Below are 55,751 nucleotides of genomic sequence, written 5' to 3' on the forward strand. Positions count from 1 at the left end.
AAAAGACCGAGTTGGGAGGATATGAACAAAGCATACAAAGAGATAAATGCTTTAAGTGTTCCTCAACGATATACTTTGGTTGGAGGGCAGCTGTTAGAAATATACAATCCAAATAATAAGCATACTGAAAACACTTGTGCTATGCAGATAAGCTATATGCTTAATAAAAATGGAATGTTTATTGAAAACTACATATCCCAAAGAGTATCTAAACAACCAGCGGGGGTAAAAGATGATTTTGTTTTAGTAGGTAGTGATAAACATAATTATATTGTGCGAGTTGAAACATTAATTAAACTCTTTCAATTAGAAAACTTTTGGGGTCATGCAGATGAACCATATAATCCAAAAGAAATGACAACAAAACAAGAAAATATTAATTTCTACAACAATGAATTCTCAAAATTTGATAAAAGTGGAGTAGTAGCAATGATTATCAGTGGGTGGAATAATGCTGGAGGACATATTACACTATGGGATGGAGCAAATGAGCTAAATAAAATATTTTTGGATTATGATGAAAATTTATACAATAATTATTTATTGTATGGGAACGCTATTGTAACAGCACTTTATTTTTGGGAACTAAAATAAAGGAGGCTGTATTGAGATATGTTGTAATGACAATAGCGATAGTTTGTTGTTTATTGGGTAGTGAATCTAGCGATGCAGAATGGGATAAGCATAGATTTATAAGTAGGAAAAATCTTGGATTCACTCTTTGCTTAAAAGAATTTTACAAAGATTTGCCAAGTGAAATAGTCAAAGCTGATAGGCTATTTGGCTTGATTGAGTTAGCTGACCCAGACGATAAGAAAAGATTTATCGATTTTATTGTAAGCAATATCAATAGCTATATACCAAATTTTAAACATCCAGAGCTTTATCCTAAGAATTGGTATTTCGTAGCCTGTCTGAATATGTATAATTCTCAAGAATATGAGGATATGATACAAAGAAAGGGCAAGTATGCTAAGTGAAAGAAGACATACGACACTTTGGGATAAAGAGATGGGAGGGTTTTTAGATGAGACGAATTATCTAAATGATGAAACTATAATCGTATATGAATTGTGCTTTTGGGAATCATTGTAGAAAGGAAAGATGTATGCTAAAAAGGTTTTTTGTTAGTTTTGTTTGCGTGTGGTTTGCGTGTGTTAGTAGTGTATATGCAGATTCAAATAAAGAGTGCTTAGGTGTAGATTTTCTATCAAGCCGCCCACTTAAAAAGGCTGATAGCGAATTTTACTTTTTTGCAAGGGCAAGAATGGTAGAAACAGCAAAGAAGTTTGGAGTGGGAATCTGCCTTGATTACTACGGATTATCGCAAAAAATTGAAATAATGGAAATGGAATGGTTTGATATGATGTTTCAGCAAATAGAAAAAATAGGCAATGCAGATAGTAGCCGATGTTACACGACAAACAGGCGAAAGCATTTGAAAGAGGAAATAAAAGCTTATGTCATATCCCAACAAAAAGGAGTATCAAAGATACAAACTTGCCTTGAACTCTACGACTCCAAAAAATATAAGGCTGAAATCGAACGCATAGTGAAAAAATACTGCAAGGAATGTAAGTGAGAAAATAAACAAAGATTGCAAACGAGATTCTTAACTTATCACACTCTAAATTAAGAATCTAAATTTGTATTCATTTTAGATTTGGTAAAATTATAGATTATTAAAACTTTTAGAAAATCTTATAAAGGACAAGTTTTTAATATAAATATATAAAATTTTAGATTATTGCGAAATTATATTGATTTCTTGCAGGAAAAAATTTTATTGTTTTAGCTACTCAAAAGAAGTCTGATTCTGGCTTCATGATTCTTAGAATCCAATGCAAACATAATATATGCAATAGATTAGGTTTAGAAAGTTTCTATCGCGGAACTTTTTGTTGTGTAAGCATACCTAAAAAGCTTTGCACACCACCTTTTGTGCTTAATTTTTTAGCAAATTTACTTGCTTGTTCAAACTGCTTTAAGGTGCGATTAATATCACTCACATCAAGTCCGCTACCCATAGCAATGCGTTTGCGTCTTGAACCATTTAAAATGCTTGGATTATCCCTTTCTTTTTTTGTCATAGAATTTACCATAGCACGAATGATTTTTACTTCTTCGGAATTATCCAAATCAATATCTTTTAATGATTTTGCCATATTCCCCATACCAGGAATCATTGACATAATTGAACTCATAGAACCCATTTTTTTTACATTTTCTATTTGATTTAAAAAATCTGTAAAAGTGAATTCACCTTTTTTAATTTTTTTATGTATATCTTTTACCTCTTTTGGATTAATTGCTACTGCAGTTTTTTCGGCTAAAGTCTCAAGGTCTCCAGCTCCCATAAGTCTCGAGACGATTCTATCAGGCATGAATAAATCAAGATCGGCGACCTTTTCTCCCATCCCCATAAATCGTAGAGGAATACCCAGTTGATAAGCAATTGATAATGCAATACCACCCTTTGAATCGCTATCAAATTTGCTTAAAACAACACCACTTAATCCAATTTTTTCGTGGAAACTTGTAGCGCTTCGCACACCATCTTGTCCGCTTAAAGAATCTGCGACATAGAATATGTCATGAGGATTGATTGCTACCTTTATTTCCTGTAATTCTTTCATTAGTGGCTCATCAATGGCAAGTCTCCCAGCTGTATCATAAATTACAATATCAAATTGTCCATTTGTTGCATATTGTAATGCATCTTTTGCTACTTGAATTGGACTAGTAGATTCTGAATGGAATACCTCGACTTCAATTTGTTCCCCAAGAGTTTTTAATTGTGTTACAGCTGCCAATCTTTGCAAATCACAAGGCACAAGCAAAACCTTCTTATTACGCATTTTTAAATAGTTCGCAAGTTTTGCACTTGTTGTTGTTTTTCCACTACCTTGCAAACCTACCATGAGAATATTAGTTGGTGGTTTTGTTGCATAAGTAACACCATAATTCCCACTTACTGCTAAAATCTCAAGTAAAGATTGCGTAAGTGCATTTAAAAAGCTGTCCCGCCCAATGCCATTTTGTTTAGTTTTCTCTCTTGTTTTTTGCAGAATCTCTTTTGTCGCTTTATGGTATACATCACTTTTGAGTAATACTTTTTTTAGCTCATCTAAAGCCTTATCGAGAGCCCTTTCATCGTCACTAAAACGAATCTTATTAATCGCACTACGAAATCCATTGCTTAAAGATTCAAACATTGTTTATCCTTCTTTGATTTATAAATTATGATTTTTGCGTATTATAGCAAATTTATCTCTATTTTAAGATAAAGTTCTCTATAACAACGAAAGGAAAGTCTTGTAATATTCTCAATGTTCAAAATGATACATATACTTTAAGAAAAAATAAGAAATATTTAACTATTTAATGAATTTTATAAATACAAATGTAGAATCAGCTTTTATTATTTCTTTTAAGGCGGAACTATGCTACGATTTGCCCCATCTCCCACAGGTAATATGCATATTGGTAATTTGCGTGCAGCAATTTTTAATTATCTTATGGCAAGAAAACTTGGTGAGAAGTTCATCATTCGTATCGAGGATACAGATTTGGAACGGAATATTGCCAACAAAGACAAGGAGATTCTCTCTTTATTAAAACAATTTGAACTTGATTATGATGAGTTAATCTATCAAAGCTATAATTTTCCCTTACACAGAGATTTAGCACAAAGACTCATCAAAGAAGGAAAGGCATTTTATTGCTATTGTTCAAAAGAGTTTTTAGAATCTAAACGCGAAGAAGCAAGATTACAAAAAAAGGCATTTCGTTATGATGATTCTTGGGCTACACTCGAAAAAGGAAATAAAACTACAAGTCCCATTATCCGTCTTCGTGCTAACCAAAATATAAGTTTTATAGATTCTATCAAGGGTAAAATTAGTTTTGAGGCTGAAGAAATAGATAGTTTTGTTATCATGCGCAATGAGATTCCTACTTATAATTTTGCTTGCAGTATTGATGATAAGGACATGAGTTATATCATACGAGGTGAAGATCATATTAGCAATACACCCAAGCAAATTCTCATTAAACAAGCACTTGGATTTGGATTAAATGTAAAATATGCACATTTGCCAATTATTCTCAATGAAGAAAATAAAAAAATGTCAAAACGAGATTCTGCCTCAAGCGTTCAATGGCTTTTAAATCAGGGGTTAGAATCTCAAGCCATTGCAAATTATCTTATCTTGCTTGGTAACAGCAAAATAGAGAAAAACATTGGTGAATTATTTAACTATCAAGAATGTATGAAAATCTTTGATATATCGCAAATATCAAGCAATCCAGCACATTTTGACTATAAGAAAATGTTGCAAATTAATCGTGATTTGTTGCGTCAAAAATCCCCGAAAGATTTTTATCCTATCATTTCTAAAGCAACCAGTATGACGATAGCTTCAGAATCTAAGACTTGCGAGAATAAAGAATGTATGATTCCAATAGATTCTCAATTTGATGCATTGCTTGGACTTTATTTACAAGAAGTAAGTAGCATACAGGAGTTATCTAAACAAATTGCACTCATCTTTGAATCTCTTCCAACGAAACGTGAAAAAACAGAATTTCAAAATGAATTTGATATAATTTTACAAGCTTTAAGAAAAATACATACAGCTACGCAAGATTCTCAATCCCACCAATCAGAGTCTCTTTCATATACACAAAATGAGAATCTTCATATATCATTGGAAAATTATGAGAATCTTAAAAATTATCTTATCAAAGAAACAAACCTTAAGGGAAAATCTTTCTTTAAACCTTTACGTATGATTTTGAGCGGACAAGAACATGGGATAGAATTAGATAAACTTTATGAAGCTATCAAACCACTTTTACATTACATTTTAAGGGGATAATATGATAATCATTCTTAATGCAATAGGACAAATTTTACATAGTATTATTTTTATTTATAGCTTGGTCATTTTTGTTGGGGCAATTTTACAACTTGCTAGAGCAGACCCATCAAGCAACTTTATGATAATTATTAATCGTTTAACTTATCCTGCTTATAATGCAATAAAAAGGATAGTAAAAACAGAATTTAATGGTTTGGAGTTTGCCCCTCTTATTGTGATTATAATTTTACAATTTGTCGATTTAACTCTCGTTCGTATATTATTGGGCTTTTAATCAACTATATATTGTAGAAAGTAAAAACAAGATTTATTGATTTATTATATTCTTAAAGAGTCCTTATAGAATTAAAATAAATTTTTAAAGGATATTCTCTATGATATAAAAATCATCGCAGATTACTTATTGTTGCTTATAGCACACAAGACAAGAGTATTTTTATCTTGCAATACATTCGCACACAGCATTTAAGAAAGTGGGGACTTCCAGACACACAAGTGTGTCCGAATAAAACAATGAGTAAAAAGTTACATATAATTTTTAAGTATAATTTTAGAATTTTTAACGATATTATTCAGCAACCTCAATGTTACAACACATTGCGACTATGGGTATAATAAACTTTCAATTTTATACAACATAAAAGGAAGAATATGCAAAAACTCATGATTATCTTGCGCGATATTACTGAAAATGGCGGCGGAGAAAGGGTTTGTGCAAATTTGGTAAATGCTTTTTTAGAATCTTTCAAGGTAGAGGTTGAAATTGTGAGTTTTTATCGCCTGAATCCTGCTCCTTTCTATAAAATTTTACCCCAAGCACAAATTACTTATCTTTCTTCTTCTACTATACTTACAAAAAATAAAGTGAAAAAATTTTGGAACAAAACTTTATATCGTCTCTATCTTAGTTATAAAGCTATGAAATATATAAAAAAATCTCATGCTACAATTGTTCTAGCAAATGATGGTGTATTTATTCCTTTCTCTAAAATAAAAAATATAAATTTGTTGCGTATTTGGCACATTAAAATACCAAAGAAAAAAAAGAGAATTTTTGATAGGTTTAAAACAATTATTGTTCTCTCAAGTAGAAATCTAGCACAATGGCAACACTATCATAATAATGTCAAAGTTATACCAAATTTTTTACCAATAATGCCTAGCATTCAAACACAATATGATAAAAAGAGAATACTAGCAGCCGGTAGAATGAGCACCGAAAAAGGTTTTGATAGACTTATCAACACTTATGCAATGATTGCTAAAGAAATTCCTGATTGGGAATTAGTAATTGCTGGTGATGGAATCTTAAAACATGAATTACAAGCTCAAATTGAGTTTTTGGGATTGCAGGAGTATATTAAACTCCTCCCATTTACACAAGATATGGAATCTCTTTATCTCTCCGCAAGTATTTGTGTAATGAGTAGCTATACAGAGGGGTTTTCAATGGTACTTTTAGAGGCTGGTAGCTATGGCCTGCCTTGTGTTTCTTTTGATATTGAAGCTGGACCAAAAGATATTATCGAAGATTCTAAAAGTGGATATTTAATCCCAGATAATGATTGTGAGCTATATGCAAAAAAACTTAAAGCACTTGTAGATGATAAGAATCTAAGGGAAACTATGGGTCAAAGTGCGAGAGAAATTGTAAAGAAAAAATTTGGCAAAGAATCTATTATGTTGTTATGGAAAGAAGTTTTATTTTGCCAATAGAAATTATGTGCTATATGGATTCTATTTTAGTTTTATCTATGTATTAAATAACTCTATAAATATAATATGTTTATTCAAAAAATCTTATGGTTTTTCGACATCTTTTTCGAGTTTTTAGAATTTAGGGATTCTGAAATACATGTGGATGGCAAAAATAACTACGAAATGTCTCAAAGATTTGTGGAGAAATAGCAACAATAGTTTTATTTATTTGCATATAATTTTTTGATAATAAAATTGTATATTTTTTTGTATCTTTGATATAAAAATCTATTAAAATAGCAATATTTACGAGTTCATTATTTTCTAAATATTGTTTTAAAAGTTGGTATGAAGTCTGAGGAATCTTTGTAAATGTAATATCTCTTAATCGCACCATATTATCTTGATATTGCCAAAAAGAGAGAAAATGCAACATACCAATTTTTTTTAACATTGCTTGATTAAGATTAGATTGCAAAGTGATTCCATCAATAGCACAATAAGATTGCAATAGCATTCTATTTTTTAGAATATCATTAAAAAGAGCATACAATACTTTATCTTTTGAAGATTCTATCGTAGTCTGTGCTTGGGTGGTAGGTATTGTGGGCATTGTGGTAACTGGTGGTTTGGGTATAGTTACTTTTGGGGTAGGTTTGGCTGGTGTTATAGGTTTAGTTTCTTGTTGTTTTGGAGTACTTAAAGATGGTATTGTGATTGTCGGTGCATTGGGAATGGAGATGGCTGGAACTGAAATGTTCTCATCTTGTGCTGTTGTATTTGCATGAACCAATAAACATAAGAATATAATACACGAAGGAAATAATTTTATTTTCATCTAAGACCCTCTTTTGCAATATTATACCCTAATAGTCTATGTTTTTTAATGGGTTATAAATATTTTTTAAGTTTTCCTCTGATTTGATGAATATTATCATAAAATTGATATTGTATAAATGTCATTTTGGTAGAAAGATAAGATTTTTTAATCTCAAAATATTTAAATACTATGTAACATAGATATGCAATTATGAATTTTGATTTTCTTGAATTTATTCATAGCTTTTTGAGATTTCTTGTAAGATAGATTCTAAATTCGTAAGATAGTCTTGGCTAAGAGGATCAATGAGTATGACTTGTGCATTTATAGATTTCGCAAGAGTCACAATATCATTATTCTTATTTTGTGTAAAAATGCGTTTTATCTGAATCTTTTTTCCCAATTGTGAGAGACTAATAATATCAGCAACGCCATATTTTTTACCATGTTTTTCAAGTGAGTGTTCAATTAAATTAAATTCATGTGCAAATTCATCAAAAATTGGATGATAGATAATAAAATCTTTATGAGGCATATCGTTTATTATAACAGGGATTTTTGCTTCCAATGCTACAATTGATGTAAGAAGTTTCTGTGCATTTTCATGATAAAATGCACTGTTTTTAGAATCATATTTACTGAATTCATCAGCAAGAATCTTTGTAATTTTTTTTGCATTATTGAGACTTAGCCATAAATGTGCATGCGAATGACTATAAAGTTTTTCATCAAGCATTATCGTGTAAAGTTTGTCTTGTGTTTTATTTGCATTAAGAATCTTTGGAATCCATATTTTCTCAAAAGGCATACCAATGCCAATAAAAATTTCAGATTTTCCAATGACCTCCATACTTGCAAAATCTGGCTCATAAATTTCTGCATTTTTATTGGTTGGAATAATAGTGGTAATTATTGCCTTATCTTTTGCAATTTGATTTACAAAAAAGTAAAGCGGGGGAATACTTACACTAATAGTAAGTTTCTCGGGTGGATTTGCACACAAAAAAGAAAATGTATAAAATATGCTAACAATAAAGATAATATAGATCTTTTTCATTGTTACTCCTTTTGTTTTTTTATGTATGTCATATAATGCAATATTTAGGATAAGATTTTGATATTTTATCTCAAATACTTATTCTATGGGACTTAGAATTGCAGAATTACTTTTTTAAATTGCAAAACTTTTTTTGAAAATCTTCCCAAGTTCCATTATATGCATTTAAATCAATAAATTTTTCACCTTTTGTATAACCCTGCAAGACACCTTTTGGGTTATATTGCCAAAAACTCCATTGCGATGTACTGAAATATACATCAAAAATTTTAGCAAATATTGAATCTGGAGGAAAAAATATCGAACGAATCCATAAGGGGTATTGAGTATATCGTCCATGTAAATACCTCTTATAAAATGAAGGTGTTGTATAAATAATTGGCTTCTTACCATAGAATTTTTCAAGTGTTGTAAGAAGAACATCAAGCTCTTTGTAAATTGATTCTGGACTCGGTGGGTTTGAAGATTTATTCCCATAAAACTCAATATCAACTCCTGGCGGGAGAATACATTTTTGCAATGTCGAACCTTTTGTAATATTGGAATCTTGTTGAATATTTTTTATTGATGATTGGTTTGGCACATTTGCTATAAAATTTTTTGCTTGTGTTTCGCCACTACTATCAAAACTAAAAAAATGATACGCTCCAATAACTGAAAGATTCTCTAAAGATTTTTCCCAATTATACTGAAATTTTTTATCACTCCAACTACTCCCCTCTGTTGCTTTAATAAAAGCAAAACTCAAATCCTTAGAAAGAATACGCCAATCAATATCACCTTGATGGGCAGAGACATCAACACCGATAACAGGATATTTTGTACGACTAGGCATATTAAACCAAATGATACCGCTATTGAGTATTATAAAAAATAATCCACCTAAAAAAAGAACAATACAAACTCTTCTTATAAATGAACGCATACTATTTCATATCCTCTAGACCAAATGGCAGTAAAGTTACAGAATAAAAATATGGAAACCTCGCAAATAGTCGTGTGAAATTCTCTAACTCTCGATTATTATAAATGATATTTTACTCTTTGCAATTAACGACGACCCCTTGCGTCTAACCCTCTTTTTACAGCCCTTTCAAATTCCATTGCTAATTCAGGATGTTTTTCTTGAAATTTCTTTTGCGTGTCAAGAATAATATTTTTTTCTGTATTTTTGTGTTGGCAAAGTGCAAGCAAAATACTTTTAATTTTTTGTTTATTAATATCTAATTTATCATATTCCTCAAAAAGTTTATCCATGGCATCTTGTAAATCCTGCAATGAACTTTGCGATGAATCTAACACCATCATAATGCTTTCAAGTCCAAAACTATTTTCTATATCAATACTAAACTCCTTTGCTTTTGGCTTATTTGACAAAACAAATTTGAAAAGTGCAAATATAAAAAGTACGACCACAACAACAAAGCTACCACCTATAAATATGAGGTTTGTATTATCCATATTTTTTACCTTTGAAATAAAATATACTTGTTATTCTATCATAAATTTTAACTCATTCCAAAATAAATTATCTTTTATTTGATAGAATTGTTGTTTTTGTATCAGATTTTTTTAAGCTTTAGGACAATACTATGAAATATTTTACAACAAATTATGATTTTCATGAATTAGCAAAACAATATGGAACACCACTATATCTTTATGATATAGATACTTTAAGTGGAAGATACAATGAAATCAAAGATTCTTTTAGTGGTTTTAAGTCGTTAGTATGCTATGCACTTAAGGCAAATTCAAATTTAAGCATTATTAAAGTATTGGCAAAATTGGGCAGTGGAGCTGATTGTGTAAGTCTTAATGAAGTAAAAAGAGCAATAATAGCGGGTATTCCAACTTATAAAATTATTTTTAGTGGTGTAGGAAAAGAAGATTATGAGATTGAAGAAGCGTTACGATTAGGTATTTTATTTTTGAATGTAGAATCTGAAATGGAATTATTGCGTATAGAAAATCTTGCAAAAAAAATTGCAGGTGAAAAAAAAATAGGAAATCAACATAGTGTGGATTTTCATCAAGAAAATACTCTGTATTCTTCTCACTCTTTGAATCAAAATGAAGAAAATATATTTCAAGCTCGCATTTCAATTCGTGTTAATCCTGATGTAAATGCCAAAACACATCCATATATTTCAACAGGCTTACATGAAAATAAATTTGGATTAGATATACAAACAGCCAAGAGGCTTTATCTTTATGCACATAAAAGCCCATTTCTTAATCCAATTGGCATTCATTATCATATTGGTTCGCAAATTCTTGATGACACACCACTTTTAGAATCTAGCATAAAAATTTTAGAACTCACAAAAAGTTTATTAAGTGCAAACATTAAACTAAAATTTTTTGATATTGGTGGTGGATTTGGCATTAGTTATCACAATGAAAAGCCTTTTGCAATACAAGAATATATTAGTAATATTATTCGTAAGATTGATGCACTTGATCTCACGACTATTTGTGAACCGGGAAGATTTATTATGGGCAATAGCGGTGCCATTCTCACGCGTGTAATAGGAGAAAAATACACACCAAATAAAAGATTTGTTATAGTTGATTGTGCAATGAATGACCTTATCCGCCCAAGTCTTTATCATGCTTATCACAACATTGCATACTTAGGATCATCTCTCAACCAATGTAAGCAGATTCCAACCAATACAGAATCTTTAAAGCATAATCATAATACGCTATCTACACAATCCAATGATGCACAGCAAATGGCTAATGATAGTCAATCACAAGAATTTACGAAATGCGATATTGTAGGTGCAATTTGCGAGAGTGGGGATTATCTTGCAAGAGATAGAGAGTTACCAAAATGTCACGCAGATGATTTATTACTTATTGAATCAAGTGGGGCATATGGTTATAGTATGGCAAGCAATTATAACTCTCGCATGAAACCAGCAGAGGTTGCACTTTTTCAGGGGAATCATTATCTTATCAAAGAAAGAGAAAAATTTGATGAAAGTGTAGAAAATGAATTAGCAAATCTAAAAGAATTTTAATATAATTTAAGAGTTTTTATATCAAAAGAATGATACTTTTTAGGGCAATTAACGCTATTCCCTGTGTCCCCCAATGTCTTTTCAGCACCAGATATACAAGAATGAAGAACAATCATCACTAGATTTATTTTGACACCATATCATACTTTAGAAAACTTTTATATTATTTTGGAAATTGAAAGAAATGAAATTACATTATTTTATCATTAGCGAACAAAGAACATACAATATTTTTTGTGAGATTGTGTTAAATCCTCAAATAAACAACTTTAATTCCCAATTAAAGCTGTTTATTTCCAAAGCCTTATATACTGATTGCAAGAAACTTTGCTGTTGTAATATTTTCTAATTATTAATAAATCTGAGTTGATAGGTGCAAAAAATTATTTACAAAGTGTTGCAACAAATCCTCTGTCTAATCCCGCATAATCTTTATAAAATGCGACTTCATAATTTGTATAATGAAGTATCTCTTGCATACTTGCTTTTTGATTGTATCCCATTTCACAAATTATATGTGTAATATTTTTTTGTCGTGCCTGCATAATAAGTCGCTTCAGAATCTCATCTCCCTTTTCTCCACCAAATAATGCAATATGTGGCTCACAAAGAACTTCTTGATTAAGTGGGTAATTATTCGCTATATATGGTGGATTTGCGATTAATAATGAAATTGGTTTTTGTAGCATAATATAAGGAGAATCTAATAAATTAGATTCTATAAAATCACAACGATTTTTTACTCCAAGGACTTCAGCATTATGTTTGGCTATGTTTAAAGCCTCTTTACTAATATCTGTTGCTATTCCATAAGTATTTTGTGTATTCTTGAGAATTGCTGTGATGATTGCACCACTCCCAACACCCACCTCAACAAAACTTGCAATATTATGCTGATTCATAAGTTCTATTGCCTTATCAACAAGGATTTCGGTTTCAGGACGAGGGATTAATACATTTTTATCAACATATAATTCAAGGTTATAAAAACTTACACGATTAGTGAGATATTCAAGTGGAGTTCCATTTTTTCGCATTGCAAGAAGTTTAAAATAGCGTTGCTTATTGAAATCATTGATTTCTTTTTTTGGGTTTGCATGAATTTCCACACGTGTCATATTAAGAATAAATCCGAGCAAAATCTCTGCTTCATAACGAGGACTTGTGATATGAAATTCAGGAGAAAATAAATTAGAGCTATATTTATTTTTTTGAATATTATCTGAATCTTTGGGGATTTTATCATTTTCAAAAGAATTAATATCGGAGACTAAAAATGAAGTTTCATACACGAGCTTTTGAAAATCTTCTAAATTCATGTCTTTTAAAAAAGCAACCGCGATACGCAGGAGTAAATCAATCTCTATCATTTTGCCATCCTAATGTCTTAAGCCTTTTAATAAGCGGTGGGTGAGAATAATAAAAGAAAATATATGCCGGGTGAGAATATGGGAAAGATTTATTTTCATTCACTAGGCGAATAAGTGCTTCCCTTAATGCTTCTTTGGTAGCACATGATGCACCAAATTCATCAGCACGATACTCTGCTTTGCGACTAAAGTAGCTTATGATTGGTTTTAAGAAAAAGGTGAAAACTGGTAAAAGTAACATTGCGAGTATTAAAATGTTGCTATGAGTTGGTGTAAAATTAAGATAAACACAAAGAGGTTGGAACAATAAACCTGTAATAGCAAACATTAAAAACATAATAAAACTCACAATAATAATATTATGTAATATATCTCTGTGCTTGAAATGCCCTAACTCATGTCCTAAAATAGCAATCAACCCATCTTCACTAATTTTATCTAGTAAAGTATCAAAAAGCACAACTCTTTTAGAACTACCAAGCCCACCAAAATATGCATTTAATCTCCCATCTCTTTTGCTTGCGTCCATAACAAAAATTCCATTACTTTTGAAACCAGCTACCTCCATAAGATTTTGAATCCTTTGCTTAAGATTTTCATTTTGTAATGGTGTAAATTTATTGAACATTGGTGCTATAAGTGTTGGATATACAAGCTGTATGAGAATAACAGAACAAAATATGAGGACAAATCCAACAAGCCACCATAACTCAACCATTTCCATAACCAACAACAAAATTGCAAGTAGGATTCCAACAAAAATTGCCCCAAGAATGAAACCTTTAATAGAATCAATACAATATTCCTTAAAGCTTTGTTTGTTAAATCCATATTCCTTATCAATTTGTCTTTGTAAAATACCAAAAGGTGCATTTAATAAAATATTTGCTCCCAAAAAAGACATTAAAACTAACCAGTCTTTACCAAAGTCACTAAGATTCATTAAAGCACATTGTGTCATTAGAAAATTAATGCCAATATGTAGCCAAAATACAAGCCAAACAAAATCATAAAGGTGTGAGGCAATAGATATTTTTTGTTTTGCAAGTGCATATGATGCTGCAATTTGATAGTCATCTTGATTTAAAATGACTGGTTCTCTTTTTGCATATTCTTGAATATATCGTATCTGTAAAATATCTAAAATAACACATGGAGCCACATAAAATAATAGATATATGACAATAACACTATACAAACAATCCTCCTTGAGATTTGTATAACCCTTGTAAGTAATATATAACTTGTAAGTCTATTATAAAAAAATAAATACTAATTAATTTCATAGAAAGTTTTTGGATATATCCCAAAAATATATTGTCGATAAGAACAGGATATTTTTAGATAAATTGGGATTATAATAAGTAAAATATAAAGAACATGTTCTTAAATAATTGGAGATAAAATTTTCCAAAAAGTGTTAAACAATATTATTTTATACACCGCTAGATAAATTGTATAGCCCCAATAGCAACCAAACTACAATTTTAGATTTTACATACAATAACCAAAAAAATAAGTTTATGTTTTTATTTTCCCTAGATTCAGGGAGGTTCATAGGGGTTTATTTTGTTCTATCTTCAATGATTCTATTTCTTTATGGATTTTTTCTTCTTGATTTTGTGTCTCATGTTGCAATGTGGTTTGTTGTGTAGTAGCTAGGGTTAAAAGTGTAGCGTATGCTTGGGAGTATCTCTTAAGTTCTTCTCCCCCGAACTGGTTAAATGGACGTGTAAGATTCTTAGGATCGAATATATTTTGTCGCTTACTTTCCATTATTTGCATATATTGTTTATCAAGATCTTCGTAGGTAAAACCATCTTGCAACCCTAAAAGTTTCATAGCTTCTTCTTTATCCATTGCAACAACTTTTTGAGTATTATTCGCCTTAAATTCATCATAAAGTTTATTGAAGTCCTCATTTTCAATTTCTAAAATTGCAGCAACATCAATAATGCAATTTTCTTCATCATTTGTTAATTCGCCATCAGCCCATGAGAGTGCAAACATAAATTCAATAATTTTTAATCGCTTTTTGTATTGCGCAATAGTTTCGGAGGCAAACAGTGTTGCTAATTCTTGTATATCCTCTTGCCTTGCTTCTTTATATATTTCAAGATACAAACTTTCTGGCTGGTCTGTTTCGTGTGCCATATCGTGTATGATTCCACTCATAAGTTTCTCTTCTAAAATACAGCTTTTTTCATCAGCAAAACTCAATCTACCCATGATGCGTGCTATTAATCCATATTCAGTTGTTTTAAGCCTTTCTTTTAAACTTAATGGCTTTACTTCTTGTTGCGGAGTCTCTCGATTTTGTGATTGCAAAACATCTCTGTCGTTGGGTACAATTGGATTACTAAGATACACCTGAAATGTCTTATAAAGATAAAAAATAATACCAGCAGCTATGAGAAATAAAACTAATTCCATTGATAATATCCTTATTACAAATTTTAGAATTACATGAATTATACCTAAATTCATAAAATTTCTTTATTAACCATAAAACCCAATACAATATTAAGTATTAAAAAATCTCATCTCAAGAGATTCTAATAAGCCCAACAAGAGAAATGTTTTGAATTTAGCAACAAAACTAATGTCTTTTTTATGCTATAATCTCAAGATTATAGCATAAAAGTCTTTATTCTTGCTTAATGAAAAAAGTTAAGTGTAATTTATATATAATTAAAGTTTCAGTTTTTTCCTTAATTCTTGTTTGCGTTCTTCTTCTTCTGCTAAAGCTTGTTTTTTTAAGTGTTTTTTCTCTTCCATTTGTTTTTCCGCAAGCATTCTTTTACGTTCTCGAGCTTCTTGTATTTGAAAACGATATTTATCTCTTTCTGCGGGATCTTGAAATTTAATTGGCTTAATGAATGAAGCAAGTAAAATAAGAATAAATAAAATAATTGCAATTGGAGCTTGCTCTGGTCCATTTAGATGATACCATGCCATACCAACAAAACAAGCAAAAAATATTTTAAAAATAATAATTATCTTACTCATTTGTAATCCTTAAATTTATGATACCTTAGAATTATCTTTCCATAAAAACTTTGGATTTTTTGCATGAAGATCAAAACCAGCCTCTTCAAATCGCCCAAAAGCAACCAGCAAGATTTGTGCCAAATTCAATACCGCAATATCGATATTATCCCGCTTACAATATTTTGTGCAGAGATTATGTTTTTTTTCAAACATATTAAATGTAGAATCTCCAAACACACAAATAAAATCAACACCTAAATCAATTCCTGCGTATAGAATCTCACCACTTTTTTGATACGCTTTTGTCTCATTAATCTCCAAAAGATGCGTAAAAGATTCCATACTAAATGGTGTCTCAAACACTTTTAATCCTAGTAGTTTAAAAATTTTATGAATCTCTGCATATTCTCCATGCATATTACAATCAAAATGCCTTCCTGTATAATACAAACATGTCACAAAACCTTCTAGAGAATCATATCGCGCAGAAATACTTGGCATTTGATTTTTAGTATTTAAAGAACCAAAATGTAATACGATATTTTGCTGAATCTTATCATGATATTTACCGAGCAAGGCGGGAAAGTAAGCTACATGCTTATGAAGTGTTGTAACATCTAACATAATTCCATAATGTTGTAATTCTTGAGATACAAAATCACGAAACTCTTTATATGTTGCAATAGTATTGAGTGTGAAAGCAAGATTAGCATAAGAATCTTCCTCTATCGCAAGGAGTATATCCCCATTTTTTGCTGCTAGAGCGATATTATAAATATTTGCAAAAAGAAACTTGTCTAGCTTTGAGATTCTGCCATAATAACCCCCATTTGGTATAAAACTTTCTGTTTTAGGAATTTCTTTAAATGGAATCTCAAGCACTTTCAGTAAGTTCAAAGTCGCAATATGAAAAGGGCTATTTTGCAAACAATCATAAATAAGATACATTATTATTCTCCTTGTAATATTTTTTGAGTATTCTTTAATTTTTAGTAAAAAGTCATTTCTGTAAAATTCTATATATTAGAATCAACAATTTTTTGCACAAAATTTGATTGTATTGGAATCTTATTTTCATGCACCATAGCACTATGGCATGAGAATCTATACTGCCCGTCAAGATATTTTCCAAACTCAAAACACATTTTTGGCACAAGTGTTTTTGCACCATTTACAAGATCTGATTGCAAAGATTCAATCGCAAGATCGATAGTATTATTCGCAGGAAAAAGAAAATTTGCTATACAAATATGCTCGAAGATTCCATTCTCAAATGTGCAAAGGGTGCTTAAAAGTTGTTTTTTGTAAAGCGGATAACGCGATAAAAGCCATTTTATATAAAGGATAAACCCATCGCCACAGTATTCATCATCATAACAGGTTGCTATAAAATTTATTGGTAAATATTTTTTTAATTCCTCGCGATCACTTGGTGTAATAAAATGTGCCATTCTAAAGAATGTGTTATACTGAGCAAAAGCCTTATCAAGATTTAACAACAAATCTTTTTGTGCAAATTTTTTACTTAGAGGATCGATTACCCATGTTGTCCCAAATTTATCTATTAATTCATACACCGCTATATTTCCAAAAATTGCAAACCCATTAATTCTACAATGAATAAAATCAAGATCGACACCAAATTCTTGATAACCAAACGATTTTGCATGGATATTTTGTAATACATCACGCAATGTCCATGAAGATTGAAAAAACATCTCTTGACGCACATAGCCACTTTGAAAATCTAAACGAGAATCAAATGAAAAGATGTTTAAATCTAATTTTGCCATATTTTATCCTTACGCCATAATACTTAAGGGATTCTACTACAATTTATTCGTATTTTCAAGCAATCAGGATATTTTTAATGTTAGAAGTATTTTATTCTATGTAATTTTGTGCCATTATCAATATATACCCAAATGATATTTTCTTATGAAAATACTCTGTTTCTAATGGTAATGCACATTTTAGACTTAGTTCTTAATTTTTACATTAATTTATAAAAACTATTTTTTTGCATATTTCTCAAATACACTAAGTATTGTATCAGCCACCTTCTTTGCAATACCAATAGTCATATTTTGATGACAGGGAATAGAGAGTTCTGCATGATAGAAATCCTCTGCATTGCGTAAAATGGGATAGTTAAAAGGCTGATAAAGCGAAAAATTATAGATTGGCTTATAATGCACCTGCACTCCAACATGATTTTGCACCAATTCATTTGCTATTGCCTCTTTTTTACAGGTAAGTGAAGAATCAAGCAATAATGGATATAAATGCCTCGTGCTAATAACACTTGAATGATTTTTTGGTGTAAAAAAGTATGGGTTATCTTTAAAATACTTATCGTAGAATCTTGCGATTTCTTCGCGTTTTGTGAGAAAAGATTCTATGCGTTGAAGTTGCGATAAACCAAGTCTTGCACCAATTTCATTAAGACGAAAATTAAAGCCAAGCGTTATACAATCATGATTATAAAGTGTTTTTTTTACGATGCCATGTGAACAAATAAGTGAAGCAATATGTGCAAAAAAAGCATTTTCACTTACAAGTGCCCCACCCTCACAAGTTGTTATAGATTTAACAGCGTGAAAGCTAAAGATTCCTATGTCCGCAAGTGTCCCGGCTTTTTTCCCATTAAAGCTTCCGCCAAAAGCATGACTAGAATCTGAAATCCACAATAAATTATGCTTTGTAGCAAACTCTCTAAAGGCTTCCATATCCACACTATTTCCAGCATAATCTACAGAACAAATAGCCACAGTATCATCACGCAAAAGAGATTCTAAGCCTTCTAATTTTAGATTTCCATCCATACAAATATCACCAAAAATAGGGGTAATGTCATTTTCTAACATCATATTTGTTGTAGCAACAAAACTTATTGGTGTTGTAAGAATACTTATTGTTTTATGGTTATGTGCAAAATGAAAATTATCTCTATCTTTTAAATAAAGAATTTTCTGAAGTGCATCAAGATGTCCATATTTCTTCAACGAAGTTTCTTTTTCAAGCACTAATTCTTTTATAATGCGAAATGCTACATATAAGGCGGAAGTTGCGGAGTTAAAACATACAGCATGTTGTGTTTGTAGGAATTTTGCAATAGTATTTTCAAACTCTATGAGATATTTACCTTGTGTTAAATGCGAAGAATGTAGAGATTCTATTACTGCCATTTCATCATCTTGATTGATTGATTGTGTGCTGTAAGGAATAAAATTTTCTAACATTTGGTAACCTTTTATGCAATTTAAGTTATAATAGTGAAAATATACCATATTTTAAGGAATGCAATGATAAACATTTGGTGCGACTTCATCGAAAGAGGTTTTTTAGAGCAAGAATTTAAAGAATTAATAAAAAATGGTGTAATACAAGGAGCAACAAGCAATCCAAGTATTTTTGCACATGCACTCAAACAACAAAGTTATCGTGAAGAAATATTAAATTTACAATCAGCAGGCAAACAACCAAAAGAAATTTATGAAATTCTTGCAATACAAGATATTAAATTAGCAAGTAAGATTCTCACTCCTCTTTATGAAAAAAATCAAAGGCAGGGACTTATTAGCATCGAGCTTGACCCATTCTTATGCGATGATATTACAAAAAGTATTGATGAGGGTGTGCGATTATGGAGAGAGATAGATTCCCCAAATGTTATGATAAAAGTCCCTGCGACACAAAGTGGTTATACAATTATGGAAAGTCTTATGTTGCGTGGAATCAATATTAATGCAACTTTAGTTTTTACCAAAGAACAAGCACAAAAAGTTTTACAAGCTTTTCATAATGCTAATACACAAGCTCAAGGTGTCATTAGTGTATTTGTTTCACGATTCGACAGAGAAATAGATTCTAAATTACCAGAATCTTTACAAGGAAAATATGGAATTGCAAATGCTATCACAATTTATAATGACTTTAAGTTACAAAACACAAATCCAAATTACAGAATCTTGTTTGCTAGCACGGGTGTAAAAGAAAAAAATAATGTCTATAATGATGATGGATATTATGTATATCCTTTAGCATTTCAAGATTGCATTAATACTTTACCATTGCATACCCTGCAGCAGATTGATTATTCATGTTTGCAAGGTGGTGCAAAATCTTTTGATGATATGGGAATTTTTACAAAAATTGAAGATTTTGGTATTAATAGGATTATGCTTGAAAATACGCTTTTGCAAGATGGATTAAAAACCTTTGAGAAAAGTTTTCAAGATATGTTAGATTCCCTAAAAACCACATAGAATTATCATTTTTCAAAAAATATTTTGTTTTGATAAGAATTATATTAATGCTAAAAATATATGAAAAATATTTCCATTGTTATGGCTAGGATTGTTTCTCAAGAAAGAAAGCAAGTATTGTTTCACTCTTGAGAAATATACTTATCAGAGTAATAATTACATTTTATAATATAATTTTGTATATTCTGTTATTTTAAGTATTTTTTAATGAAACCTTAGATATGCTTTATGTATTTTATTTTTTCTTAAAGGGGATACTTATGAGTAAAAAACAGATTGTTATCAGACCTGAAGAGTCTATGGAACCGCGTGAAGTGTATAGTAAGAAAAAAGTAATTAATGGACGCCATTTGTTTAAAAAAGATTTCTATGAAGAAGAATTACGAAAACTAGAAATTGAGCTTGTAAAATTTCAAAACTGGGTAAAAAAGACAAATCAAAAGATTGTGATTATAATGGAAGGCAGAGACGGTGCGGGAAAAGGAGGGACAATTAAAGCCCTTACTTCTCATCTTAATCCACGTGGTTGTCGTATTGTTGCATTGAATAAACCAACGGAACAAGAAAAAACAGAATGGTATTTTAAACGATATATTACAAATTTACCATCTGGTGGCGAAATTGTTTTCTTTGATAGAAGTTGGTATAATCGTGCCGGAGTTGAAAGAGTAATGGGATTTTGTACGCAAGATGAATATAAAGAATTTATTTATCAAGTAGGGAATTTAGAGCAAATGCTTGTTGCAAGTGGCACAATGATTTTTAAATATTTTCTCAATGTTTCACAAGAAGAACAAAAAAGACGCATTGAACGACGCAAAGATGATCCATTAAGAATGTGGAAACTTAGCCCTATTGATGCAAAATCCCTTGGTTTATGGAATGATTATACAGAAGCATTTGAGAAAATGTTTTCTCGTACACATACACCATATAGCCCGTGGATGATTGTTGATTCTAATGACAAAAAACGTGCACGATTAAATATTGCAAGGGATTTATTAAGTAAAATAGATTATGAAGATAAAGATCAAAATTCTGTATGTCTTTTAGCAGATCCAAATATCGTGCATTTATATTCTCAACAATCAAATTTTGTGAAAAAAAATAAAGACTTTAAAATTTTTAAGGAAGAGAAAGAAGACAAGAAGGATAAAAAAGATTCTAGTTCTAAAAAAGATTAATCTTTTCCTAAATTTATACAGATAGACACAATGTAGATGTATATTAAAGCTTTGGGGGATAAGTAACCCATACTTATCTCTTCAAAGGAATCAGTAGTTATAATTCTCGATTTATTCGTGTGTTATTGCTTTTATGTAATTTATGATAATCATAGTTTATAAAATTTTAAACTATGATGCACAACAATACAAAAATAGTGAGAATCCTAATGAAAAAACAAAAAAAAGAAATAACATCAACACAAGAGGAACAAACAACAATTCCAATACATAAAAATATCATGCAAAACAATAAAATAAGTGCTACAAAAAAAGATTCAAATAAGCAACAGCAAAGAAAAAAACAATCTACCACAGTAAAAAAAACTATAAAGAAAAAAGATAATATTCAAATTCAATTCAATCAAGATAATAGACAAACAGAAGAAATACAAGAAAAATATTTTGAGATTTTAGGATTTGAGCAGAGCAGTGCTATGCAAATTGTGCAATCTTATGCCACTGATTATGATGTTATCCTTTCTTTAGCAACAAGCGACAAACATTCTGATTTAAAAGAATCTTTATGTATGCAAGAATATGGGATTATCGCAAAAGGAACTCAATGCAATATAAATATGTTTTTTGATAATATAGTATCATTATTTGGAGACAGATTACTTCAAGGAAATCTTATAGAATTTTTAATCCAAAAGCTCACTCAAAAATCTCTTAACATTTGTGTGGCAGAATCTTGCACAGGCGGAATTCTAAGTTCGATGCTTACTTCTGCAAATGGTGCAAGTCAAGTGTATAAGGGAGGCATTACCACTTATAGTATAGAATCTAAAATGAATGTTTTAGGTGTAAAAAATTCTCTTTTACAAGAATTTAGCGTGTATTCAGAAGAATGTGTCAAGGCAATGGCACGTGGTGCAATAAATCTTTTTGGTGCTGATATTGCAATTGCCACAAGCGGTTTAGCAACAGAGGACACAAGTAAAAATAATTTTTTGAAACTTCCTGCGGGTGTGGTTTTTATATGTATTTTAATACAAGGAAATATGCCTTATGTAATTTCACAGAATTATTTACATACACAAAATTCATTAGCATTAAATTTGGCAAAGAATGCGGAACAACAATCAAGATTGCACACAATACATGATACCCCCTCATCAAGAACCATTGTGCAATATAATGCAAGTATTGAATCCTTGCGTATCTTACTTGGACTATTATAGCAATATATTTATGAGGATTTCAAGATAATTTTTTATTTAGTTTTTTATCAATAAGAATCATATAATTTAGAATCTTCAATGATTTGAAAAGAAAAGGATGCCAAATATGACACGCACAATCACACTTGCATTGCTTGGTTTATCACTCATAGGTTTCATCGCGTGTAGTGATAGCAAAAATAAGACAAATGAAATCAATGAGGCAAAAAATGAGCATAGAGAGAATGTGCGAAATGTAGGAGATTCCCACAAGAATATTGCCTTAGATTCTCATAAAGATTCTAAAAACAATAGAGAATCTAGCGGGGATTCTAAGGCTTCCAATCAAGATTCTATACACAGCAAAGAATCTCATACAGATTCTCCGCGAGATTTAGTGATACACACAAATCAAGAATCAAACAAAGATGTAGCGGGGGATTCTAAGAATTCAAGTCAAGATTTTAGTGGCAATTCACAAGATTCTAAGATACATACAAAGGTGGATTCTGCATTAGAATCCCACGAAAAAGTTTCACAAGATTCCACGCAAGAATCTACTCACGATTTGAATCAAGATTCTAAACCTATAAAAACTTGGCGTAAAGAGACAGATACGAAGCGTGAAGAGAGGCTCAAAGAGGAGGCAAAATATATCGCAGGCAGTTATGATTTTCGTGCGTATAATGGTAAGGGTGGCTACAATGCGTTTCAAAAGCAAGAGTCTTTCATCGATGAGATAGGCATCGTGCGTCCTGCCGTTACGACACTCTATGAAAATATGTCGCTAGATATTGCTTATCAAAGCTATCTGCAAAATTCAGGAGGAGATCATTATACAAAGCTAGATGATAAGATTCTATGGCTTCCCAAACTCCCCAAAGAAAGCACACACAAAGAAATCCTCTTAGATTTTGCACAACTTCGCCCACAGGGCAATGATAAAACAAGGATTTTGCTCTTTTTTGATTTCATCTATGAGACGCCCAAAAAGCTCCTCATCACCTATCAAGCTTACAGCGTAGGTGAGGAAGTCGAGTATAATATCTCTCCAAAATACTCTATTTTTACCCTACTTTTTGAGGAAAAAGACGATGGGACTTATCTCACACTAAGCTCTACGCCCAAAAATGTAACTTTTTCTTGCACGCAAAGTGGGCTAAGTCAAACAGAGAGTGCGATATGCAAGGCAAATCTCGCACTTGATTTGAAAATGCACTATGCCTATGAGACTTTGCAGCAAGATATAGAGAATCGTGATGACTGGCAAAATCACGAAAATGGCAAAACTAATAGAGATTATAACGCCCTCAAAACCTCACAAAGAGCGTGGGTAAAGTCTCGCAATGCGTGTGGCAAGGATATAGAGTGCATTAAAGATTCTTACGCCAAAAGAATCGCCACCTTGCAAGATGAGCTACAACAAAGGCTTATAAATCGGGGCTTTGATAAGACTTGCAAGCTTATGCGTAGCGTAAGTGTCGATGGTGGGTGGAGTCCCGGTGAGGAATACGAGGATTGGTATCAATGCGAGTATAAGAATGCAAATCTTTTAGATATGTATGCCAAATATGCTTTGAAGGAAAATGAGGGCAAAGAGCAATGGAGGCAGTGGCTTGGAGTAGATGAAATAGCAAAGGCGCGTCCAAACGATGAGAGCAGGTGGAAGTATGAGGGAGAGTTTATCAACGATATGAAAACAGGCTTTAGCTCGATTGATTATGAATGGGCGGGGAGAGATACGCTTGTCGTCAGTGTGCATTATGAATACAATCCGCAAATCTACACTTTCACTCAAAAAGGCGGTGATGTGATAGTGGATTTTAAGGATATAACGGCGCCTTAGGGAAGTGGAGCTTTGGGATTCTAAGTGTTTTGCATATACTTGAAAATCAAGCAATGCGTGGCAATCTATACATCTCATCATCATATTCAAGCAAACAATACTAATAAAGAGCTAAAAGAGAACATTTACGAAGCATCGCAATAAATTTCACATACATTTATATGGTTTTATTATGGAATCTTATAGAAAATAATGTAAAATACCATAATATTTTCATACTACACAAGATGAAAAATCAAAAGAAATAAAATGACAAGGAGAACAAATGACAACATTAGTGCAAGTCAAAGTCGATAAGGAGTTAAAAGAGGAGGCGGATAAGCTATTTCACGCTTTAGGGCTTGATACGACTACTGCCTTAAGAATGTTTTTAAAAACAGCGGTGCGAGAGCAAAAAATCCCGCTCAATCTCACGCTAAACAAATCAAAACAAGACCCATTTTATAGTAAAGAGAATATCGCAGAGATAAAACAGCGTATAGAAGAGCTAGATTCAGGTAAAGTCAAGCCAATAATCAAAAGCATAGAGGAGCTAGAAGCCCTACAAAAAGAGGTGATGAATGCGTAAAATCGCCTTTCAACCCAAAGCGTATGACGAACTTTAGGCTTCATCAACGACAAAAAGATATTTGTGAATCTTTGCAATGGTAGCGTATTTGTCATACTTTTATCAAAAAGCTATGATGAATTTAAAATATATTTGACACATGGAGGATAACTGCGATGGATAACGACATACGATGGAAACAGCGATTTGAGTATTTCCAAAGGGCATTTGTGAATCTCGATAAACTTAAAGATAAGAGATTTAATGATTTTTCAGAGCTTGAGAGGGAGGGGATAATCCAGCGTTTTGAGGTATCCATTGAGCTATCATGGAAGCTGATGAAAGACTTTTTGCAAAATGAAGGCTATGAGATAAAAAGCCCCAAAGAATCCATAAGGCAAGCCTTTGTTTATGGGCTTATCAGTGATGCAGAGGCTTGGATAGAAGCCCTTAATAGACGCAATATCACGAGCCATACCTACGATGAAAGCGGGCTAAATGAAAATGTAGAATATATCTTAAGCACATTTTATCCGCTTATGAGGGATTTGTATCACACACTCAAGGTGAGATTATGAAGTATGGCTTAGAATCTCATCATTTGACACAAATAGCACAAATCCTAAGCACGCACAAGGCTATCTCTCAAGTCTTGCTTTTTGGCTCGCGCTCCAAAGGGACGCATAAGAGGGCTTCAGATATTGACTTGGCACTGAAAGGGGAGATTTCGCTTAGCCTCATTGCGACACTCAAAAACGAGTTTGAGGAGAGTGATTTACCATTTTTCTTTGACATTGTAGATTATGCAAAAGCACAAGGAGGGCTTAAAGATTCTATCGACCAACACGCGAGTATCATCTATGAAGCGACAAAGGAAGTGCAACGCTGAAGTATCCATAATGCAATCGTCATTGCGAGGAGCGAGGCGACAAAGCAATCCGAAATCATACTTGAGGAAAGCCAAAGCAATACTATAATACAAGAAACAAAGGCTTATAGGAAACATAAAAACAATGAGGGCGAAATATCTTTAGTCAAAGTCAAAAGGAAACAAATATGAATGGCACTATCCCGCAAGGCTATAAACACACAGAGCTTGGAATCTTACCGCACCCACCTATCCGTCATACTGAGCGTAGCGAAGTATCCACCCCCGCAGTCATTGCGTGTGAGGCAAAGCAATCTGCCTCTTTCGTCATTGCGAGGAATGAAATGACGAAGCAATCCATAAATGAAGCCTTTAAGGAGGATTCTATGAGTGAGATGGTGAATGTGGATTACCACGCCAAACCTTGCGGTTTGTCTCGTAATGACAATTTATCTTGTCATACTGAATCATTTAGGTAAAGTATCCACAAGACAATCGTCATTGCGAGCGTAGCGAAGCAATCCAAATAATAATCAAGAAAGTCAAAAGGAATACAAATGAGTGAATGGAAAACTTGTAGGCTTGGGGAGGTAGTGGATACCAATCTCAAATCTATTAGCAAAAATTATCCACATAAAATTATCAAATATTTAGATACAGGCTCAATTACAAAAAATCATATTGATGAATACCAATTTTACCCCATTGAAAAAGCTCCAAGCAGGGCAAAGCGACTTGTAAAAAATGGTGATATTATCTATTCACTTGTGCGACCCATACAAAAACATTTTGGATTTATATCAAACCCAGATGAAAATTTAGTCGTTTCTACGGGATTTTGCGTCCTCACGAGCAAGCAAGATTCGCTAGATTCAAAATTTTTATATTATTTACTTTCTTTAGATGAAAGCATAGAATATTTGGATATGTTAGCCGAAAGCTCTACGAGTGCTTATCCAGCAATAAAGCCGATAGATATAGAAAACTTAGAAATTACAATGCCAAGTGATATAGAGGAGCAAAGGAGAATAGCAGAGATTCTAAGCAGTCTTGATGATAAGATAGATTTACTTCATAAGCAAAATAAAACTTTAGAATCCCTCGCCCGACTCCTCTTCCGCCACCACTTCATCGACAACGCCAAAAGTGAATGGGAAGAAAAGCCTTTGAGTGAAATTGCAGAAATTAGCATTGGAAGGACACCTCCACGAAAAGAAAAAGAATAGTTTTCTAATAATCCCAAAGACTTTCAGTGGATTTCTATAAAAGATATGGGAGAGAATGGGATTTTTATACTCAAAACAGCAGAATATTTGACACAGGAAGCGGTAAAAAAGTTTAATATTCCAATTATTCCAAAAGGTTCAGTGATTTTGAGTTTTAAAATGACACTTGGTAGAGTGGGGATTGCTTCAAATAATATGCTATCAAATGAGGCTATCGCACATTTTAAGCTTAATAAAGATTCTCAAATAATTACAAAAGAATTTCTCTATTTATTTTTAAAATCCTTTAATTATGATACTTTGGGTAGCACTTCATCTATTGTTACGGCGATAAACTCTACTATGATAAAAGAAATTATCGTAAAGATTCCAAATAATACTATAAGAGATAAGTTTCAATCTCAAGTAGAGACATATTTCGATAAAATTTACGAAAACTCAAAACAAATTTTGAAGCTAGAACAAATGCGTGATATAATACTGCCGAGATTATTAAGTGGGGAAGTGAGGGTGTAATGAAAAATATAAAAGAAAAAATTGATAAAGCTATAGATTTCTTAGATACTTTAGCAGAATTACAAATATTTTGGAAGAGTAGAGAAAATAAAGAAGAGACAATATTCCAATATCTTGCACCACAAGCAAGAAAAGAGCCTAATATTATCAAGAATTATTTGAGTGAAATAGAGAAAATTAATAAGATAGATACTAAATATATAAAAGAGAAAATATTTGATATAAATAAAAAAATATTTGATACCAATCAAGATAATAGTGAATATTATTCAAGTATTATCTTGCATTGTTTTAATATACATGATAACTACTTAAGATACTTTTTAAACGATAAAGATTCTAGAGATATTAATTTAGTATTCGATAGATTTGCTACATCTCTTTGTTATAGCCATACTTATTACCAAGAAATAATAAATTCATTTTTAGCTGTAGAATTAGTAAAGCTAGTAACAGAATATAAGGGAAATTTGATATTAATAGGTGCAAATGGCTCTGGTAAAAGCACCTTTGCTCGTCATTTTAAAGGAAGTGTTTCACAACATTATCCATCAAAATTTGTCGTTATCCCTGCACAAAAAGTATTTTTCTTAAAATCAAGAGATTCAATACCTCTATTTGATAAAGCAGAAAATGATATATCACATTTTCAAAGTCATGACAAGCTCTACAAAACAGCTAATGAAGCCTATTCAATAACAAATGACCTTGAAACAATAACAAATTATCTTACTGCAGAGTATTCTAAGATTACTCATAATACACATAGTAAAGGTATAAGAGAAGTTTCAATGTTTGAAAAAATCTTTCAAATTTGGAATGAAATTATCACACATATTCAGCTTTCTCTTGATGAGAATGGAAATAATATAGTGGTTACACCCCAAGATACTAGCCTCCCTCTTTATGATTTCATGGGATTAAGTGATGGTGAAAAATGTATGTTTTATTGTATCGCTAGTGTTATGATTGCTAAAGAAAAGAGCTATATAATTGTCGATGAGCCTGAAAATCATCTTAATATGGCTATTGTCAATACACTATGGGATAAATTAGAAAATGCACGCCGAGATTGTCATTTTATTTATCTCACACATAATCCTTACTTTGTAAGCGGACGAAATAACACAAAGATGCTATGGATAAAAAGTTTTAATCCGTTAAAAATACATTGGGATTATAAAGAGTTACCTAATGAGAATATTCCGCAAGAATTGCTTGTTGAGCTACTTGGTAGCAAAAAACCTATTTTATTTTGTGAAGGCACAAGAGATAGCATTGATTATAAATTATATTCTATATTGTTTAAAAACTATACAATCATTCCAGCTGGAGGGCATAGGGAGGCTATAGAATATTGCAAATCTATCAATGATAATGAAATATTTAATTTAAAAGCTATCGCTATCATAGACAAGGATTATTATGAAGACAACGAAATTAATAAATGGAAAGAGAAAAATATTTATCCACTTGATATTGTTGAAATTGAAAATCTCTTATGTGATGAGAAAATATTGAAAGAAGCGCAAAAGAGATTCTGTGCGGAAGAAAATATAGTTGAAATAGCTAAGGAGAAACTATTAGATGAAATAAATAAAAACAAAGAACAACAGGCTATTAAATATGCAATGTTTGGGGTTAATAAACTTTTAAATAATTGTATAGATAAAAAGAATGTTAAAAGTATAGATGAAGCAGAGCAAACTTTTAAAGAAAGAATAGAGGAAATAAAAATAAAGGAATTTTATGATAAATATCTAAAATTATTAGATGAGATATATAAAACTAAAGATTACAATAAAGCTTTGCAAAAATATAATAGTAAAGGTGTATTAGGGATTGTTGGAAATACGATTAGTCAAAATTACAAAGATAGGATATTAAAACTAATCAGTGAAAATGACGAATTACAAAATATTATACGAGAAAAGTATTTTAAAGAGATTCCACTTCAAAGTTAAGGACAGCACTTGCATACACAGAATCCCACAGTTCCCCTCATTATCTATCAAGATGAAAGGGGCGATATTCACCTCGAAGTGAAGCTTGAAAATGAAAGTATTTGGCTAAATCAAGAGCAAATGGCACAGCTTTTTGGGGTGCAACGCCAAGCTATAACGAAACATATCAATAATATTTTTAAAGAGGACGAATTATCTAAAGAGCAAACTTGTTCCATTTTGGAACAAGTTCAGCAAGAGGGCAATAGACAAGTAGTGCGAAATATTACTTTTTACAACCTTGATATGATTATTGCAGTGGGCTATCGTGTCAATTCAAAAAAGGCGACGAAGTTTCGTATCTGGGCTACGCAAATCCTCAAAAATCATATCATCAAAGGTTACACGATAAACAGACAAAGACTCTTAGAACAAGATAGGGCAGAGTTTTTGCAAACTATCGCGATATTACAGGAGAGTATCGCCAAAAGCGAGGCAAGCGGTATGCTTACTCTCACAGAGACAAAGGGATTCTTGGATATTATCATTCGCTATTCACGCACTTGGAATCTCTTGCAACGCTACGATAGAGATGATTTGGAGGTTTCGCATACACAGGGGAGAGAGGCAAAATTCATTTTAGATTCTAGTGAAGCAAAAGAGGCGATAGCAAACCTCAAAAGTGAATTGATACGCAAAGGTGAAGCAAGCGAACTTTTTGGAAGGGAAAAGGCTGGTGAGTTTGAGGGGATTTTGCGAAATATTTATCAAACTTTTGGTGGAGTGGATTTACTCCCAAGTATCGAGGCAAAGGCGGCAAATTTGCTATATTATATCATCAAAGGACACCCTTTTAGCGATGGCAACAAACGCATAGGAGCATTTATGTTTATTTTGTTTTTGAGTAAGAATAATGCTCTATATAAGCCAAATGGTGAGTTAAAGATTAATGACAATGCCCTTGTCGCCCTTTCTTTGATGAGTGCCCAAAGCGAACCGACACAAAAAGAAAGTATAATTAACCTCATAATAAACCTTTTAGGAGAATCCCAATGAATCCAGATTCCCACAAGCTCGATGAATCCACCCTAGAATCTTATGCCCTAGAGACTTTGCGTGAAGTGGGCTATGCGTGTCATAATGCGAGTATGATTCCTCGCAAAAGCGATGAATGGGTTTTGGATGGAAAGCTAAGGGATTCTATGATGAGGCTAAATGCCGATGATAGCGTGTTTAAAAGCCTCCCGCACACAAGGCAAGAAGAACTCATCGATGAAGTGATAAAGAAGCTCAAAGCCCTAGAATCTCACAATCTCGCCGATACGCTCATCGATACAAACGCCACAATGCACGAAATGCTTATCGAGGGTGTGAGCGTGGAAGTGGCACTTGATGGCACTATGCGAAGCACGAGGCTTGCTCTCATCGACTTTGACAATCCCGCTAATAACGACTTCCTAGCTCTTAATCAGCTCCATTTTCACTCCAAGCAGCATACGCTCTCCAAGCGTCCCGATGTCGTGCTATTTGTCAATGGCTTGCCTCTTGTCATCATCGAATTTAAAAATCCCCTTGCCCCTAATGCCACGATAGAATCCGCCTTTCATCAGCTCCAAACCTACAAGGCATTTATTAGTGAGCTTTTTATCCCCAATGCCTTATGTGTGATAAGCGATGGATTGAGTGCGAAAGCAGGGAGTTTGAGTGCGGATTATTCACGATTTATGGTATGGAAAAATCCAGATTCTAAGCCTTGCAAATACCTTGTTGGCGAATCTACACGCGCGAATCCTCACTCAATGGATTGCCACGACTTGACTTCATCAAATCTGACGCTAACTCCGCCTCAAAACCCTAATGTATCCCACGATATGAACGACACTTTCACAAATCCCACTTTTACCCCACAAATCGAAGTGTTGATACGCTACCTCTTAAATCCCGCAACTTTGCTTGATATGCTTCGCTATTTCACACTTTTTGAGCGAGTGGAGCAGAGGGACGCGCGAGGGATTATCGAGGCAAAGACGATTAAGAAAATCGCTGCGTATCATCAATACTACGCGGTAAATAAGGCGATTGAGCGCACCGCCCAAGCGATGAGTGGAGATAAAAAAGGCGGGAGTGTGTGGCATACACAAGGCAGTGGCAAAAGTCTTTCTATGGTTTTTTACACGGCTAAAGCGGTGGCGAGGTTTCATAATCCCACGATTTTGCTTATCACTGATAGAAATGACCTTGATGGACAGCTTTTTAGCACTTTTGCACTTGCCTGCAAGCTTTTACGCACGACCCCAGAGCAAGCCACCAGCACGCAGGATTTAAAAGCGAAGCTTAAAGTCGCAAGCGGTGGAATAGTCTTTAGCACGATACAGAAATTTCGTGCAGATGAAAATAGCGAGAGATTCGAGCTTCTTAGCACGCGAGATAATATCATCGTGCTTTGCGATGAGGCACACCGCACGCAATATGGCTTTGAAGCGAGGATTGCGGGAGAGGATTTGCGTTATGGCTATGCAAAATATTTGCGTGATGCTTTGCCAAATGCGACTTATCTAGGATTTACCGGCACACCGATAGAAAAAATCGATGCGGATACAAGACGCGTCTTTGGCGAATATATCGATATTTATGATATTGCTAGAGCGATAGAGGACGGAGCGACTTTAAAAATCTACTATGAAAGTGCACTTATTAAGCTAAGCGTGAGTGATGAGGGCAAAAGGCTCATTGAGGAGCTAGATTCTCAAATGATAGAAAGTGAGAGTCAAGAGAAAATCAAAGCCAAAGCTACAAAGCTTCAAGCCCTAGTAGGTGCGAAAGAAAGGCTAAAAATCGTAGCACAAAATATTTTGCGACATTTTTACGCGAGGCAGGAGATTTTCAAAGGCAAAGCTATGATTGTGTGTATGAGTAGGGAAATCGCCGTCAATCTCTACGATGAGATGATAGCCCTAGAGCCAAGCCTACATAGTGAGCGGCTAGAGAGTGGGAAACTCAAAGTCATCATCACCGCAGATAGTAAAGATGGTGCAAATCTTGCGAAGCACCATACAAGCAAAAAAGAGCGAGACAATCTCGCTACTCGCTTCAAAAATATAAACGATGAGCTAGAAATGGTCATTGTGTGTGATATGTGGCTTACAGGATTTGACGCACCACCTTTGCATACGCTTTATATCGATAAGCTTATGCAAGGACACAATCTCATGCAGGCAATCGCACGCGTAAATCGTGTATATCAGGATAAACCAGCAGGACTCATCGTGGATTTTATCGGTATTGCTAATGAGCTAAAGAGGGCATTAGAATTTTATACTAGCAATGGCGGAAGTGGCGTGCTACTTGAGCAAAAAGAGCAAATCATTGATAAAATGCAAGAAAAGCTAGAAGTAGTCGCACAAATGTTTAAGAAATGTGAGTATTTGCGGTATTTTAAGCTAGATTCTACCAAAGCAAAGTTAGAGTTTTTAAATGAGGCGATGGAGATAATTCTCACAAATGAAAATGGTAAAAAGAGATTTTTAGATGAATATAATCATCTTTCCAAAGCGTATGTAATGTCTTTGCCTAGTGAAGAGGCGAGAAGTATCGCAAAGCATATCGCATTTTTTGAGGCACTCAAAGCGGTGTTTTTGAAGCTAGAATCTCGCGAGCAACGAGAGCAAAATCTCATTTCTCAAAGCGTGATAAAGCAGATTCTAGATTCTGCAGTAGAAAGCGAAAATATAGTGGATATTTTGGAGACAAATGGTATCAAAGCACAAAATATCTCGATACTTGATGATGAGTTTTTAGACGAAGTGCGAGGACTTAAAAAATCTCATATCGCAGTAGAACTCCTTAAAAAACTCCTCAATGACGAACTAAGAGCAAGAGCGAAAACAAATCTCATACAAAACAAAAGCCTTATGCAACGCTTTAATGAAATAATGCGTAAATACCAAAATAAGCTCATTGGCACACTTGAAGTGATAGAAGAGCTTATCACCCTAAGCAAAGAACTTATCACACAGGATAAAGAGAGGATAGAATCTGGCTTAAGTGATTATGAATTTGCCTTTTATAGTGCGGTGTGTGAGAACAAAAGTGCAAATGAATTGCTTGGGCGTGAGAAACTGCGAGAACTTGCTATTGCGATATATTATCAAGTCAAAGAGAATGCGAGTATTGACTGGCATAAAAAGGAGAGTGCGAGGGCGAAGCTCCGCCTTGCGGTGAAAAAATGCCTCAAGCAATATGGCTATCCACCTGATATGGAGCAACTCGCGATTGATAATGTCATCAAGCAAGCCGAACTCATGGCAGAAAATGAAATAAATTAATACATTGAGGAAATTATGCAGAATCTTGAAAAAACACTTTTTGAATCCGCCGATAAACTTCGTAAAAATATCGATGCGAGTGAGTATAAGCATGTCGGGGCTTGTGTTTCTCAAATACATTAGCGAAAGCTTTTCGCAAGTCTATGAAAGACTCAAACGCGAGGGTAGCAATACAGAGGATAAAGATGAGTATTTGGCAGAAAATGTCTTTTTCGTCCCGCAAAGTGCGAGGTGGGAGATGATAATGGCAAGTGCAAAGCTCCCCACTATCGGTAAGACTATCGATAAGGCGATGTTTGCTATTGAAAGTGAAAATGACAGCCTCAAAGGCATTCTCCCTAAAATCTATGCAAAAGAAAATCTTGATTCTATCGCACTAGGTAAACTTATCGACCTTATCTCAAATATCACACTAAGCGATACAAAAGAGCGGAGCAATGATATTTTGGGACATATTTTTGAGTATTTTTTAGGTAAATTTGCACTAAGCGAGGGTAAAAATGGTGGGGAATTCTATACACCTAAAAGTGTTGTCCAGCTCCTCGTCTCTATCTTAGAGCCATTTCGTGGGCGTGTGTTTGACCCTTGTTGTGGGAGTGGCGGAATGTTTGTGCAAAGCGAAGAATTCGTGCAGGAGCATTCAGGCAAAATTGATGATATTGTCATTTATGGGCAGGAGAGCAATCAAACGACTTGGAAACTTGCAAAGATGAATCTAGCCATTCGACAAATTGATTCTTCGCTTGTGCTATGGAATAGCGAAGGGAGCTTCCTCAATGATGCACACAAGGACTTAAAAGCCGATTTTATCATCGCAAATCCTCCCTTTAATGATTCTGATTGGAGTGGAGAGCTACTTGCAGAGGATATTCGCTTCAAATATGGCACACCACCGCCTAGCAACGCAAACTATGCGTGGATACAGCATTTCATCTATCATCTTGCACCCAAAGGCGTGGCAGGATTTGTCCTTGCTAAAGGAAGTTTGACAAGCAACACCGCAGGTGAGGGGATAATCCGTAGGAACTTGATAGAATCTAATCTCATCGATTGTATCATTAATCTCCCTGCAAAACTTTTCCTCAATACGCAAATACCTGCGTGCTTGTGGTTTATCCGCAGGAATCGAACGACAAAAGACATACTTTTTATTGACGCACGAAATCTCGGCACACTCATCAATCGCAAGAATAGAATCTTAACCCCTGATGACATTAGTAAAATTGCTTCGACTTATCACAGCTGGAGACGTGGTAGCGAGTATAGCGACACCAAAGGATTTTGCAAAGCAGCGAGCTTTGATGAAGTGGCAAATCTAGGCTTCACGCTCACGCCGGGACGATATGTAGGGCTAGAGGAAAGTGAAGAGGAAATAGACTTTGAGGCGGAGTTTGCTAGACTTAAAAGTGAATTGCAAGATTCTATGCGTGAGGAGGAGAGGCTCAATGTAAGGATAATGGAGAATCTTAGCAAAATAAGGGCTTGATACAAGGATAGGCGAGGACTTTAAAGCTAGGATTTTGTGGCTTCAATAATGAGAAAGTGTTGAAAAAAATCAAGCATTTTTGATACAATTTCACACAGAGAAAATACATTGTTTAAGGTATCCGCTTTGACAGAAGAAGAAGTAAAAACAAGGCTTATCACCCCTGCACTACAACAATCTGGCTGGAATCTCACACAACTTGCTATGGAAAAAAGTGTGAAATGCGATTATGCTTTTACTGACGGGGCGATAGAGTTTGCTTCCAAACGCATTCAAAGAGGCAAGCCTAAAAGATGTGATTATTTACTCTCTTCTTTTGAGGGCTTCCCCCTTGCTATTATTGAAGCAAAAGATGATAGCCATAGCCTCTATGATGGTTTGCAACAAGCTATGGACTATGCCAAAGCTCTCAATACGCCTTTTGCATACTCTAGCAATGGAGAATCTTTTATAGAATATGACTTTCTCACAGGCAAACAACGACAAATCGCTATGGATAGCTTCCCAAGTGAGCAAGAATTATTAGAGCGGTATTTTCAGGGTAAAAATATCACGCAATCACAAAGAGAACTGATTGCCACGCATTACTACTTAGAGGATAAATCGCCTCGCTATTATCAAGCCAACGCAGTCAATAAGACATTAGAGGCACTCACACAAGGACAAAAGAGAATCTTACTTGTTATGGCGACAGGCACAGGCAAAACCTTTAGTGCTTTTCAAATCATTCATCGCCTTTTTAAAGCAGGGAAAATCAAAAAGATTCTCTATCTTGCCGATAGGAACAATCTCATCGAACAAACTAAAAAGAATGATTTTAAATTCTTTGGCGATAAAGCTACTATCATCAAAAATAAGAATTTTGACTCAAGTTATACTCTTTATTTTGGAATCTATCAGCAATTCATCAGCATAGATTCTTTTGGTAATGTCCAAGAGCATTTTAAAGATTTTGACAAAAATTTCTTTGATTTTATTCTAGTCGATGAGTGTCATAGAGGCAGTGCAAAAGAAGATTCTGCATGGCGACAAATCTTAGAATATTTTAGTTCTGCCATTCAAGTAGGTATGACAGCGACGCCAAAGCATGATGACGAAGCATCAAATCTCGATTATTTTGGCGAACCACTCTATACTTATAGTCTCAAGCAAGGTATAGCCGATGGCTTTTTAGCTCCTTATAAGGTGATACGCTATGGGATTAATATCGATGTCATGGGCTATCGACCAGAAGATGGCAAGAGAGATAAAGCGGGTAATCTTATCCCCGATGAAGAGTATCAAAGCTCTGATTTTAACCGCATTTTGTATATCGATGAACGCACGGAGCTTGTAGCCAAAAAGGTTTCAGATTTTTTAAAATACACTTTGAGGGATAGATACGCTAAAACTATCGTATTTTGTCAAGATACCTATCATGCAAGTGTCATGCGACAAGCTTTAATCAATGAAAATAGCGATTTAATGCAAGAAAATAGCAATTATATTGTGCGAATCACAGGTGATGACAAAGTAGGCAAATCCTTGCTAGAGAAGTTTATCAGTGAGAAAGAGCCTTATCCGGTTATCGCTACAACTTCCAAGCTCTTAACGACAGGTGCAGATACAAAAATGCTAAAAGTTATCGCCATTGATAGCAATATTAATTCCCTCACAGAATTTAAGCAAATCATAGGGCGAGGCACGAGAATCAACCAAAGATTAGGCAAAAGCTACTTTAGCATACTTGATTTTAAAAATACCACAAGATTATTTGCCGATAAAGATTTTGATGGCGAGATTCTTACCGAGCTAGAGAGAGATATAAAGACAAAAGCACAAATGAAACAAACGGATACATTTGATGAAGAGAGCTTCCCAGAGCAAACCCCAGATATTAACACGAATGATACAAGATTGAAAAAAATAGAAATTAATGGTGTTGAGGTTGCTATCGTCCATGAACTTCATCAGATAGTCAATAGCGAGGGCAAACTTATCAGCAATGACTTTATAAGTTTCTCAAGGCAAAATATACACACGAACTATCAAAGTTTAGAATCTTTTTTAAACGATTGGAATGCGAACGCAAATAAAACAAAATTATTAAAAAAGCTAGAGGAAAAAGGCATTTTAATACAAGAACTACGAGCTATGCAGCAGTTTCAAAACCTAGATGAATTTGATATTATCCTCTCTCTTGCATTTGACCAAACCCCGCTTTCAAGAAGTCAAAGGGCGAAAAAAGCAAATAAGATTCTAGCAAAATTTACAGGCAAAGCAAAAGAAGTGCTAGAAGTCTTGCTTGAGAAATACGCCACAAATGGCATTGTAGATATAGAGAATCCAGATGTTTTCAAAACCAAGCCTTTTGATTTTATCGATGTCAATCAAGTTACCGAACTTTTTGGCGGAGTTGAAAACTATATCAAAGCTCTCAATGAACTTAAAACAGAGCTTTATAATAACCCCGCAGCATAGATTTCAAAAGGTAGAAATGAGAAAGGAGTAAAATGGCATTAAATATTAAATCATTGCAAGATATTATGCGACAGGACCCAGGAGTAGATGGCGACGCACAAAGAATGAATCAAATTATATGGATTTTATTTTTAAAAATTTATGATATTTATGAGAAGCGTTGGAAAACCGCCTCATTGCTTCAAGGTGAAATTTATGAATCCATTATCCCCAAAGATTTGGCGTGGGATTCATGGGCAAAGAGTAAAAATGAGCAGGGACAAGCTATAAAAGAAGCTTTGAGCGGTGATGAATTGCTAGATTTTATCAATAACACACTTTTTCCAACACTCAAAAACCTTACTATTACCAAAGATAGCCCCTTAAATCAAAAAATCGTCAAAAAAGCCTTTGAAGATACAAACAATTATATGAAAAAAGGAATCTTACTGCGACAAGTGATAAATACCATCGATGATATAGAGATTCAAAGCAAAGAAGATAAAAAAGAGCTTTCATTCATTTATGAGAGCTTTTTAAAAACCTTGCAAAGTGCAGGGAATGCGGGAGAATTTTACACGCCTCGTGCGGTTACAGATTTTGTCATACAAATGCTAGAGCCAAAAATCGGCGATAAGATAGCAGACTTAGCTTGTGGCACAGGAGGCTTTCTCACTTCAGCCTATCATTATTTAGAATCTCAAATCAAAACCGCACAAGATATACAAAAGGCAAATTCTTACTTTTATGGTATAGAAAAAAAGCAACTCCCTTTTATCTTAGCCGTTACGGGTTTTCTCATTAATGGCATAGAAAATCCCAATCTCGACCACAGCAATACCCTTGAGATTCCATTTGATGCTTTAAGCGACTTAGAAACTTTTGACATTATCGCGATGAATCCTCCTTATGGCGGAGCAGAAACAAAGGAGATTCAGAGTAATTTCCCAAGTGAATTTCGAAGCAGTGAAACCGCAGATTTATTTATGGCGGTGATTTGTGAGCGTCTAGCACAAGGTGGCAAAGCCGCCGTTGTCTTGCCCGATGGCTTTTTGTTTGGAAATGACACAGCAAAGATAAATCTTAAGAAAAAGCTTTTAGATGAATTGAACTTACACCTTATTTTGAGACTTCCTAAAAGTGTTTTTGCCCCTTATACAAGTATCACGACAAATATTTTGTTTTTTACGAAGCCAGATTTGACACAAGCAAGAGGCACAAAACAAACTTGGTTTTACCGACTTGATATGCCAGAGGGCATTAAAAGCTTTGGCAAAACAAAGTCGATGAAACTCGAGCATTTCGACCCCTTTATAAAATGGAATACAAATAGAGTAGAGCTAAGTGATGAAAGCGGGAATTTCAAGGCAAAGTCTTATAGCAAGCAAGAACTAGAATCAAGAGATTATAATTTTGATTTATGTGGCTTTGTAAGCGAAGAAGAGGAGATTTTAGAGCCTTTTGCGTTAATGGAGCAAGTAAGAAATGAGCGAGAGAGGCTCAATCATACGCTAGATTCTATTATGGATAAAATCGCACAGATTATCAAGGATAATGCGTGAATCTGCTCCAAACTCTTCAAGAAGAGCAAAGCAAAGGCTATAAAAATGGCTTATATCATCATATACAAATCACTTTTGCGTATGATTCCAATCATATCGAGGGAAGCACACTCACACAAGAGCAAACGCAGATGATTTATGAAAAAGATACTTTCTTAGCAAATCCTAGTCAAATCATCAAAACCAATGATATTTTAGAAGCAAAAAATCACTTCAAAGCCTTTGATTTTATCCTGCAAAGTGTGTATGAAAAGCTAAGCTTAGAGTATTTGAAAAAGCTCCATAGCATTGTGAAACAAAATTGCAGTGATATACAAATCATAGGGGATTTTAAGCAAAGCCCGAATTTTATAGGCGAACTCAAGACGACAAGACCAAAAGAAGTGCAAAAAGAGTTAGAAAAATTGCTAAAAAGCTATGATATGAAATCATCAAAAACCATCAATGAGCTGATAGACTTTCACTTTCATTTTGAGAGAATCCACCCTTTTGAAGATGGCAATGGACGCGTTGGCAGACTTTTAGCTTTCAAAGAAGCCCTCAAAAACGACATAATTCCCTTTATCATCGATGAAGAACACAGGCTTTTTTACTATCGAGGATTGAGAGAATATGAGACAAACAAAGGCTATCTCACAGATACTATCCTCGCTTGTCAAGATAGATTGAAAGAAATCTTAGAATATTATGAGGGGGATAATGCGTGAAAACAAGTGTGTTGAAAAAATCTTTGCTTGATTATGCGATAAAAGGACAACTTACAGCTAGATTCCGCCGTGAAAATCCCACTCTCTCCGCCTTTGATGAAATACAAGCGTATAATGATGAGATTCTATTCAAACGCAAAGAATTAGAAAAAGAACTTAAAGCTTTAGAATCTGTATTGAAAGATTCTAAAAAATCAAAAACTTTATCTAAAGAAACTCAAATGATGGATTCTTCAGCTTCACCTCAGAATGACGAAGCAATACCTTGTCATACTGAGCGTAGCGAAGTATCCATAAATAATAAACAGAATCTCAAAGCACAGATTCAATCCCCCTTGTCCCCCTTGAAAGAAAATGGAGATTCTATAAACGACAAAGCTACACTAAAAGCAAAAATCAATGAACTTAAAAAAGAACTTGCAAAATGTAAAACAATAGAGATTCTTAATCCTCATACCGACATTTCCCCTTGTCATACTAAGCATAGCGAAGTATCCCTAGACACAGAATCTCCATTGCGTCATTGCGAGGAGCGAAGCGACGAAGCAATCCATAATACAAACAATAAAAATAAAGTGGATTGCTACGAGGCTAAAGCCTCTCGCAATGACAAAGAAATAAATTGTCATACTGAGCATAGCGAAGTATCCAGAGATACAAAATCTAATCATCGTCTTAGCGAATCTTTAGCCGAAGTATCTATAAATACAAACTACACAGAATCTTTAACCACAAAAAGAAAAAGGTTTATCCTCTCCCCGCTCCCCTTAGCCCAAAAAGAAAAAGTTGCTCCTTTTTCTTTTTGCAATCAAGGGGAGAGCCTCGCTTATTCCGATTCTAGCACTCAAGCGGAGGCGGGACACTACTGCCCGCCTTTTTCCGCTTGCCCGCACCACGAATCGGGCGAGAAAGATAACACAGAATCTCCATTGTGTCATTGCGAACGCAGTGAAGCTTCTGCTTGCAGTTACGAGTGTGAAACACGAAGTAAAATCCACAATACAAACAATATAGATTGCCACGAGGCTAAAGCCTCTCACAATGAGGACTTCCTTTGTTATACTGAATCTTTAGAATCTAAAAAATCTCAAACTATGGATTCTTCAGTCGCTACGCTCCTTCAGAATGACGATACATTGCCTTGCCATACCGACACTACTTCTCATTATAGTGATACCTCCTCTTGTCATACTGAGCATAGCGAAGTATCCATACTCAATCAATCGCACGAAGTGCAACCGCTTCAATCTCGCCTGTTTCGTGGTGCGGAAAAAGAGAAGCAAGGTGGCAGTAGTGCCACCGCTCTTTTGGAGCTAGAAGCAGAGAGAGCGAGGCTCTCCCCTGATTGTAAAAAAGCGGCAACTTTTTTTGGTTGAAGGGGAGCGGAGAGGGGAAAAGATTTTTTGCGATAAAAAAGACGATAACACAGAATCTCCATTGTGTCATTGCGAGGAGCGAAGCGACGAAGCAATCCATAATACAAACAATATAAATAATATGGATTGCTACGCCGACAAGTCGGCTCGCAATGACGAACTCAATAATGCTTTCACTCCACCATTTGAGATTCCACCTACTTGGGCGTGGGTGAGATTGGGGGATATTGGGGAATGGAAAGCAGGCTCAACTCCCTCAAGAACTAATCCAAAATACTACACTAATGGAACGATTTTATGGTTGAAAACAGGAGATTTAAATAATGATGTGGTTTATGAGACAGAAGAAAAAATAACTGAAGAAGCCTTTAAAAGTAGTTCGATGATTCTACATTCAATAAATAGTATTTTAATTGCAATGTATGGTGCGACAATTGGAAAGGTTGGAATTGTCGGAGAAGAAATGGCTACTAATCAAGCTTGTTGTGGTTGTGATACGAATAATACAATATATTATAAATTTTTATTTTATTATTTACAAGCAATTAATGATTGGTTTGTTTCTCAAAGCTTTGGTAGTGGGCAACCTAATATTTCTAAAGAGAAAATATTAGACACTCTAATCCCTCTCCCACCGCTAGAGGAGCAAAAATTTATCGCCAAAGAATTAGAGAATCTTTTTACCCTCACCAAAGGCTTGAGGGTGGAATAAATGAAATTATGCGGGAGTTAAAGCCATATTTTTACTTAATTTTATGGTAAAATACAATAATTTTATTGTAAGGAGCAAATATGCAAACACAAATGATGAATGTAACCTTTCGTATGAGCAAAGAGGACAAACAGCACTTTGAGCGAATTATCAATTCTATGGGGCTTAATCTTAGCTCGGCATTCAATATTTTCGCTAAAGCCGTGATACGAGAAAATGCAATACCCTTTGAACTGCGGGGCGATGAGATACCCAACGCAGAAACGATAAAGACAATAGAGAATATCGAAAACGAAGAGAATCTCGAAACTATCACGATAGAGCAGCTCATCAAAGAGCGCGAAGAGATGAAAGCACACGAAAAGATAGGGTGATAATATGGCATTAGTAATCAAATTAAATATTTATTAAAAAACTTCAAATGTAAGTAAATGTATGCTAAAATACTACAATTTATTTCAAAAAGGATAGATATGAAAACTTCAATCGTGCAATTTAGAATGGATAGCGAACTCAAAGAGACTTTTGAGGCAGTCGTCAAAAGTATGGGGCTTGATATGGGAAGTGCTTTTAGAATGTTTGCGATGCAGGTGCTAAAAAATGGCAAGATACCCTTTGAAGTCGAGGCAATAGACCCTGATACAATATGGACGAAAGCCGACCAAAAAGCGTGGAAAAAGGCACGCAAGGAGCTTGAGAGAGGCGAGACGATAAGCCATGAGCAACTCAAAAGGGAGCTTGGACTATGAAATATGAGCTAGAATACAGCAAGGAACTTAGAAAATTTCTCACAAAACATAGTGATATAAGTGGCAGAATCTTAGAGAAACTCGAAACTCTCGCCCTCAATCCTTATGAAAACTCACTCGATATAAAGCCTCTCAAAGATTCTCCCAATCATTATAGATTAAGGGTGGGAAAATACCGCATTTTGTATGAGATTATTGATGAATGTATCTTGATTTATGCGTATAGAGCGGATTCTCGCGGTGATGTGTATAAATGATGATACAAAAACCCTTATAATATTGCGACACGATAAGGGATAAAATGCGAGGAATACGAAAAAAGCGAGTTTGATACACATACGAGAATCTTTATTTCGCAAAAAATATAGAATCTTATAGAGATTCTAAAAATTCAAGAACTTTGACTCATCGCATTTTCGTGGGTTTGCGGGGTAAAATCAATCGAATCACATCAAAATAGGCTGTAATTATACAAAAGATAAACACGATGGCTACTATCAAGGGAAATGGATTCTCATAATATCAGAATTTGTGTGATTATTTTGTAAGCATTCTTTAATCTTACCTTTGTATTTGCATTCTTACCTACAAATCATCACTTTTTATAACAAAAGCTTTATTTTTTGCTTCTATCTCAAGCTATTTATTTATTCTTTTCACTCATATAAGCTTCCCCATTGTGTGCCTTTTTGAATAAAATATTTGTGTATGGTTTTGTGCTATATAATACAAAAGCATTTTATAAGATTCTATGTAGTGAGAAAAGGTGTGGGTAAAATTGTGTGGTTATAACATTTTCCTAAAAACAAAGCCTGTTTTATCATAATTCATCTTACATTCATAAAAATGATGAGCCGCCGTTCGTGGAAAACTAGAGCTAAGCTCTAGTTCCTTATATCCTGCTTCTTTCGCCCATTTTTGTATAAGACTCAGCGATATAGCACCAAATCCCCTGCCCCTTAATGTATCAGTGATGACAAAGTCGCAAATATAAAGGCATTGTGTGCGATAAAGCACCTCAAAGGGCATAACGCCACACATTCCGATATATTCATTATCAAGCAAAAAGCCAAAAAGGCGATAGCCCATTTTCTCTTTTTGTGCGAAAACTCGCTCTATAAACTCCTCTTGCGAGAGATGCGGACGAAGTTGTTGTGCGATTATATGGAGTTTTGCTAATTCTTGTTTTGAATCTAGCTCTTGCATTGTAAGCATTGTTGTCCTTTTGTGCGAGTTATGCAATGGGTTATCAATTAATATTTTGTAGTTACTTATATGTATCAAAAAATTAAATTTACAAAATGAAGTAGCTTAAGATGAAAATTACCTTTATCGTTTGAGACTAATTTCATATTCGATATTATAGTAATCAAAATCTTTCAAAATAGAAATGCGTCTTTTTTCATCTGGAACAAAGAGTAATAAGTCTAGCGAATCTTGATTTTTAAAATATGAAAAATCTATGCGTCTTTGTCGAAGAATTTCATTAAGACATAAAAATTTATAATCATCAAGATTTTTTACCAAGACTTTTGTATAATCGGTCTTAAGGTCTTCATAACGTTTTACCTCAACATTAATATCAAGGACATTGGATGGAAATTGGTAGGTTGTATCTTTAGCTTTTTCCGTGGCACTACTAATCCACTTTTCATTTTCAGTACTATCCATTTTTGGAATATTAACTATACTATTTACCTGTGGGACATTAGTAATAGGCTGTTCTACAACAACATCGCTATTCTGCATTTTTTTGTAAAATGCATATAACACATAACCACCAACAAGAGTAACAACCAATAATAATCCTGCAATAATACCTCTTATCATACAATCCTGCTATTTTTGTGATTAGAGTTTATTCTTCAAAACATCACCTAGAGTTATTTTTTCCTTAGAACTATAATGATTTAATTCTTGACGCTCTTGTTTTTTCTGAAGGCGACGAATCGAGATTCTAATTCTATTAGCTTTTTTATCGATATAAACCAAAGCCCCTTTTATTGTATCACCAACCTTGATTTCATCTTTATTAAGATTGCCAAAATCTTCATTGCGAATGAGTGCATCGATTTCCTCATTTTCAACCTTAACAAATATACCAAAATCTTTAATATCAATTACTTTACCACTAATTTCATCGTCAATTTGATGAAGTTTCCCAAATTTTTCACTAGGAGATTCAATGAGGTATTTACGATTAAGGGATATTTTTTCATTGGTTCGATCAATTTTTTCAATTCTTACTTCGATTTCATCACCAACTTTAAACTCATCGGAACATTTTTTATTTTTCTCCCAAAACGCATCTTCATTGTGAAGCAATCCATCAACAAAAACAAGATTTATAAAAGCACCAAAGCTTGTAATTGTTGCTATTTTACCTTTTATCACATCGCCAACTTTATGTGCTTTAACAAATTTTTCAAATGGTTTGTCTTGAAGCTTTTTTAAACTTACACGCAACCGACGATTATCGGCATCAATTTCTATAACCTCAACATCAATTTCATCGCCTACTTTTAATTGATCGCTTGGTTGTTTAATATTCTTATCCCAAGATATTTCAGAAATATGCAAAAAACCTTCAATATCATTCCCCAAATCGACAAATGCACCATAAGATTCAAGATTACTTACCGTTACACGAATAACATAGCCAACTTTAATATCATTTTTAATCTCTTTCCATGGATCATCAAAAAGCGCCCGTATTGAAAGCGAAAGGCGATTTTTTTCTTCGTTATACTCAATAGGCTTTACTTGAACCTTATCCCCAACTTTATACATTTTTTCAGGATTAATATGCCCTTTGTAGCTAATTTCGGTAAAATGCACCAAACCTTCAACACTTCCTATATCTACAAATATACCAAATTTCGTTATGCTTTTAACAATACCTTCGTATGCTAATTCTGTCTCTAAAATCTTTTTTGCATTCTCGCGTTGAGCAATGAAATTAGAATCTAAAAATTTTTTACGCGAAATAATAATTGAATTGCTCTCTTTCCGCACATCTATAATACAAGCTTTTATTGGTTTTCCTTGAAATTTTGCATCATCTTTTAAAGCTGAATAATGCTTGGGCATAAAATATTCAACTCCATTTGCAGATTCAACAAGAAAACCACCGCGATTTTTTTTAACAATTATGCCTTCAACAATTTTATCTTTGTAATTATCCCCAAGAGATTGTATTTCATCAATAATTTTTCTATATTTAAAAGCTTTTTTATAGGAAATGACCAAACCACCTTTCCTAGATACATGCACAAGAATTGTATCACCTTCTTTAAATAAGAGATTTCCATTTGAATCTTTTATTTCATCAATAGGCATACGTCCTTCTCTTTTATCACGCACATCTACCATCACAATATCATTATTAATTTTTACAATTTTCCCTTCTTTTACTACACTATCATCAACTTTCTCTTGACGACTAAGTATTGCCCCAAAATCTTCTTCTCCTTCATGTGCAAACATTTCATCAATTTTCTCTGGACTAACTTTCATCGGTTACCTTTTCTTAAATCTTACTAGTCTGATATTTTAATATATTTTCGTTAAAAAACATATTAAAAATTAGAAAAAATATTTTTATTTCTTTTTTCATAAACGATTTTAATCATTTTTAAGTATGATTTCAATAAAACTAAGACTAAAACCTTAAAAGTCATATTAAGATTCTATTAAGAAATGAAGGAACTATTGTTTAAAATATGAGTAAAATTCAATTTACATTTGAAGGGTAAAATATGTTTGTTGATAGTGTAGAAATCATTATTGCATCTGGACATGGAGGCGCCGGAGCAGTAAGTTTTAGGAGAGAAAAATTTGTTATTCAAGGTGGTCCTGATGGTGGTGATGGTGGAAGGGGAGGTGATGTATATTTTCTTGTAGATAAAAACACATCAACATTAGCAAATTTCAGGGGACATAAAAAATATTTTGCAGGCAATGGATTACAAGGAGAGGGACGAAATTGTAATGGTAAAAAAGGGCAAGATATGATTATAAAAGTGCCACCTGGCACACAAGTTATAGAATCTGATACAAACAAAATTCTCTTTGATTTAACACATGAAAATCAAAGAGAAAAAATACTTGAGGGAGGTAAAGGCGGACTTGGAAACGTGCACTTCAAAAACTCTGTTAATCAACGCCCAACTTATGCACAAAAAGGCTTAGAGGGGAAAAGTCTCAACATTCGCCTTGAATTGAAATTAATTGCTGATGTAGCATTAGTTGGGCTTCCAAATGTGGGTAAATCAAGTCTTATTGCGACACTTACAAATTCCCGCCCAAAAATCGCAAATTATGAATTTACAACACTTATTCCAAATCTTGGTGTAGTTGATATAAATGAATTTACTTCATTCGTAATAGCAGATATTCCAGGGCTAATAGAAGGTGCGAGCAATGGTAAGGGGCTTGGATTACACTTTTTGCGTCATATTGAACGCACCAAGATTCTGTTATTTATGCTTGATATAACATATTGGACAACACATTCTATAAATTCTCAAGAAACACAACAACAAGAAACAAGCGAATATAATAATACGCATAATATGATAGAATCTTTTTTTATGCAAAATGAATTAAAGACTCTCTCTTACGAACAAGATTCTGAATATGATATTCAAAATGAAGCCATACAAAAAGGACTTATTAGGCAATTTGCAACTCTTTATTATGAATTACTTAAATATTCACCAATTCTAGCAAATCGTCCTTACGCGATTGCATTGACAAAAAGCGATACAGAATCTATTTATCGTTTAGGAAGATTTTCATTTACAAAAAAAGATATAAAGGTTGCTGATACAAATTTTTATATCTCTAATATTTTTGATAATTTTTTACAACATGGCATTACGCTTAAACAACAAAGGCAACAAGATTCTAAAGAGTGCATAGCACAAGGAGAACAACAAATATTTTTGCAAGAACCACTCTTTATTTGCCCTATCTCTTCGGTTTCACATACAAACCTTGAAATTCTTAAAACACTCTTATATCAGAGCATTCAGATTCTAGAAGAATAATAAATTTTCAAAATAAAGGAGAATACTATGTTATTATACAACGGCAAACATAGCCCACTTGATACACCAGAGTTACCAAAAATTATAAGTGATGAACCCATCAAAGATTCTCAATATATTGAATTGCGTCGTATTACATTCCAAGAAGAAGAAAAAACAAAGATTTGGGATATTGCAAAATCACATAATAGCGTTGCTGTATTGCTTTATGAAAAAGAGATGCAAGGTTTTGTTTTCGTTCGACAATTTCGCGTGAGTGTATTTCTTAAAAATCCAAAGCACGGTTATATTTATGAACTCTGTGCAGGATTATGCGACAAGGATAATAAAAGTGTAGAGCAAACTACAATCGAAGAGATAGAAGAGGAATGTGGCTATCGCATAGAAACTTCACAACTTTGTAAAATTAATGAATTTTATAGTAGTGTAGGCATGAATGGTGCATTACAGAATCTTTTTTATGCACAAATAGATTCTAAAGATAGAGTAAATGCTGGTGGTGGAAACAAAAATGAAAATGAAAATATTGAATTGGTTTTTGTGCCACGCAATCTCATTCATGAGTTTTTAGATGATGAAAATTGTCCAAAAGCACAAAGCCTTTGTTATGCGGTATTATGGTTTGAAAAATATGAGGAAACACTCAAAAATTCTTCATCTAAGAATTTATAAATACATTATAGAATCATAAAAATATCAAAAAGTTCGTATAAAATTGCAATGTATTTATGTTACATAAAGGGCTAAGCTATCAGCTAAGAAAAAATCATTTGCATAGATTCTACCTTGCTTTTCAAATATCATATTTTCACTAAAAAGTATTTCGAGTTTCTCTGCTTTGCATAATTCTTTTTGCACACCAATTTCACTTCGTAATCCTAAAAAAACTGCTTCAAATTCGAGTTCTTTAGAACTAAGATTTTCAATGCGTTTTTGCAATGGATTATGAATATAAGATTCTATCTTATTGATACCGCTATAACGCGTTGTTCCAATGCGTCCAACTGCACTTGCACCAATACCAAGATACTCATCTCCACTCCAATAACCGAGATTATGCAAACACTTTTTATTGCGTGCATAATTTGAGACTTCATATTGCTTCAACCCTTGAGAATCTAAAAAATCACGCACAAATGAAGCATAACTTATAGTGGAACATGTGTCATGTCGGTTATTAAGACTAAATCGTGAATGTGAATCGACACTTAGGCTATAAGCAGAAAGGTGATTTACCCCAAGATTCAGGGCAGATTCTAGTTCTGTTTGTAATCTTTCTTGTGTATCAAGCACACAATCAAAAATTATATCAAGACTAATGTTGTCAAAATATGTTCTTGCCAAATCAAAAGCATAATAAATATCTTTTTGGTTATGTTGTCGTTCTAAAAGTTGCAATTTGTCGGTAAAAAAGCTTTGTACTCCCATACTTAAACGATTAAGCCCAAGTGATTGAAGCTCAAGTAACCATGACTTTTTTAAAAGATTTGGATTAGATTCCATATTGATTTCACAATTTTTTTCACATAATGGTAAGAGAATTTCGAATAATTCGTAATAATATGATGAATCTACAATATTTGGTGTGCCACCACCAATAAAAATTGTTGAGATATTTTTTATATTATATGAATTTAGTTGATGTAGCAAATCCTTTTTTAATGCAGTAAAATATGGTGCAATAAGTTCTAATTTATTAACCTCAGAAAAGAATGCACAATATCCACATTTTGAATCGCAAAATGGAATATGAATATATAAATGCAAAAATTCTCCTTTTTTGATATAATAATAAATTATTTATCTTGATAATCACAAATTAGAATGCTTATTCTAATGTAACACATTAATACAACAAAATTCGGAACTATAACAAAGAATTATGAATTTTGATAAAAAATTAATGAATAAGTAAGAAAGATATAGAAAAAGAAAAATGGTTTGTAATTTATATAAATCATTGTTTAATATTTCTTGAAGAGCTAGAATCTTTTATTGTTACTTGATTTCAGATTCTAAAAATAAGGGAAAAATATGGCAGATGAGGAGAAAACACAAGCCCCAACACATAGAAAAATAGAGAAAGCCCGTGAGGAAGGAAGCATCGCAAAAAGTCCCGATTTAGTTGGATTTGCTGGGCTTGTTGTAGGGCTTTTACTATTGTTTATTATTTTTCCTTTTTGGGTGAAAACTTTTAAGGGATTATATATAGAATGTATAAAACTCTTTTCTATTGACTTTGATATTTATTTGGTTTTCTCACTTTCACTTATGCTATTAAAAATTTGTGCACTCTGTGCATTACCATTTTTTCTTGCTTTGATGATTGCCGGGGTTGTTGGCAATGTGGCACAATTTGGATTCTTACTAAGTTTTAAAATCATTCAACCAAAGATTGATAAGATCAATCCTATCAAGGGTGCAAAGAATCTTTTTTCATTAAAAAAGCTTCTTGATGGATTTATGATTACCTTGAAAGTATGTATAGCTTTTGGAATTGGTTTTTTCATTTTTATTGGTTTTTTAGATGAGATTGCTGGAGTATCAATTAGCCCATTAAAACAACAATTATTATGGTTTTATCATAAAGCATTGATACTTGTTGGTGTGTTACTTGGGGTATTTTTGGTTATGGGGGTTTTAGATTTTTTAATCAAACGTTACCAATACATTAAAAGTTTGCGTATGAGCAAGCAGGAAGTCAAAGATGAATTTAAACAACAAGAGGGGAATCAAGAAGTTAAAGCAAAGATTCGGCAAATTATGATGAAAAATGCTATGAATAAGATGATGAGTTCAATACCAACCGCCAATGTTGTTGTTACAAACCCAACACATTATGCCGTCGCTTTGAGATTTGATAGTGAAAAAGAATCAGCACCGATTGTCGTTGCAAAGGGTATTGATCATTTAGCAGTGCGAATTAAAGGGATTGCTAGAGAACATGAGATTCTCATTATTGAGAATCCTCCACTAGCTCGTGAGCTATATCGTCTTGTTGATGTAGATAGAATGATACCGGTAGAAATGTTTGAGGCTGTTGTTGAGTTATTTAAGCAAGTTGCTGTGCTAGAGGAACAAAGAGGGCGAATGCCTGGCTTTATGCAAAAAGTAGAGGAAAAAATACAACATCAAAAAGTTGCAACACAATAATACTTCTCATAAATATGGTTTGGAGAATATTAACAAATTTAAGAGAAATAAAAATAGTTTGTAGATTTTATTTCTCATTAATCTTTACTTGTATTTTTCACTTACCAGAACAACTCATCGAGATACTCTACGATGAATTATGTCCTCTAGCATATTTTTTAAAAAGGTTTTTAAATTTCTCTAAATTTTTATATATGGTGTGGCTTATAGTCAAAGTCATAATATACAATATTTCTTTTATTCTCTTTATCTCTTATTTTATATAGATTTTTATACTTTTTTCTTGATTTTTTAAATCTCATGAATGAAACGATATATAAATACAAATTTAACTTATTTTTTAGAGTATATGAAAGAGCGTTAGATAGGTAATTTTAAGGGGTTAGATTATATGTGAGGGTTATTATTCTGTCTGTTATGTAGCACATATTTTTCTAGCTAAATCAAAGTTATTCATTACAATGTCATAACTGTCCTTTCCTCTTACAAACTTCCAAAATATTTTGTCAAGAGTATCAAGAAAAAAAACAATATGAACATTTTTATTTGATATATATTTTAAAAATTCTTCTGTAACATATATACCATTTGTAACTTCAATTATATGAATTATGTCTCTAATATTTTCTATTATACACTCATAAATATCTCTAAATAATTTACTTAGAAAGTTAAGTTATATCATAAAATAAGTTCTATTTGAAAAAAGTGCAATATTTTTAGAGTATTGTGGTAAAATATAACATTGATTAATTTATGGTGCAATCATGAAAAATAATAAAAATATAATTCCTTTCAAACAAACAAAATCTATTTCGTTAGAACGCAACACAAAAGAGACGCAAATTTCTCTTTTACTAGATCTTTATGGTGAGGGAAAAAGTGAAATTGATACCGGAATTGGGTTTTTTAATCACATGTTGGAAGCATTCAGCAAACATTCTTTGATTAATATGAAATTGCATTGTAAAGGCGACTTGTTTATAGATTTTCATCATAGTGTCGAGGATTGTGGTATAGTGGTTGGCACAGCATTACGACAAGCTATTTTTCCTGTGCAAAATATCGAACGTTTTGGTAATGGTGCGGTTGTAATGGATGAAGCATGTGTTGAATGTGATATTGATGTAAGTAATCGAGCATTTTTGCTTTTTGATATGAGTAATGCAGAACATGGATTCTATGGAAGGATTAAAGATTTTGATATTGAATTAGTTGAAGAATTTTTCCGTGCAGTGGTAATAAATGCTGGTTTAAGTATGCATATTGTTCTGAAACGAGGAAAAAACCTACACCATATTACAGAATCTGCTTTTAAAGCTTTTGGACTAAGTTTGAGACGTGCAATTACAATCAACCCAAGAATTCAAATCCCAAGCACGAAAGGTTGTTTATGAGTGATATGATTAAGATGATAGTTTTAGATGTTGATGGGACACTAACAAATGGACAAATTACACTTACAAAAATTAATGATGTATTTACAGAATCAAAAAGCTTCAATGTTAAAGATGGAATGGGGATTACAGAATGGATTAATGGTGGTGGAGTTGTAAGTATTATCAGCGGAAGACGATGTGCTATTACACAATATCGTGCAAATGAATTAGGGGTGCAGGAAGTGCATTTAGGAGTGCAAGATAAACTTGCTTGTCTTAAAGAAATTTGTGAAAAATATAGAATCTTACCCGATAATGTTGCTTGTATTGGAGATGATGTTAATGATATTAATATGTATGCTTTTTGTCGTTATAGTTTCGCTCCTGCAGACGCAAGTGCAATTAATAAGACTCGTGCTTCTTTTGTAACACATGCAAAAGGTGGGGAAGGTGCTGTGCGAGAAATGATAGAGATTCTCTCTGGTATTAAAGATTAACTATAATATAGAATCTTAGTATATGTTGAAGTAATAAAGCATAAATATTATTTCTTGAGATTCCCAAATCGATAGTAAAAAAGGAGGAAATATGAAGTTATCGATAGCCATAAAAAAAGCATTTAATGATACATTAAAATTAAAAAATACAATTACGAATGATTTTGAGCTAGAAGGTTTAGCACCGGTAGAATCTGCCAATAATAAACAATTAAGCTATATTAATCAAGATAAGTATGTAAAAGATTTAAATAATTCTCAAGCTGGTGCAGTGCTTATTAAAGAATCTTTGCAAGAAATGATACCCAATCACATACAACCACTTGTTGTAGATAATCCACATTTGGCTTTTGCACTTTTATCGCAACTTTTTGCAAAAGGAGATTTTATAAGTTCTGATTATTCAGAATCTTATATTCACCCAAGTGCAAACATTGCTTCTAATGTTTCGTTGGGTAAGAATGTAAAAATTGGTGCAAATACAATGATTATGCAAAATGTTGTTATTGCTGATAATGTCTGTATTGGTGAGAATTGCAAGATTTATCCAAATGTCGTGATTTATCGTGAAAGTGAAATTGGCAATCGTGTCCTAATTCATGCTGGAACCGTGATTGGTAGCGATGGCTTTGGTTATGCACAAACTGCATTGGGCGAACATGTAAAGATTGAGCATGGTGGTAAGACAATTATAGAGGATGATGTTGAGATTGGTGCAAATAATGTAATTGATAGAGCTGTGTTTGGTGAGACATGTGTTAAGAAAGGAAGTAAAGTTGGACATAGTTGCGTAATCGCACATAATTCCATTGTGGGCGAAAATTCTTTATTGGTGGCACAAGTTGGATTGGCTGGTTCGACTACTATGGGACGCAATGTTGTCTTGGGTGGGCAAGTTGGCACCGGAGGGCATGTGCATATCGGTGACTTTACTCAAGTTGCTGGACGCGGTGCAGTTTCTAAAAATCTACCACCAAAAAGTAAATGGGGTGGGCATCCTATCATGGAGCTTGATGAATGGATGAAGTTTTATGTGCGTTTGCGAAGATTATTAAAACAAAAAGATTCCAAAGAGTAAAATTTATATTTTTATTAATTTACAAATGAGACTTTCATATTGTCAAAGAGAATTTTATGGAAGTTTTAGAATAGGAGGATAAAAATGAATGGAACAAAGAAAAAAGAAATTGAATCTTGGTTAGATTCCCTCAAAATAGCATTATTAGAATCAGATAGTCAAAAAGCATTTGAAATCACACAAAATCTCCCGTTTAACACAGATTTTATAGAGACAATACAGCATAATGATAACGATATGCTTGAGTATCTTAACATAGCAAAAGAATTGATTACCCAAACTATTCATCTGCTTCATGAAAATAAAAATTCCACACGAATGCAACTTGATAAAATTCGTCAGACACGGCTATTCTTCATGTGAATTTGTTTTTTGATGAATGATTCTCACAAGTGATGTAATATCATATTCTCTGATTTTTTTCTCCATTGTTTCAAAATAAGATTCTATATTATCTTGAGTGAGGATATGCTTACCCTTTGCAATAGAATCTAATTGTATTGAGTTCATATCGGCATTATAATGTGTTCTTTCCCAATAGTGCGTTATATCATCAGCATAATCCAGATCATCAAAGCCATAAAGTGTAGCATTTGGTAATGTCTCTATCTGTTGTAAAAAATAAATGATATATTGCTTTGTCTGTCTAAAAAACTCAATTCCATTAGCATAATACGCAAATCGTGAATATGTTGGGATAATAAAAGAAAATTGTGTATTTGGATTATTTTTTACAAATGAGAGAACATATTTATCAATAATACTTGTATTTACCCTGTTTGGTTTATGTTTGGTTGCATTTTCTTCTAAAAAGCTATTCATATTTTTCTCTGCAATTTTTGTAAGCTCTGGCTTTATCCACGAAATATCATAACTTTTGATTTCTTGCGTATTGATTGTGCTATCTTGTTGTATCCTTTTCTCTCCAACACATTTTTTATCTTTGCTCCATCTTAAAGCACAGGAAACAAACCTCCAATTAAAGTAAAACTTTATAATATCAAGATTTGAATTTTTATATAAAAAAGCAAATCCGCTTGTATCCCAAAAGTAAGTAAAATAATCAGGGTCAAAAGAGTACACTACATGCTTGATATGTTTTTTTTGCAATGCATATTGTAAAATAATAGCTCGTTGATTAAATGTTCCTCCACTCATAGAGAGATTAGCCCAAATGCCGCCTAATTTATCATTTGCTTCTTGTGTTGATGTCTTCTCAAGCATAGAAGTGCCAAGAATAATAGAATCAAAATCATAGTGATCAATAATGCCTTTATTCTGAATGCGTGCATCGCCTGAAAAAGTTATCTCTCTCCAATATGGCTTATGCCAAAACTGCATTGGGTCATAGAGATAGAGTAATGTTACTAAAACAAAAAAGAATGGTAATGGTATCAGAATACCAAGTGAAAATTTCTTATACTTATTCATAATACCCCTAGAAATTAAAATAGATAAATTCATTGTATGGATTAACATTTGCTGCTACTATGGGCATCCAAAGCAGTAACATTGTTATTAAGAATGTTTTTGTGTCTGGTTTAAAGTATCGTGTAAAATATATGCTATTTTTACAATAGAAACAAATGAAAAATGAAATAATGATATAAAGCAGTGTTCTCTCACTTCCATGAAGTTGTCCTAACATTACCCCAACCTTATACCACTTCTGTGGTAACCCCACCCAACTAATCCCAAACATACTCTTCAGCAAGCTTATAGCAGTATCTAAGTTTTCAGCTCTAAAAAATATCCAAGCAATATTGACAAAATTAAAAGTAAGAATCCA

52 protein-coding genes and 3 pseudogenes are annotated in these 55,751 nt (G+C 33.3%); 37 read left to right on the forward strand and 18 right to left on the reverse strand.

Translation table 11 applies throughout. The annotated features are described in order from the left end of the window. From CQA53_RS06650 to CQA53_RS06660, 4 genes are all read left to right on the forward strand, one after another. On the forward strand, positions 1 to 594 hold a 594-nt coding region (locus CQA53_RS06650; RefSeq protein ID WP_342767975.1), incomplete at its 5' end, for a T6SS effector amidase Tae4 family protein. Between the two features lie 11 nt (positions 595 to 605). Next, positions 606 to 980 (forward strand): hypothetical protein, encoded by a 375-nt coding sequence (locus CQA53_RS06655; RefSeq protein ID WP_115543238.1) that lies wholly within the window; start codon positions 606 to 608, stop codon positions 978 to 980. Further along, positions 970 to 1,095, forward strand: a complete 126-nt coding sequence (locus tag CQA53_RS13570; RefSeq protein ID WP_281271176.1) for a hypothetical protein — start codon at positions 970 to 972, stop codon at positions 1,093 to 1,095. Before CQA53_RS06655 ends, CQA53_RS13570 begins: the two co-directional genes overlap by 11 nt. 13 nt (positions 1,096 to 1,108) lie before the next feature. Beyond that, a complete protein-coding gene (locus CQA53_RS06660) occupies positions 1,109 to 1,582 on the forward strand; it encodes a hypothetical protein (RefSeq protein WP_115543239.1) in 474 nt (157 codons plus the stop codon). A 301-nt stretch (positions 1,583 to 1,883) separates the two neighbouring features. On the opposite strand, the gene ffh is transcribed toward CQA53_RS06660, so the two are convergent. Continuing rightward, on the reverse strand, positions 1,884 to 3,215 hold the full coding sequence (gene ffh / locus CQA53_RS06665; protein WP_115543240.1) for a signal recognition particle protein: 1,332 nt from the start codon (positions 3,213 to 3,215) through the stop codon (positions 1,884 to 1,886). A 228-nt stretch (positions 3,216 to 3,443) separates the two neighbouring features. Here ffh and gltX point away from each other — a divergent pair, with 228 nt between their 5' ends. The 3 genes from gltX (at position 3,444) to CQA53_RS06680 (ending at position 6,599) form a co-directional block, all read left to right on the forward strand. Continuing rightward, a complete protein-coding gene (gltX, locus tag CQA53_RS06670; protein ID WP_115543241.1) occupies positions 3,444 to 4,880 on the forward strand; it encodes a glutamate--tRNA ligase in 1,437 nt (478 codons plus the stop codon). A gap of 1 nt (position 4,881) precedes the next feature. Next, entirely contained in the window at positions 4,882 to 5,157 is a 276-nt protein-coding gene (locus CQA53_RS06675; protein WP_115543242.1) for a YggT family protein, read from the forward strand. Between the two features lie 377 nt (positions 5,158 to 5,534). Then, a complete protein-coding gene (locus CQA53_RS06680) occupies positions 5,535 to 6,599 on the forward strand; it encodes a glycosyltransferase family 4 protein (RefSeq protein WP_115543243.1) in 1,065 nt (354 codons plus the stop codon). Between the two features lie 121 nt (positions 6,600 to 6,720). Here CQA53_RS06680 and CQA53_RS06685 read toward each other — a convergent pair whose 3' ends face one another. The 4 genes from CQA53_RS06685 to CQA53_RS13300 all read right to left on the reverse strand — a co-directional run bounded on the left by CQA53_RS06685 (position 6,721) and on the right by CQA53_RS13300 (position 9,919). Then, positions 6,721 to 7,419, reverse strand: coding sequence for a hypothetical protein (locus tag CQA53_RS06685; RefSeq protein ID WP_115543244.1), 699 nt, complete (start codon positions 7,417 to 7,419; stop codon positions 6,721 to 6,723). A 214-nt stretch (positions 7,420 to 7,633) separates the two neighbouring features. Continuing rightward, a complete protein-coding gene (locus CQA53_RS06690; protein ID WP_115543245.1) occupies positions 7,634 to 8,458 on the reverse strand; it encodes a metal ABC transporter solute-binding protein, Zn/Mn family in 825 nt (274 codons plus the stop codon). 106 nt (positions 8,459 to 8,564) lie between these two features. Further along, on the reverse strand, positions 8,565 to 9,383 hold the full coding sequence (locus CQA53_RS06695) for a GH25 family lysozyme (protein ID WP_115543246.1): 819 nt from the start codon (positions 9,381 to 9,383) through the stop codon (positions 8,565 to 8,567). A gap of 125 nt (positions 9,384 to 9,508) precedes the next feature. Continuing rightward, positions 9,509 to 9,919, reverse strand: coding sequence for a hypothetical protein (locus tag CQA53_RS13300; protein WP_115543247.1), 411 nt, complete (start codon positions 9,917 to 9,919; stop codon positions 9,509 to 9,511). A gap of 131 nt (positions 9,920 to 10,050) precedes the next feature. Here CQA53_RS13300 and CQA53_RS06705 point away from each other — a divergent pair, with 131 nt between their 5' ends. After that, on the forward strand, positions 10,051 to 11,487 hold the full coding sequence (locus CQA53_RS06705; RefSeq protein WP_115543248.1) for a type III PLP-dependent enzyme domain-containing protein: 1,437 nt from the start codon (positions 10,051 to 10,053) through the stop codon (positions 11,485 to 11,487). A gap of 383 nt (positions 11,488 to 11,870) precedes the next feature. On the opposite strand, the gene prmC is transcribed toward CQA53_RS06705, so the two are convergent. The 7 genes from prmC to CQA53_RS06740 form a co-directional block, all read right to left on the reverse strand. Continuing rightward, the gene (prmC, locus tag CQA53_RS06710; RefSeq protein WP_245945748.1) at positions 11,871 to 12,857 is read right to left on the reverse strand and encodes a peptide chain release factor N(5)-glutamine methyltransferase; all 987 of its coding nucleotides are present in this window, start codon (positions 12,855 to 12,857) and stop codon (positions 11,871 to 11,873) included. Then, a complete protein-coding gene (locus CQA53_RS06715; protein ID WP_115543249.1) occupies positions 12,844 to 14,055 on the reverse strand; it encodes a M48 family metallopeptidase in 1,212 nt (403 codons plus the stop codon). Before CQA53_RS06715 ends, prmC begins: the two co-directional genes overlap by 14 nt. A gap of 356 nt (positions 14,056 to 14,411) precedes the next feature. Further along, the gene (locus tag CQA53_RS06720; RefSeq protein ID WP_115543250.1) at positions 14,412 to 15,290 is read right to left on the reverse strand and encodes a TerB family tellurite resistance protein; all 879 of its coding nucleotides are present in this window, start codon (positions 15,288 to 15,290) and stop codon (positions 14,412 to 14,414) included. A gap of 258 nt (positions 15,291 to 15,548) precedes the next feature. Further along, on the reverse strand, positions 15,549 to 15,866 hold the full coding sequence (locus CQA53_RS06725; RefSeq protein ID WP_245945749.1) for a hypothetical protein: 318 nt from the start codon (positions 15,864 to 15,866) through the stop codon (positions 15,549 to 15,551). Between the two features lie 15 nt (positions 15,867 to 15,881). Further along, positions 15,882 to 16,796 (reverse strand): HdrB C-terminal domain-containing protein, encoded by a 915-nt coding sequence (locus CQA53_RS06730; RefSeq protein ID WP_115543251.1) that lies wholly within the window; start codon positions 16,794 to 16,796, stop codon positions 15,882 to 15,884. 68 nt (positions 16,797 to 16,864) lie between these two features. Next, positions 16,865 to 17,641 (reverse strand): DUF5644 domain-containing protein, encoded by a 777-nt coding sequence (locus tag CQA53_RS06735; RefSeq protein WP_115543252.1) that lies wholly within the window; start codon positions 17,639 to 17,641, stop codon positions 16,865 to 16,867. 219 nt (positions 17,642 to 17,860) lie between these two features. After that, positions 17,861 to 19,090, reverse strand: a complete 1,230-nt coding sequence (locus tag CQA53_RS06740) for a DegT/DnrJ/EryC1/StrS family aminotransferase (RefSeq protein ID WP_115543253.1) — start codon at positions 19,088 to 19,090, stop codon at positions 17,861 to 17,863. 63 nt (positions 19,091 to 19,153) lie between these two features. On the opposite strand from CQA53_RS06740, the gene CQA53_RS06745 reads away from it, so the two are divergent. The 22 genes and pseudogenes from CQA53_RS06745 to CQA53_RS06850 all read left to right on the forward strand — a co-directional run bounded on the left by CQA53_RS06745 (position 19,154) and on the right by CQA53_RS06850 (position 43,061). Then, on the forward strand, positions 19,154 to 20,116 hold the full coding sequence (locus tag CQA53_RS06745; RefSeq protein ID WP_115543254.1) for a transaldolase: 963 nt from the start codon (positions 19,154 to 19,156) through the stop codon (positions 20,114 to 20,116). Between the two features lie 260 nt (positions 20,117 to 20,376). Further along, positions 20,377 to 21,300, forward strand: coding sequence for a polyphosphate kinase 2 (gene ppk2, locus CQA53_RS06750; RefSeq protein ID WP_115543255.1), 924 nt, complete (start codon positions 20,377 to 20,379; stop codon positions 21,298 to 21,300). Positions 21,301 to 21,509: 209 nt separating this feature from the next. Beyond that, complete coding sequence (locus CQA53_RS06755) at positions 21,510 to 22,523, forward strand: CinA family protein (RefSeq protein WP_181882382.1); 1,014 nt, start codon at positions 21,510 to 21,512, stop codon at positions 22,521 to 22,523. A 106-nt stretch (positions 22,524 to 22,629) separates the two neighbouring features. Then, positions 22,630 to 24,348, forward strand: a complete 1,719-nt coding sequence (locus CQA53_RS06760; protein ID WP_115543257.1) for a lysozyme inhibitor LprI family protein — start codon at positions 22,630 to 22,632, stop codon at positions 24,346 to 24,348. A gap of 265 nt (positions 24,349 to 24,613) precedes the next feature. Continuing rightward, positions 24,614 to 24,916: a type II toxin-antitoxin system RelB/DinJ family antitoxin gene (locus tag CQA53_RS06765; RefSeq protein ID WP_112052460.1), complete on the forward strand. Its 303-nt coding sequence runs from the start codon at positions 24,614 to 24,616 to the stop codon at positions 24,914 to 24,916. 155 nt (positions 24,917 to 25,071) lie between these two features. Further along, complete coding sequence (locus tag CQA53_RS06770) at positions 25,072 to 25,473, forward strand: nucleotidyltransferase substrate binding protein (RefSeq protein WP_115543258.1); 402 nt, start codon at positions 25,072 to 25,074, stop codon at positions 25,471 to 25,473. Continuing rightward, positions 25,470 to 25,784 carry a nucleotidyltransferase domain-containing protein gene (locus CQA53_RS06775; RefSeq protein ID WP_115543259.1) on the forward strand — a complete coding sequence of 105 codons (315 nt, stop codon included), beginning with the start codon at positions 25,470 to 25,472 and terminating at the stop codon, positions 25,782 to 25,784. Before CQA53_RS06770 ends, CQA53_RS06775 begins: the two co-directional genes overlap by 4 nt. A gap of 167 nt (positions 25,785 to 25,951) precedes the next feature. After that, on the forward strand, positions 25,952 to 26,242 hold the full coding sequence (locus CQA53_RS06780) for a hypothetical protein (RefSeq protein WP_115543260.1): 291 nt from the start codon (positions 25,952 to 25,954) through the stop codon (positions 26,240 to 26,242). A gap of 78 nt (positions 26,243 to 26,320) precedes the next feature. Next, entirely contained in the window at positions 26,321 to 26,989 is a 669-nt protein-coding gene (locus CQA53_RS06785) for a restriction endonuclease subunit S (RefSeq protein ID WP_115543261.1), read from the forward strand. A gap of 21 nt (positions 26,990 to 27,010) precedes the next feature. Continuing rightward, positions 27,011 to 27,505, forward strand: a pseudogene (locus tag CQA53_RS06790) (restriction endonuclease subunit S); the annotation flags it as partial. Continuing rightward, positions 27,505 to 29,469: a DUF4435 domain-containing protein gene (locus tag CQA53_RS06795; RefSeq protein ID WP_115543263.1), complete on the forward strand. Its 1,965-nt coding sequence runs from the start codon at positions 27,505 to 27,507 to the stop codon at positions 29,467 to 29,469. The pseudogene CQA53_RS06790 and the gene CQA53_RS06795, both read left to right, overlap by 1 nt. 9 nt (positions 29,470 to 29,478) lie before the next feature. Then, a complete protein-coding gene (gene rhuM / locus CQA53_RS06800; protein ID WP_245945751.1) occupies positions 29,479 to 30,504 on the forward strand; it encodes a virulence protein RhuM/Fic/DOC family protein in 1,026 nt (341 codons plus the stop codon). Continuing rightward, on the forward strand, positions 30,501 to 33,773 hold the full coding sequence (locus CQA53_RS06805; protein WP_115543264.1) for a type I restriction endonuclease subunit R: 3,273 nt from the start codon (positions 30,501 to 30,503) through the stop codon (positions 33,771 to 33,773). Before rhuM ends, CQA53_RS06805 begins: the two co-directional genes overlap by 4 nt. 15 nt (positions 33,774 to 33,788) lie before the next feature. After that, positions 33,789 to 35,259, forward strand: a pseudogene (locus CQA53_RS06810) (N-6 DNA methylase). Positions 35,260 to 35,385: 126 nt separating this feature from the next. Next, positions 35,386 to 37,719, forward strand: coding sequence for an EcoAI/FtnUII family type I restriction enzme subunit R (gene hsdR, locus CQA53_RS06815; RefSeq protein WP_115543265.1), 2,334 nt, complete (start codon positions 35,386 to 35,388; stop codon positions 37,717 to 37,719). 32 nt (positions 37,720 to 37,751) lie between these two features. After that, the gene (locus tag CQA53_RS06820; RefSeq protein WP_115543266.1) at positions 37,752 to 39,260 is read left to right on the forward strand and encodes a class I SAM-dependent DNA methyltransferase; all 1,509 of its coding nucleotides are present in this window, start codon (positions 37,752 to 37,754) and stop codon (positions 39,258 to 39,260) included. Next, positions 39,257 to 39,967 carry a Fic family protein gene (locus tag CQA53_RS06825; RefSeq protein WP_245945756.1) on the forward strand — a complete coding sequence of 237 codons (711 nt, stop codon included), beginning with the start codon at positions 39,257 to 39,259 and terminating at the stop codon, positions 39,965 to 39,967. Before CQA53_RS06820 ends, CQA53_RS06825 begins: the two co-directional genes overlap by 4 nt. Further along, positions 39,964 to 41,343 (forward strand): hypothetical protein, encoded by a 1,380-nt coding sequence (locus tag CQA53_RS06830; RefSeq protein WP_115543267.1) that lies wholly within the window; start codon positions 39,964 to 39,966, stop codon positions 41,341 to 41,343. Before CQA53_RS06825 ends, CQA53_RS06830 begins: the two co-directional genes overlap by 4 nt. Continuing rightward, on the forward strand, positions 41,336 to 42,055 hold the full coding sequence (locus CQA53_RS06835; protein WP_115543268.1) for a restriction endonuclease subunit S: 720 nt from the start codon (positions 41,336 to 41,338) through the stop codon (positions 42,053 to 42,055). The genes CQA53_RS06830 and CQA53_RS06835 overlap by 8 nt, the downstream gene beginning before the upstream one ends. An 80-nt stretch (positions 42,056 to 42,135) precedes the next feature. Continuing rightward, positions 42,136 to 42,429, forward strand: coding sequence for a type II toxin-antitoxin system RelB/DinJ family antitoxin (locus CQA53_RS06840; protein WP_115543269.1), 294 nt, complete (start codon positions 42,136 to 42,138; stop codon positions 42,427 to 42,429). 99 nt (positions 42,430 to 42,528) lie between these two features. Then, a complete protein-coding gene (locus CQA53_RS06845; RefSeq protein WP_181882383.1) occupies positions 42,529 to 42,804 on the forward strand; it encodes a type II toxin-antitoxin system RelB/DinJ family antitoxin in 276 nt (91 codons plus the stop codon). Beyond that, complete coding sequence (locus CQA53_RS06850) at positions 42,801 to 43,061, forward strand: type II toxin-antitoxin system RelE family toxin (RefSeq protein ID WP_115543271.1); 261 nt, start codon at positions 42,801 to 42,803, stop codon at positions 43,059 to 43,061. The genes CQA53_RS06845 and CQA53_RS06850 overlap by 4 nt, the downstream gene beginning before the upstream one ends. Positions 43,062 to 43,590: 529 nt before the next feature. Here CQA53_RS06850 and CQA53_RS06855 read toward each other — a convergent pair. The 3 genes from CQA53_RS06855 to CQA53_RS06865 all read right to left on the reverse strand — a co-directional run bounded on the left by CQA53_RS06855 (position 43,591) and on the right by CQA53_RS06865 (position 46,320). Further along, entirely contained in the window at positions 43,591 to 44,019 is a 429-nt protein-coding gene (locus CQA53_RS06855) for a GNAT family N-acetyltransferase (RefSeq protein WP_115543272.1), read from the reverse strand. Positions 44,020 to 44,133: 114 nt separating this feature from the next. After that, a complete protein-coding gene (locus tag CQA53_RS06860; RefSeq protein WP_115543273.1) occupies positions 44,134 to 44,634 on the reverse strand; it encodes a hypothetical protein in 501 nt (166 codons plus the stop codon). Between the two features lie 21 nt (positions 44,635 to 44,655). Further along, a complete protein-coding gene (locus CQA53_RS06865; protein ID WP_115543274.1) occupies positions 44,656 to 46,320 on the reverse strand; it encodes a 30S ribosomal protein S1 in 1,665 nt (554 codons plus the stop codon). Between the two features lie 242 nt (positions 46,321 to 46,562). On the opposite strand from CQA53_RS06865, the gene obgE reads away from it, so the two are divergent. Next, entirely contained in the window at positions 46,563 to 47,855 is a 1,293-nt protein-coding gene (obgE, locus tag CQA53_RS06870; RefSeq protein WP_115543275.1) for a GTPase ObgE, read from the forward strand. 27 nt (positions 47,856 to 47,882) lie between these two features. After that, entirely contained in the window at positions 47,883 to 48,527 is a 645-nt protein-coding gene (locus CQA53_RS06875) for an NUDIX domain-containing protein (protein ID WP_115543276.1), read from the forward strand. Between the two features lie 54 nt (positions 48,528 to 48,581). On the opposite strand, the gene hemW is transcribed toward CQA53_RS06875, so the two are convergent. Then, complete coding sequence (gene hemW / locus CQA53_RS06880) at positions 48,582 to 49,622, reverse strand: radical SAM family heme chaperone HemW (RefSeq protein WP_115543277.1); 1,041 nt, start codon at positions 49,620 to 49,622, stop codon at positions 48,582 to 48,584. Between the two features lie 267 nt (positions 49,623 to 49,889). Here hemW and flhB point away from each other — a divergent pair, with 267 nt between their 5' ends. The 5 genes from flhB (at position 49,890) to CQA53_RS06905 (ending at position 54,325) form a co-directional block, all read left to right on the forward strand. Then, positions 49,890 to 51,008, forward strand: a complete 1,119-nt coding sequence (gene flhB / locus CQA53_RS06885; RefSeq protein ID WP_115543278.1) for a flagellar biosynthesis protein FlhB — start codon at positions 49,890 to 49,892, stop codon at positions 51,006 to 51,008. Positions 51,009 to 51,775: 767 nt separating this feature from the next. Next, complete coding sequence (gene hisB, locus CQA53_RS06890) at positions 51,776 to 52,405, forward strand: imidazoleglycerol-phosphate dehydratase HisB (RefSeq protein ID WP_115543279.1); 630 nt, start codon at positions 51,776 to 51,778, stop codon at positions 52,403 to 52,405. Continuing rightward, positions 52,402 to 52,884: a KdsC family phosphatase gene (locus tag CQA53_RS06895; protein ID WP_115543280.1), complete on the forward strand. Its 483-nt coding sequence runs from the start codon at positions 52,402 to 52,404 to the stop codon at positions 52,882 to 52,884. Before hisB ends, CQA53_RS06895 begins: the two co-directional genes overlap by 4 nt. A 91-nt stretch (positions 52,885 to 52,975) precedes the next feature. Continuing rightward, the gene (lpxD, locus tag CQA53_RS06900; RefSeq protein WP_115543281.1) at positions 52,976 to 53,962 is read left to right on the forward strand and encodes a UDP-3-O-(3-hydroxymyristoyl)glucosamine N-acyltransferase; all 987 of its coding nucleotides are present in this window, start codon (positions 52,976 to 52,978) and stop codon (positions 53,960 to 53,962) included. An 84-nt stretch (positions 53,963 to 54,046) separates the two neighbouring features. Then, entirely contained in the window at positions 54,047 to 54,325 is a 279-nt protein-coding gene (locus CQA53_RS06905) for a hypothetical protein (RefSeq protein WP_115543282.1), read from the forward strand. On the opposite strand, the gene CQA53_RS06910 is transcribed toward CQA53_RS06905, so the two are convergent. Both CQA53_RS06910 and CQA53_RS12340 read right to left on the reverse strand, forming a co-directional pair. Next, complete coding sequence (locus CQA53_RS06910; protein ID WP_115543283.1) at positions 54,311 to 55,393, reverse strand: hypothetical protein; 1,083 nt, start codon at positions 55,391 to 55,393, stop codon at positions 54,311 to 54,313. The genes CQA53_RS06905 and CQA53_RS06910 overlap by 15 nt on opposite strands. A gap of 7 nt (positions 55,394 to 55,400) precedes the next feature. Then, positions 55,401 to 55,751, reverse strand: a pseudogene (locus CQA53_RS12340) (MBOAT family O-acyltransferase); the annotation flags it as partial.

It is taken from the genome of Helicobacter didelphidarum (assembly GCF_003364195.1).
GTDB classification, from domain to species: Bacteria; Campylobacterota; Campylobacteria; order Campylobacterales; family Helicobacteraceae; genus Helicobacter_A; species Helicobacter_A didelphidarum.

What these genes read in the sequence shown, in the direction of transcription:
- CQA53_RS13570 (WP_281271176.1), top strand. Translation starts at nt 970, where the DNA reads ATGCTAAGTGAAAGAAGACATACGACACTTTGGGATAAAGAGATGGGA.
- CQA53_RS06660 (WP_115543239.1), top strand. Translation starts at nt 1,109, where the DNA reads ATGCTAAAAAGGTTTTTTGTTAGTTTTGTTTGCGTGTGGTTTGCGTGT.
- ffh (WP_115543240.1), bottom strand. Translation starts at nt 3,215, where the DNA reads ATGTTTGAATCTTTAAGCAATGGATTTCGTAGTGCGATTAATAAGATT.
- gltX (WP_115543241.1), top strand. Translation starts at nt 3,444, where the DNA reads ATGCTACGATTTGCCCCATCTCCCACAGGTAATATGCATATTGGTAAT.
- CQA53_RS06675 (WP_115543242.1), top strand. Translation starts at nt 4,882, where the DNA reads ATGATAATCATTCTTAATGCAATAGGACAAATTTTACATAGTATTATT.
- CQA53_RS06680 (WP_115543243.1), top strand. Translation starts at nt 5,535, where the DNA reads ATGCAAAAACTCATGATTATCTTGCGCGATATTACTGAAAATGGCGGC.
- CQA53_RS06685 (WP_115543244.1), bottom strand. Translation starts at nt 7,419, where the DNA reads ATGAAAATAAAATTATTTCCTTCGTGTATTATATTCTTATGTTTATTG.
- CQA53_RS06690 (WP_115543245.1), bottom strand. Translation starts at nt 8,458, where the DNA reads ATGAAAAAGATCTATATTATCTTTATTGTTAGCATATTTTATACATTT.
- CQA53_RS06695 (WP_115543246.1), bottom strand. Translation starts at nt 9,383, where the DNA reads ATGCGTTCATTTATAAGAAGAGTTTGTATTGTTCTTTTTTTAGGTGGA.
- CQA53_RS13300 (WP_115543247.1), bottom strand. Translation starts at nt 9,919, where the DNA reads ATGGATAATACAAACCTCATATTTATAGGTGGTAGCTTTGTTGTTGTG.
- CQA53_RS06705 (WP_115543248.1), top strand. Translation starts at nt 10,051, where the DNA reads ATGAAATATTTTACAACAAATTATGATTTTCATGAATTAGCAAAACAA.
- prmC (WP_245945748.1), bottom strand. Translation starts at nt 12,857, where the DNA reads ATGATAGAGATTGATTTACTCCTGCGTATCGCGGTTGCTTTTTTAAAA.
- CQA53_RS06720 (WP_115543250.1), bottom strand. Translation starts at nt 15,290, where the DNA reads ATGGAATTAGTTTTATTTCTCATAGCTGCTGGTATTATTTTTTATCTT.
- CQA53_RS06725 (WP_245945749.1), bottom strand. Translation starts at nt 15,866, where the DNA reads ATGAGTAAGATAATTATTATTTTTAAAATATTTTTTGCTTGTTTTGTT.
- CQA53_RS06730 (WP_115543251.1), bottom strand. Translation starts at nt 16,796, where the DNA reads ATGTATCTTATTTATGATTGTTTGCAAAATAGCCCTTTTCATATTGCG.
- CQA53_RS06735 (WP_115543252.1), bottom strand. Translation starts at nt 17,641, where the DNA reads ATGGCAAAATTAGATTTAAACATCTTTTCATTTGATTCTCGTTTAGAT.
- CQA53_RS06740 (WP_115543253.1), bottom strand. Translation starts at nt 19,090, where the DNA reads ATGTTAGAAAATTTTATTCCTTACAGCACACAATCAATCAATCAAGAT.
- CQA53_RS06745 (WP_115543254.1), top strand. Translation starts at nt 19,154, where the DNA reads ATGATAAACATTTGGTGCGACTTCATCGAAAGAGGTTTTTTAGAGCAA.
- ppk2 (WP_115543255.1), top strand. Translation starts at nt 20,377, where the DNA reads ATGAGTAAAAAACAGATTGTTATCAGACCTGAAGAGTCTATGGAACCG.
- CQA53_RS06755 (WP_181882382.1), top strand. Translation starts at nt 21,510, where the DNA reads ATGAAAAAACAAAAAAAAGAAATAACATCAACACAAGAGGAACAAACA.
- CQA53_RS06760 (WP_115543257.1), top strand. Translation starts at nt 22,630, where the DNA reads ATGACACGCACAATCACACTTGCATTGCTTGGTTTATCACTCATAGGT.
- CQA53_RS06765 (WP_112052460.1), top strand. Translation starts at nt 24,614, where the DNA reads ATGACAACATTAGTGCAAGTCAAAGTCGATAAGGAGTTAAAAGAGGAG.
- CQA53_RS06770 (WP_115543258.1), top strand. Translation starts at nt 25,072, where the DNA reads ATGGATAACGACATACGATGGAAACAGCGATTTGAGTATTTCCAAAGG.
- CQA53_RS06775 (WP_115543259.1), top strand. Translation starts at nt 25,470, where the DNA reads ATGAAGTATGGCTTAGAATCTCATCATTTGACACAAATAGCACAAATC.
- CQA53_RS06780 (WP_115543260.1), top strand. Translation starts at nt 25,952, where the DNA reads ATGAATGGCACTATCCCGCAAGGCTATAAACACACAGAGCTTGGAATC.
- CQA53_RS06785 (WP_115543261.1), top strand. Translation starts at nt 26,321, where the DNA reads ATGAGTGAATGGAAAACTTGTAGGCTTGGGGAGGTAGTGGATACCAAT.
- CQA53_RS06795 (WP_115543263.1), top strand. Translation starts at nt 27,505, where the DNA reads ATGAAAAATATAAAAGAAAAAATTGATAAAGCTATAGATTTCTTAGAT.
- CQA53_RS06805 (WP_115543264.1), top strand. Translation starts at nt 30,501, where the DNA reads ATGAATCCAGATTCCCACAAGCTCGATGAATCCACCCTAGAATCTTAT.
- CQA53_RS06820 (WP_115543266.1), top strand. Translation starts at nt 37,752, where the DNA reads ATGGCATTAAATATTAAATCATTGCAAGATATTATGCGACAGGACCCA.
- CQA53_RS06840 (WP_115543269.1), top strand. Translation starts at nt 42,136, where the DNA reads ATGCAAACACAAATGATGAATGTAACCTTTCGTATGAGCAAAGAGGAC.
- CQA53_RS06845 (WP_181882383.1), top strand. Translation starts at nt 42,529, where the DNA reads ATGAAAACTTCAATCGTGCAATTTAGAATGGATAGCGAACTCAAAGAG.
- CQA53_RS06850 (WP_115543271.1), top strand. Translation starts at nt 42,801, where the DNA reads ATGAAATATGAGCTAGAATACAGCAAGGAACTTAGAAAATTTCTCACA.
- CQA53_RS06855 (WP_115543272.1), bottom strand. Translation starts at nt 44,019, where the DNA reads ATGCTTACAATGCAAGAGCTAGATTCAAAACAAGAATTAGCAAAACTC.
- CQA53_RS06860 (WP_115543273.1), bottom strand. Translation starts at nt 44,634, where the DNA reads ATGATAAGAGGTATTATTGCAGGATTATTATTGGTTGTTACTCTTGTT.
- CQA53_RS06865 (WP_115543274.1), bottom strand. Translation starts at nt 46,320, where the DNA reads ATGAAAGTTAGTCCAGAGAAAATTGATGAAATGTTTGCACATGAAGGA.
- obgE (WP_115543275.1), top strand. Translation starts at nt 46,563, where the DNA reads ATGTTTGTTGATAGTGTAGAAATCATTATTGCATCTGGACATGGAGGC.
- CQA53_RS06875 (WP_115543276.1), top strand. Translation starts at nt 47,883, where the DNA reads ATGTTATTATACAACGGCAAACATAGCCCACTTGATACACCAGAGTTA.
- flhB (WP_115543278.1), top strand. Translation starts at nt 49,890, where the DNA reads ATGGCAGATGAGGAGAAAACACAAGCCCCAACACATAGAAAAATAGAG.
- hisB (WP_115543279.1), top strand. Translation starts at nt 51,776, where the DNA reads ATGAAAAATAATAAAAATATAATTCCTTTCAAACAAACAAAATCTATT.
- CQA53_RS06895 (WP_115543280.1), top strand. Translation starts at nt 52,402, where the DNA reads ATGAGTGATATGATTAAGATGATAGTTTTAGATGTTGATGGGACACTA.
- lpxD (WP_115543281.1), top strand. Translation starts at nt 52,976, where the DNA reads ATGAAGTTATCGATAGCCATAAAAAAAGCATTTAATGATACATTAAAA.
- CQA53_RS06905 (WP_115543282.1), top strand. Translation starts at nt 54,047, where the DNA reads ATGAATGGAACAAAGAAAAAAGAAATTGAATCTTGGTTAGATTCCCTC.
- CQA53_RS06910 (WP_115543283.1), bottom strand. Translation starts at nt 55,393, where the DNA reads ATGAATAAGTATAAGAAATTTTCACTTGGTATTCTGATACCATTACCA.